Source organism: Methylobacterium sp. J-001 (genome assembly GCF_022829565.1).
GTDB lineage: Bacteria > Pseudomonadota > Alphaproteobacteria > Rhizobiales > Beijerinckiaceae > Methylobacterium.
In genome coordinates this window covers 1-55,910 of record NZ_JAKSYN010000210.1, presented here as the reverse complement: position 1 = coordinate 55,910, position 55,910 = coordinate 1, and the positions used below count along the sequence as shown (strand labels likewise).

The following is a 55,910-nucleotide window of genomic DNA, read 5'->3' as shown; positions in this document are numbered from 1 at the left end:
TCGGCGCGATCTTGATCTGGCAGGACAGGCGGGAATTCTCGCGCACGTCGGAGGCGAAATCGAGCATGTCCTGCTCCATGTCCTGGGCCTTGCCCACGACGTCGATCCAGGCATCGGCCACGTAGACGTGACAGGTGGCGCAGGCACAGGCACCGCCGCATTCCGCGTCGATGCCCGGGACGTTGTTGCGCAACGCCGTCTCCATCACGGTCGCGCCGACGCTGCCTTCGACGGTCCTCTCCGTCCCGGCGTGGTCGACGTAAGTGATCTTGGGCATGCTCGGCTCCGGGCTCGCGTCGAGCGGCCTCGCTTCGACGGGCGGGGTGACTGCTTGGCGGCTGAGGCCGTGGAATGCAAGCGCGGTGGCGGCGGTCCGTTCCGGATCGATCGCCGCATCGGCGTATGTCCGGCGCGTCGATGCTCTTAAGACTCGCGGTCCGGCGCGATCTCGGCCAACGCCGCCGCGACCGCCTGCACCAGCGCGTCGAGCGCGGCCGGTGCCGCTCCGGCCCGCAGCTGCGCCTCGGCGGCATCCGCGCAGGCTCGGACCTGCGTGGCGCCGACGCCAGAGGCCGAGCCCTTCAAGGTATGGGCGAGGTCGGCGCGTTGTCCCGCGGGCAGGGACGCATCCGTGAGCCGGGGCAGGATCGACCGGCATTGCCCGGCAAACAGCGCGAGCACCTCGTCGGCGAGATCGGCGTCACCGCCGGTCTGTGCATCGAGCTCCGCACGGTCGATGGCCAGCATGCGCACTCCCGGAATCCGCATTCTTCTGGGGGTTGCCGAACCGATCCCCATGATTCACCCCCCGATTCGCCGGACGGGGATCGCGCAGAGGCCGTCATCTGCGCCAAGATGGCGGAGCCGGAAGGCAGCGGCCTCAGTAACCATTCTGGTAACGGTTTCTGGGGTCGGACGGCGGCTCGGGTATCGGCAATCGGTGTCCGCGTCTAATCCTGTAATGGTAAACGGGACGTTGCGTCTCTGGCATCAGCCTCCCCAGGTGCCGGTGAAGCCCGTGTAACGAGGCGTTGAATGGCGACCGAGAAGAAGCTGAAGGACCCGGCCGAGGCCGCGCTCTCTGCGATCGAGCAGGCGCTGAACCTCGACGCCCTGACGCCGACCGGCACCGAGAGCCGCGCCGAGCCGCGCCTGCCCGATGTCGGGGATGCCGATCCCCTGCTCGATGGCGCCCTCGATCCGGCCGGCCGCCAGACGCCGCCCCGCCTCGACCTGGACCCGCCGCTGGCCTCCGACCTGCCCCCGCCCGGCCGCGAGCGTCCGCGCCGCGAGGGCGGCCTGTTGCCGCCCGACCGCTCGCTGGTGGCGAACGACGACCGGCGCAACATCGGCATCCTGCAGCAGACCCTGCGGGTGCGGTCCTCGCCCAAGCCCTACCTGTTTGCCCTGCTGGCCGGCCTCGCCTGGATCGCCGGCCTCGTGCTGGTCGCCTGGCTGCAATCCGGCGGCGACCTGCGCGGCGTCGTCTCCGGTCTCACCGCCCTCCAGGCGACCGTGGGCGCAGCGGCCCTGCTCGGCCCGGTCGTCCTGTTCGTGATCGCCGCCATGCTGGCGGCCCGGGCCCAGGAGATGCGCCTCGTCGCCCGCGCGGTGGGCGAGGTCGCGGTGCGCCTGGCCGAGCCCGAGAGCTTCTCCACCGACGCCGTGCTGACCATGTCGCAGACGGTGCGACGCGAAGTCGCCGCGGTCGGCGACGGCGTCGAGCGGGCGCTCGCCCGGGCCGGCGAGCTGGAGACCCTGGTCCGCGGCGAGATCGCCACCCTGGAGCGGGCCTATTCCGACAACGAGATCCGCATCCGCTCCCTGGTCGAGGAGCTTGTGGCGCAACGGGAATCCATCGTCACCAATGCCGAGCGGGTGCGCGGCGCCATCACCGGCTCGCATCAGAGCCTGAGCCAGGAGCTGGAGGGCGCGTCCGAGCGGATCGTCATGGCGTTGAACGGCGCCGGCGAGCGCGTCACCGGAGCACTGGACGCCCGTGGCGCCGCCATCACCGCGTCCCTGGGTGAGGCGGGCGACCGGGTCGTCACCCTGATGACCGGGCGCGGCGACGAGCTGATCGAGAGCCTCGCCTCCACCAGCGAGGGCGTGCGGGGCAGCCTTCTCGAAGTCGGCGAGACCCTGACGCGGGCCTTCGAGACCCGCGCCCGCGACGTGAGCGGCGCCTTCGAGGCGACCGGGAACGCCCTCACCGGGCGGATCGCCGAGAGCACCGCCTCCGTCGCCCAGAGCCTCGCCGAGACCGGCCTGCGCGTGAGCGAGACCCTGGAGCGCCAGGGCGGCGTCGTGCGCGAGAGCTTCGAGCGCTCCGTCATCGGCTTGGAGAACGCGTTCCTGTCCAGGGGCTCCGAGTTGACGGAGCGCTTCGGCGCGATGGGCACCCAGATCACCGCGCGCTTCGCCGAGACCGGCGCGGCTCTCACCCAGGACATCGCCGGCCGCGGTCTGGCGCTGCGCGCCGAGATCGAGAATGCCGGCCTCTCCGTCGCCGAGGCGATCGAGAGCCGCGGGCGCGACGCCCAGGCCGCTCTGGCGCTGGCCATGGGCGGCGTCGGCGAGACGCTGACCAGCCAGGCCGGCACGGTGCGCGACGACCTGATCGGCACCGCCGAGCGGATCGCGGAGACGGTCGCGGAGCGCGGCAACGCCCTGGCCGAGCGCATGGACGGCATCGCGGCGCGCCTCCACGACACCGTGACGGTGCAGGCCTCGGATCTCGAAAGCCGCGTCGTCGCCGCGGCCGAGCGTGCCGGCGGCCACATCACCGACCGGACCCAGGCGGCTACGCAAAGTCTGGAGAGCGCCTTCTCGGCGCTGGGTCATGGCTTCGAGGCCGGCGCCGCCTCCGCGGTCCAGTCCCTGCGCGGCTCCGCGAGCGCCGTCACCGACGAGGTCGAGGCCCATACCCGCGACGCCTCCGCCCGCCTGGTCGATACCCTCCAGACCCTGCGCCACGGCTCGGCCGAGGTGACCGGTGCCGTCGAGGCCGAGACCGCGAGCCTGCTGGCCCGCTTCCGCGACGCTGCCGACCGCGCCGCCATCGAGTTCGGCGAGCGCGGCTCCGCGGCGGTGTCCGCCCTGCGCGCCGCCCTGGACGACCTCAACCGCGAGCTGTCCGCCCGCACCGGCGACGCCACCGGCAGCCTGACGCAGGCCGCCCGCGCCATCTCGGACGACCTCGCCGCTCGCATCGGCGAGATGGAAGCCGCCTTCGGTCAGCACGGCAAGGGCGTCGCCGAGCTGCTGGCCAGCCACGCCGAGGAGACCCAGACCCGGATCAGCGGCACCGGCCGCGACATCGTGCTCGCGGTGGCGAGCCAGGGCGCCCGCATCGCCGACACCCTCAGCCAGACCGGCGCCAGCTTCGCCGAAACCGCCGACGTCCGTGTCCGGGCGATCGACGAGACGCTGGGCAGCCGCCTGACCGCCCTGCAGGAGACCATCGCCCGCGGCGACATCCTGGCCGACCGCATCGGCCGCGACACCGCGACCTTGGGCGAGACCGTCGGGGCGCGGCTGGAGGAGATGGACCGGCTCATCACCGTCAAGGGCCAGGCCGTGGCCGAGACCATCGCGACCCGCGCCCGCGAGGCCGGCAGCCTGGTCGAGACCCATCTCGGCAACCTGGAGGCGCGTTCCGCCCAGCGCGCGGCCGAGATCGGCGACGTCGTGGCGAACCTGGTCGACGACGTCGACAACCGGATCGACTCCCGCGGCAAGGCTCTGAACGAGGCGCTGGCCGCCCGGACCGGAGAGATGGCCCGGATCATGGAAGAGGGCAGCCGCAACCTGGTTGCGGTGCTCGACGGCCGGGTCGACGGGCTCGGTCAGGATATCGACCGGCGCACAGCCGAGATGGCCCGCCGCATCGCCGGCAGCGCCGAGCATTTCGATGCCGGCGTCATCAACCGCCTGCAGGAGATCGCCAACGCCCTGGAGGAGCGCGCCCGCCTCGTGGACGAGAGCTTCGGCGTGCAGGCCTTCGAGGCGATCCGCCTGATCGAGGCGCGCACCCGCGCGGTGGACGAGGAACTGGCCGGCCGTACCCGCGACCTGGTCGCCACGATCACCGACCGGACCGGCGGGATCGACAAAGCGATGGCCGAGAGCATCGGCACCCTCACGGGTGCCGTCGCGGAATCCACCCGGGTCCTCGAGGCTTCGCTGTCTGGGCGGGTGCAGGAGATCGTCCAGCTGGTGGACGAGCGCGCGGAGAGTGCCGACGCGGCCCTGTCCGCCCGGACCGAGGCCGTGCGCGCGGCCTTCGCCGAGCGTTCGGAGTTGCTGGCGAAGCTGATCGACGAGCGGATCACCGCCATGTCGAGCGAGCTGGACGAGAAGGGCCGGAGCGTGTTCGGCGCGATCGGCGGCCGGATCACCGAGCTGGCCCGCCTGTTCGACCGCGGCGGCACATCGCTGGCCGAGCTGATCGATCAGCGCGGCGAGAGCGTCCTGTCGAAGCTCCAGCAGACCATCGCGGATGCCGAGCGTATGCTCGAGGCCGGCGAAGGACGCCTGGGTCACACGCTGTCGAGCCGCACCGCCGATATCAGCGGCCTGCTCGACGAGGGCGTGCGCTCGGTCCACGGCCTGCTCGACGACCGCACCAACCAGATCCGCGTGATGCTGGACGGCCATGCCGGCACCCTGGCCAGCACCCTCGACGGCCGGATGGGGCCGCTCAACGAGGCGCTGGATACCCGCAGCCGCGCCCTGATCGCCGCCGTCGAGGACGCCTACGGCAACGCCGCCGGGAGCCTGGATTCCCGGACGCAGGCGCTGGGCAGCCTGTTCGACGAGCGCCTCGGGCACCTGGAGAATCTGGTCGAAGGCCGTGGCAACCGCCTTGCCGAGACCCTGGATGCCCGTGGCCAGGGCCTGCGGACCCTGTTCGAGGAAGCCCACAACGCCCTCGACGCGGTGGTGGAAGGCGGCGGTGGCCGCTTCGCCGCCTCGGTCGACGCCAAGATCCAGGCCCTGCGGACCATGCTGGAGGAGGCGCCCGCCGCCGTCTCCGCGCTGGTCGAGACCCGTGAGCGCCAGCTCGCCGCGACCCTCGACAGCCGCACGCAGCGCCTGCGGGCCCTGTTCGAAGATGCCCAGACCGGCCTGCGCGACCTCGTGGAGGTGCGCGGTCAGGAACTCGCCGACACGATCACGACCCGGACCGAGGGTCTGCGCCAGACCCTCGACGCCGCCCCCACCGACATGGCCGACCTGCTGGACGCCCGCTTCGCGGACCTGCGCGCCCTGTTCGAGCGGGCACAGGCGGAGATCGACCGTCTGGTCGACGGCCGCAGCCGTGAGATCGCCGGAACGATCGAGCACCGCACCCAGGCTCTGCAGACCGCGATCGAGCAGGCGAGCCCGGCCATCGCCGGCCTGATGGAGGCCCGCGAGCACCAACTCGCCGACGTGTTCGAGGCGCGCAGCGGGCAGCTCGAAGCGCTGTTTGACCGGGCCCAGGCCGATATCGACCGCATGGTCGATGGTCGCAGCCGCGAGATCGCCGGGGCGATCGAGCAGCGGACGCAGGCTCTGCAGACCGCGATCGAGCAGGCGAGCCCAGCCATCGCCGGCCTGCTCGAAGCCCGCGAGCACCAGCTCGCCGAGGCGTTCGACGCCCGGAGCGGCCAGCTTGAGGCCCTGTTCGCGCGGGCCCAGGCCGAGATCGACCGCACGGTCGATGGTCGCAGCCGCGAGATCGCAGGGACGATCGAGCACCGCACGCAGGCCCTGCAGGCGGTGATCGAGCAGGCAAGCCCGGCGATCGCCGGGCTGCTGCAGGCTGGCGAGAACCAGCTGGTCCAGGCCTTCGGGGACAGGAACGGGGAGCTGCAGGCGCTGTTCGCGCAGGCCCAGTCGGAGATCGACCACGTGGTCGAGGGCCGCAGCCGAGAGATCGCCGCGACGATCGAGCATCGTACCCAGGCCCTGCAGGCTGCCATCGAGCAGGCGAGCCCGGCGATCGCGGGCCTGCTCGAGGCCCGCGAGCACCAGTTCGCCGAAACCTTCGAGGCCCGGAGCGGGCAGCTTCGGACCCTGTTCGAGCGCGCGCAAGCCAACCTCGAAACCTCCGTGGAGAACCGCGGCCGGGAGATCGCCATGGCGGTCCAGGCGCGCACGCAGGACCTGCGCAACCTCCTCGATGCGGCGCCCACGGGCGTCGCCGCCCTCCTGGACGCCCGGATCGAGACCCTGCGCACGACCTTCGACGAGGCGCGCGCAGCGATCGAGGCGCTCGTCGACGAGCGCAGCCAGTCGCTGCTCGATGCCGCCCAGGGTCGCACCGGCTCGCTGGTCGAGGCCTTCGACGCGCGGATCCGTGACCTGGACGGCGTGGTCGAAGGGCGCACCGCCGCCCTGGTGCACTCCGTCGAGACGCAGACCGAGGCCCTGGCCCGGGGTGTCGACGCCCGCGCCGACGCCTTCACCCAGCGCATCGACAGCCGCATGCGGTTGTTCGCCACCCTGGTCGCCCAGCGCGCCGAGACGCTGGCCAATGCCTTCGACGACCGCCACGACGCCTTCGCGGGCCTCATGGACGAGCGCACCGCCAGCCTGGTGGCCGCCCTCGACGAGCGGGCGCGGGCCCATGCCGAGCAGGTCGATGCGCACAACGCCGCCCTGGCCGAGACGCTCAGCCGGCGCGAGGCCGCGCTGGCGGGCCTGATCGATGCCCGCACCGAGGCTCTGGGGGCCGGCTTCGAGCGCCGCGCCACCGCGTTGGGTGCGCTGGTCGATGCCCGCGGCGAGGCCCTGTCCCGCCGTCTCGCGGAGAGCGCCGAGGCGCTGGTCCGCGCCATCGAGGAGAAGGGCGGGGCGCTGATCGCCAGCGTCGACGGCAGCGGCCGTGCGGTCGGCGACAGCCTGGAAGGGCATGTCGCGCGCCTGCGCGCCGCCATCGACGGGCCGATGCTCGACCTGTCGCGGGCCCTGGCCGACCGCGCCGACTCGATCGAGCGGGTGCTGATCGAGACCGGCGTGCCGCTGGCCGAGACCCTGCGGCTGCAGACCGAGGAACTCGCCGCGCAGTCGCGGGCTTCGGCCGAGCTGCTGCGCGCCGCCATCGACGACGGTGCGGGCCGTGCCCTCACCGAGCTGTTCGAGACCAACGACCGGCTGGGCCGGGAGCTGGGCGCCGTCCTCCAGCGGATCGAGGGCGCCAACGCGGCGCTGGGCGAACTGGTGTCCGGAGCCGGCACCAATCTCGGTGCGATCGAGCAGGGCCTGGCGGGCCGGGTCGAGCAGGTCCAGACGGCGCTGCAGCGCATCGCTTCCGAGACCGGCCGCGCCACTGCGGGCGTCGCAGCCCAGGTCGAGGCCTTGCGCGAGGTCGCCAATACGGCGCTCCGCGAGGCGTCCGGCCTCGCCGAGACCCTCGACGGCCGCGGCCGTGCCCTCGGCGAGCGGACGTCCGTGCACGTGTCGGCTCTCGACCGGGCGGCGTCCTCGCTCGCTGCCATCGAGGAGCGACTGGGTGCGACCCTGTCGGGCCGCGAGGCGGCTCTGGCCGAGGCGCTGGCCGGCTTCGAGGCGCGCGCCAGCGCCCTGGAGCAGCAGGGCGGCGCCCTGGCCGAGACGATCGAGCGCACGCTGCGCACCGCCGAGGAGCGCGCCCGCACCGTCGGCGAGTCGCTGACGCGCTCGGCCGAGGGCGCGGGGGCTTCGGTCACCAGCGCCTTCCAGGGCCTCAAGGACAGCGCAGGGGCCGAGAGCGAAAAGGCGGCCCAGGGCGTGCGCCAGGCCATCGAGGAGGCGGCGCGGGAGATGCGCAGTGGCCTTGACGAGGCGCAGACCAAGTTCGGCGCCTCCGTGTCGTCCCTGCGGGAGATGGCGGGCTCGATCCGCGGCGAACTCGACGCAACCCGCGCCGAACTCGCCCGCGGCGTCCTCGACCTGCCCCGCGAGACGCAGGACGCCACCGGCGAGATGCGCCGGGTGGTGGCCGACCAGATCAAGGCGCTCAACGAGCTCTCGGCCCTGGTCTCCCGCACCACCCGCTCGGTGGATGTTGCCCAGCCTCAGGCCCAGCGGCGGGTGGCGGAGGGTGGCTCCCGCGCGGTTGCGGCGCCGCAGGCCAGCAGCGCTCCGGCTCCGTCCGCGACGCAGGCTGTGTCGGCTCCGGCTCTGCCGGCGCCCTCGGCCCCGGCACGGTCCACGCCGGCCCCGGCCCGGATCGAGGCGCCGCGGCCCTCCGCGACCGCCCGCCCCGTCGCCATGACGGCTGGCGGTGCCAAGCGCGGCTGGCTGTCCGACCTGCTGACCCGCGCCTCCCTGGATGAGGACGACGATGCCGAGGCGGAGGCGACCAACGCCGCTGCGCCGGCCTCGCCGGGCCGTCCGTCGCAAGTTCTGTCTCAGGCTCCGGCCGAGACCGGGCGGATCGCCCTCGACACGATCTCCACCGACATCGCCCGGATGATCGAGCACCGGACCGCGGTCGACCTGTGGGAGCGCTACCGCCGGGGCGAGCCGAACCTGTTCGACCCGCGCATCTACACCGCGCAGGGCCGGACCACCTTCGCGGAGATCCAGCGTCGCTACCGGTCGGATGCGGAGTTCCGCCGCAGCGTCGATCGCTACGTGGGTGAGTTCGAGCGGCTACTCGGCGACGTGGTCAAGAACGACAGCGACGCCAAGCGGACCGACGCCTACCTCACGTCCGAGACCGGCAAGGTCTACACAATGCTGGCCCATGCCAGCGGTCGCTTCGACGGGGCCTAGCAGGACAGCCAGCGCGGGCGCTCACAGAGCCCGCGCTGGCAAAACGTGTTTTACAGGAGGCCCAGCCCAACCAGCTCGCGGCGCAGGGCTTCGGGCATCTCGGCCAGGTCGCCCGATTGCCCGGCGCCCAGGTCGGCCGGCGCGTCGCGGGCCGTGAGGTAGCGCCAGCCCTGGAACGGGCGGCAGGGTCGGGGCGATACGGGAACCAGGCGCGGGTCGAAGACCAGGCGGCAGCGCGGGATGCCGTCCGCGTCCGTCAGTTTCTCGATCGCGGTGATCGCCTGCCGGCAGGACAGGGTCCCGCGGATCACCCAGTAGATCGAACCCTTTCCGGCGATCTCTCGGTGGCGCTTGGGCAAGGTGCGGGTGACGTGGAACGGGTCGGCCGGCCGGCCCTCGCGCAGGGCCTCGGCCCGGTACCGCTCCTGACGGGCTTCGAGGTCGGCGATGGAGGCGGGTCCGACGCAGAGCTTGATCAGGTTCAGAGCCACGGGGGTTTTCGTCTCACGACCTTCGGCGGGCGGGTGCCCCTGATAGCAGGGCCGCTCGGCGCCGTCAGGCGAACAGGGCGAGCCGCTGCTCCGGCGGCAGTGCGTCGATCGCCGCGAAACTCAGGATCGGCGCCCCCGGCTCGGCGGCGGGCTCCGGGGCGACGGGGTCATGGCCGGCCCAATCCGCGTCGGGCTCTGGATTCTCAGAGTCGTCCTGATCGACCGCGTCGTCGCCGAGCGCGACCGGGGCGGGCGCTTCTTCTGTTTCGAACGCCTCGGCTTCCTCGGCCGACTCTGCCCCCTCCCCGTCCGAGACCGGCAGGAACACGATATCCTCGTGGAGCGGCGGGCTCCCGGGACGGGCGATCAGCGCCGCCGCGGTGACGGCCGGCACCTCCATGGCGATGTAGCGGTCGATATCGCTCTGGCAGAGGTCCGACGGCGGGGTCTCCGGCAGGGGCCCGGCCGCTGGGTCGCCGGGCATCGGCGGGATCGGCTCGGCGGCGCTGCCCCAGATCGCGATCATCGACGCGAGCCGGTCCTCGAGGTAGCGCAGGGTGTAGACGATCCGGGCGGTGCGCTGGGCGGTGAGATCCTGGAACGAGCAGGCGGTGTAGATCGCCGTCGCGTGCCGATCGAGGGCGTCGCAGGTTGGCGCATCGGCGCCGCGCTCGCGCAGAACCCAGGCCGCCTCCTGGATCGCCTCGGCCGAGCCGAGGATGTCGGAGGTCGCCCGCTCGGTCTCCCGCACGATCGCGTCGAGGGCCAGGGAAGCCTGGGTGAGGCGGGTCTGCTCGCTGTCGCGGGCGCTGATCGCGGCGATCTCGGCCTTGGTCTGGCTGATCGCCGCGGCCATCTCGACGAGATTGCCGTGCAGCTGCCCGACGGTCTGCTGATCCCGGTCGGTGGTCACCGCGTGTTCGAGGCGGCGCATGGCCCCGAGCAGCATCTCGGTCTCGGCGGCCCGGTGGCGGCGAGCATATTCGGACAGGAACCAGCGCCCGCGCTCACTGAGGCAGATGGTCGCCTCGATCGCCTCGTATTCGGCGAGGGCGCCTGCAGGGGCTGAACCGGACATGGGATCCCTCCGAACCCGAAAGGCCGGTGCGGCGACGGCCGGCACGCGGCGCGACCCGGAGGCGGGCAAATTGACAGGGAGGGTTTAACGGGCGCTTACGGCGGCCGGCCCCCGGATGTGGGGCATCCTTCGACGCCCGCCCGGGAACCCCCATCCTTGCATCGCCCGTCCGGCCCGGCGCGCCTGTCGCTGCTCTACGCCGTCGTCTTCACCGAGATCGGCATCGCGATGCCGTTCATGCCGCTCTGGCTCGACGGCCTCGGCCTCGATGCCCGGGTGATCGGTCTGCTCCTGGCCCTGCCGATCGCCACCCGGATCGTCGCGACGGCGCCGCTGATGAGCCTGCTCGACCGAGGCCTGGGCCCGCGCCGGCTGATCCTGCTCGGCAGCCTTGCCCTCAGCCTGACCTACGCGCTGATGCCCGGCGCCGCCGGGATCGGCTGGCCCTTGCTCGCCGGGCTGATCGTCCTCAACGCCGTGGCCGGCGCGCCGCTGGTGCCGTGCATCGACTACCTGACCCTTGCGGCCGTGCGCCGCGACGCCCGCCTGATCTATGCCCGGATCCGGATGGCGGGCTCCATCGCGTTCCTGCTGGCCAACCTGGCGGGCGGATTCCTGCTCTCGGCGCTGGGCGGCCAGCTCGCGGTGCCGCTGCTGCTCACCGGCCTCGCCCTGGCGGCGGGGCTCGTGGCCTGGCGCAGCCGCTCGGTCGTGGCCCTGCCGCAGGTCCCGGCCGGCGCCGTCCGGCCGCGCCTGCCGGTGACGCTCTGGCTCTGCATCGGCGCGGCGGCGGCGATCCAGGCGAGCCACGGGGCGATCTACGGATTCGGCAGCATCTACTGGACGAGCCAGGGCATATCGCCGGTCTGGGTCGGCGCGCTGTGGGCGACCGGGGTGCTGGCCGAGATCGCGCTATTTGCCGGCGTTACCGCCCTGCCCGTCTCCTGGCGGAGCCCGGTGCGGCTCCTGACCCTCGGCGCCGGGGCGTCGATCCTGCGCGCCGTCGGCATGTATCTTCTGGGCGATCACCTGGCCGCGCTGGTGCCGCTCCAGTGCCTGCACGGCCTGACCTTCGGGGCGACGCAGCTCGGGGCGATGGCGGCGGTGTCGGCTTTCGCCCCAGAGGGCGCGCGCGGGCGGGCGCAGGGCACGCTGAGTGCCGTCAACGCGAGCATCTCCGTGGGCGCGACCCTGGTGAGCGGCCTCGCCTACCGGGCCGGCGGTCCCCTCGCCTTTCTCGTGATGGCGCCGCTCGCCGCATGCGGTCTGGGCCTGGCCCTCGCCGCCGGCCGCGCCAAGGGGGGTGACGTTGGAGACGGATCGTCAACCGTAATGTCGACATAACCCCAGTTCAGGGTGGTGCCTCCAATCGAGGAGTGAGGGCTTGCTGAGCGAGGGCATGGTTCCCGGCGCATCGCTGCGGGACCGGCCGGCCGACGGCCGGTTGGCGCTCGACGGGCGCTGGACCGCCGATCAGGCGCCGACCGTCGAGGCGAATGCGGCGCGCATCCTGGCGGCCGGCCAGGCCGCTCCCGTGGCGGTCGACCTGTCGGGGATCGAGCGGCTGGACACTTTGGGCGCCTGGGTGCTCGAGCGGACCCGCGCCGAGATCGCGCAGGCGGGCGGCGCGCTGACCTATGTCGGCGTGCGGCCCGAGCACCGCACCCTGCTGGGCGAGGTTCGCCTGCCCGAATCCGACATCGTGCCCTCGGGCCGGCCCGGCCGCATCGTCGGTGCCCTGGACACGGTCGGCCGCGAGACCGTGCGCGGGGGGCACGCGTTCGTCACCGCCCTCGCCTTCCTGGGCGAGGTGATCGCCGCCTGCGGGCGCGTCGCCCTGCGGCCGGGCACGTTCCGGGGCACCGCCCTGGTCAACCAGATCCAGCAAGTGGCGTTCAACGGCGCCCCGATCATCGTGCTGATCTCGTTCCTGGTCGGCGGCATCGTCGCCCAGCAGGGTATCTTCCAGCTCCAGCGCTTCGGCGCCCAGACCTTCGTGGTCAACCTGATCGGGCTGCTGATCCTGCGCGAGATGGGCGTGCTGCTGACCTCGATCATGGTCGCGGGCCGCTCCGGCTCGGCGATCACCGCCGAGATCGGCTCCATGCGCATGCGCGAGGAGGTCGACGCCCTGCGGGTCATGGGCCTCGATCCCGTCGAGATCCTGATCGTGCCGCGGGTGCTGGCCCTGATGGTCGGCCTGCCGATGCTGACCCTGATCGGCGACATTGCCGCGCTCACCGGCGGCGGCCTCACCGCCATGCTGTACGGCGGCCTGACGCTCGATCAGTTCCTGGTCCGGCTCCAGGCGGCGGTGGGCGTGCACCACGTCATGGTCGGCCTGATCAAGGCCCCGTTCATGGCGCTGATCATCGGGATCCTCGCCACGATCGAGGGCTTCGCGGTGGAGGGCTCGGCGGAATCGCTGGGCCGCCACGTCACCGCCTCAGTCGTGAAGTCCATCTTCATGGTCATCGTCCTCGATGGATTGTTCGCGGTGTTCTTCGCCGCGATCGATTTCTGAGCCCGTGCTGATGATCGCCCCCGCCACGCCCGAGCCCGAAGCCGGCCCTGCGCCCATCATCCGCGTGCGCGACCTCGTGGTCGGATTCCGCGACCGGAACATCCTCAAGGGTCTCAATCTCGACATCCGGGCGGGTGAGATCATGGGCTTCGTCGGGCCCTCGGGTCAGGGCAAGTCGGTGCTCACCCGGACGATCCTCGGCCTCACGCCGAAGCGGGCGGGCACGATCGAGGTGTTCGGCCGCGACGTCGACGGCATGACCTATGCCGAGCGCCGCCGCATGGAGCAGCGCTGGGGCGTGCTGTTCCAGCAGGGCGCCCTGTTCTCGGCGCTCACCGTCAAGCAGAACATCCAGGTCCCGATGCGCGAGCACCTGAACCTGTCCGAGCGCCTCCTCGACGAGTTCGCGCGGCTCAAGATCGAGATGGTTGGCTTGCAACCGGACGCCGCCGACAAGCTGCCCTCGGAGCTATCCGGCGGCATGATCAAGCGCGCGGCGCTCGCCCGCTCCCTGGCGCTCGATCCCGAGATCCTGTTCCTAGACGAGCCGACCTCGGGGCTCGACCCGATCGGCGCGGGCGAGTTCGACGACCTCGTCTCGACGCTCAAGGAGACGCTGGGCCTGACCGTGTTCATGGTCACCCACGACCTCGACAGCCTCTACACCGCCTGCGATCGCATCGCGGCGCTCGGCGACGGCCAGATCATCGCCGCCGGCACGATCGAGGAGATGCTGGCGAGCGACCACCCCTGGTTGCGCTCGTACTTCCACGGCAAGCGGGCCCGCGCCATCACCTCCGGGGCGCCGGCGCATGCCTGACCGCCCCTTCCCCCTGACCCCGTCCCGGTCCCTCCCGGGATCGGCGACACGCAGCTCGGCCGGACTTGTTTCGCCGAGCGGAACCGCAGGCTGACCGCATGGAAACCCGCGCGAACTACGCCCTCATCGGGGCCTTCACCCTCGCCGTCATCCTGGCGGGCTTCGGCACCGTGCTGTGGCTCTCCGGCGGCTCGTCACGGCAGGTGAGCCAGATCGTCCGCATCGTGTTCTCCGGCTCGGTCGGCGGGCTCTCCCGCGGCTCGAGCGTGAACTTCAACGGCATCAAGGTCGGCGAGGTGACGGATATCCGCCTCGCCCCGCAGGATCCGCGCCGGGTGCTGGCCCAGATCAAGGTCGATCCCTCGACGCCGCTCCGGGCCGACACCCGGGCCCGCCTCGATTCGGCGATGCTGACCGGCGTCTCGGTGATCTCCCTGTCGGGCGGCAACGCCGACGCGCCGGTGCTCGCGCCGATGGCCAATGGCGAGCCGCCGACGATCTTCGCCGATTCCTCCGACATGCAGGACATGATGGCGCTGGCCCGCCAGGTGGCTCAGCGGGCCGACGACATGCTGGCCCGCCTCGACCGGATCGTGGCCGGCAACGAGGGCGCGATCAACCGGGCCCTCACCAATGTCGAGACGTTCTCGAAGACGCTGGCCGATGCCGGCCCGAACATCGCGACCCTGGTCAAGGCGGTGGACGGGGTGAAGCTCGGCCACGTGATCGACAATGCCGACCGCTTCTCCGCGGCCCTGTCCAAGTCGAGCCCCGACATCGAGGGGGCGGTCCACGACGCCCGCTCGCTCGCGGCCAAGCTCAACGCCTCGGCCGACAAGATCGACTCGGTGCTGAACGGAGCCCAGGGCTTCCTCGGCTCCGCCGCGGGCCAGGAGGGCTCCAGCACGTTCACCGAGATCCGTGCGGCCGCGGTCTCGGTGCGCGACGCCGGCAAGGCCTTTCGCGTCATGTCGGAGAACCTCGACAAGCGCACCGCCAGCATCTCGGCCAATTTCGGCCGCCTGAGCGGTACAGGCCGCCGGGAGGTGGAGGCGCTGTCGGGGGACGGCCAGCGCACGCTGAACACCCTGAACCGGACCGTGCGCAGCCTGGAACGCGATCCGAGCCAGGTGATCTTCGGCGGCAAGCCGTCGTTGCCCGAATACAACGGCGGCCGGTGAAATCACTGGCCACCGGATCGATGTGTCCCGGCGCACGGCACGGATACAGGCGAGGGATAGTTTCTGCGGCATAGCTTATTCAGCTCTGCCGCGTGTCGGCGGGGTTTCTCAGGTTGTGCGTATGGCCCGCTCGTCCCACCTCCTCGCCGCCGCGCTGCTCGCCGCCCTCCTGGGTGGCTGCGGCGGTGGCGCCACGCCCCTGACCTTCGATCTCGCGGCTCTGCCCCCGGTTGGGCGCCCGGTCGCGGCCGGCCGCTCGATCGCAGTCTCGGAGCCGGTGGGCATCCAGCCGTTCGAAGCCGACCGGATCATCGTGCGCGAATCCGGCGGCGCCCTCGCCTTCCTGGGCGGCGGCCAGTGGGCCGACCGGCTGCCGCGGCTGATCCAGACCCGGCTCCTCCAGAGCCTGGAGAATTCCGGTCGGCTCCGGTCGGTGAGCCGCCCCGGCGACAAGGTCGTGGCCGATTACCAGCTGATCAGCGAGATCCGCGCCTTCGACATCCAGGCGACGACCGGGGAGGCGGTGGTCGACCTGTCGCTGAAGCTCGTGGCCGACGGCACCGGCAAGGTCACCGCCGCCCGGATCTTCACCGCCCGCGTGCCGGTGGCGAAGATCGACGCCGGCAACGGCGCCCAAGCCCTCGACCGGGCGCTGACCATCGTGCTGGCCGACGTGGTCCGCTGGGTGAATACCGGGCGCTGAGCGCGCCGGGTCTCGGACGGGATCCGCGCCGTCCGGGGGCCGAAGGTCCGTGCGGATCGGATCGGGGCTTTTCGCGCCGCCGGTCGTTCTCGCAGCGAGCCGGTCACAGGGCTGCTTTCGATCGTATCCATGCGGAGTCGATAGAAATTGACGGTTGCAGCCTGCAGCAATTGCAGCCATAGCGCAGCCGCGATGCAGACCATCTTTTCGACGGACGAGGTTCGACCGAAAGATCGATTTCGCCATTGGCGGGATGTCTGCGAAGACCGCCTCGTCCCGATGGAGCAGGACTGCCTGGGCGAGGGGCAATTTGACGCCACGATCGACGGTGCAAGTATCGGCGGTCTGGACTTCACGAAGTTCGCGTTGCGCAATCTCAGGGCCTCGACGACGCCCCGAACGCTCCGGCACGAAAATCACAAGACCGATCACCTCTTCATGAGCATGGTCCTGTCCGGGACCGTCCGCGCAGACCAGAACGATCGATCCAGCACGGACACAAACGGCGACTTTGCGATCCGCGACACGAATACGCCGTGGACGATCGAGCACAGCGGGTACAGCGAGGTGCTGGCCATCGCGATCCCGCGGGAGCGGCTGGAGGGGGTGCTGGGGTCGGCCCGGATCTTCGCCGGCTTGACCGTCGAGGGCCATCTGCCGGTGGCGACCCTGGCCCGCTCGTTCCTGTCCAACCTGCTGCGCGAGGAGGATCGGCTGCCGCCGCATGTGGCCGAGCGCATGGCCGGGGTGGGGATCGATCTCGTCGTCGCCAGCCTCGCCGAGCGCCTCGCACGGGAGGTGCCCCGGCCCGTTCACGGCAGCGTCGTGATCCAGCGCGCCAAGGCCTATGTCGAGGCCAACCTTCACGACCAGGCGCTGGATCCGCGCCACCTCGCGGCCGCGACCGGGGTGTCGTTGCGGCGGCTCCAGGAACTGTTCCACGAGCGCGGCCAGCACATTTCCGACTGGATCTGGCAGCGCCGGTTGGAAGCTGCGGCCAACCGCCTGACCGATCCCGGATACCTCCACATGCCGCTCGGCACCCTGGCCTATGGCTGCGGCTTCGCCAGCCAGGCTCACTTCTCCCGCCGCTTCAAGGAGCGCTACGGCCTGAGCCCGCGCGACTATCGCCACCGCGCGCTGTCGCACGCCGTCGCCTGCTGAGGAGACGGCCGTCTCGTCCCGCGCCCCGGTCGGACCCGGTGTGCACGGTCAGCAAGAAGACAGATTTGCGGGCGACATGATGCCCGCGCCGGACGAGGCGACGCGCTTGCGTCCCCGCCGCCTCACTCCATCACGGCCGCCTTCATGATCACAACCATGGTGGCCCGGGCCGGGCCTTCGGTGCAGCGCACGAGGTGGGGGCGGTCGCAGCGATAGCGCAGGGTCTCGCCCGCCCGGGCCCGCTGCACGCTGCCGCCGATCTCGACCTCGAACGCGCCCTCGGCGACCGAAAGCGACTCCACCGAGCCGCGCTGATGCGGGTCCGAATCGAGGACGCCGCCGAGATCGGCCGTGACCTCGTACCATTGCAGCCACTCGATCGTCTTGATCCAGCCGATGATCGCCAGCCGGACCTTGCCGTCCTCCGAGACCAGGATCGGGGTGTCCGCCCGGGAGGTTTTCTCGATGAACGGTTCCTCGTCGCCCGCCGCCAGGACCCGGTCGATCGAGACGTCGAGCGCCTGGGACAGCCGCCAGATCGTCGCCAGCGTCGGGTTGGTCTCGTTGCGCTCGATCTGGCTGATGATCGACTTCGCCACGCCCGATTGCTCGGCGAGCTCTGACAGGGAGAGATTGTAGGCCTTGCGCAGGCGCTGGATCGTCTTGCCGAGCTGGCCGGAGAGCACCTGCGCCCCGGTCAGCAGGTCGCGTCCGCGCGCCCGGTCGGGCCGTTCCGCCTGATCCTGCATCGTCACCGGTCCACCTAGGCCGTTCCGTTATCCGAACGATCGTGCGCTTCTTCAAACGCAATCGCCGGCCGGACGCAAGGCGCGCGTGCCCCGGACGCTAGTGCCAGATCGCGTGAAAGTGGTGGACCGGGCCGTGGCCGGAGCCGATCGCGAGCCGATCCGCCGCGTTGAGCGCCGCCGTGAGGTAATCCTTGGCGGCGGCCACCGCCTCCGGCACCGTCAGGCCTCGGGCGAGCCCGGCCGTGATCGCGGAGGACAGAGTGCAGCCGGTGCCATGCGTGTTGCGGGTGGCGACGCGCGGGGCCGCGAAGGTCTGCGCGTGACCCGCGGCAGTCACGAGGTGGTCGACACTTAGGGCGCCGGTCCCGTGGCCGCCCTTGATCAGCACGGCCCGGGCGCCGAGCGCCACCAGCCGCCGGGCCTGGGCGGCCGCTCCCGCCTCATCCTCGGCCACGGCCTCGCCGAGCAGCACCGCCGCCTCCGGCAGGTTGGGGGTGATCAGGTCGGCGCGCCCGAGCAGCCTGTCCCGGAGCGCCGCCACGGCATCCTCCGAGATCAGGCGGTCGCCGCTGGTGGCGACCATCACGGGGTCGAGGACCACCGGGATCGTCTTCGCCTGCCGTGCCAGCCCGTCGGCGACCGCTTCGATCACCGCGATCTGCGACAGCATGCCGATCTTCACGGCGTCGACCGCGAGGTCGGAGAAGACGCTGTCGATCTGCCGGGCGACAAACGCCGCCGGCACGTCGTGGATGCCCTGGACGCCGCGGGTGTTCTGGGCGGTGAGCGCCGTGATTACGCTGGCGCCGTAGACGCCCAAGGCCGAGAAGGTCTTGAGGTCGGCCTGGATGCCGGCGCCGCCGCCGGAATCCGAGCCCGCGATGGTGACCGCGATCGGGCTGGCACCGCTCATCGGGCGGCGCCCCGCGCCGTCAGCGCGGCGTCGATCGCCGCGCGCAGCTCCCGGGCACGCTGGCGTACCGGCTCGGTCCCGAAAAGGGCGGTGATCACCGCGACGCCGTCTGCTCCCGCGGCGATCACCGGGGCGGCGTTGTGCAGGCCGATCCCCGCGATGGCGCCGATCGGCAGGCCCGCACCCCGGGCGAGCCGCGCGCGGAAGGCGATGCGCGAGAAACCGTCGAGGCCGACCGGCGGGTCGGGATTGTCCTTGCTGGTGGTGGCGAACACGCCGCCGATGCAGGCGTAATCGACCGGGAGCCGGTACAGCTCGTCGGCCTGGGCGGCGTTCTTCACGGTCAACCCGATGATCGCCCCCTCCCCCAGCAAGCGGCGCGCCTCGGCCGGGTGGAGGTCGCTCTGGCCGAGATGGACGCCGTCCGCCCCCGCGGCCAGGGCGAGATCGACCCGGTCGTTGACCAGGACCGGCACCCGCCCGCCGACGGCGGCCTGGATCGCCCGGATCCGCGCGAGCGCCGCGCGGGCATCCGGGATGTCCTTCTCGCGGTATTGGAGCAGGGTCGCGCCCCCCGTGACCGCGTCGGCGGCGAGGCGGGCCAGGTGGTCCCCGTCGCCGCCGCAGATCCCGACATCGAGGAGGCCGTAGAGCCGCAGGTCGACGGGCCGGCTCCCGGCCGTCGCGGAGGTCGCGCTCGCTGCCATCGTGGTCGCCTGCCCCTCGCCGGAATTGGCCCCGCGCCGGCACATCTCCGGCGGCCCTGTTTGGGCAGCGGTCGCCGGCTTGGCAACCCGTCCGGTCACACGGCCGCGTTGACGCGGGGCGATCCTGTCCCCCTATAGGGACGGATCCGGTCTGAACGAATCCCGCGCCCGGCGGGAGAGGGTTTCGAGGGGCGATGACGGTCGGCGCGGCGCAGACGGGTGCGGGCGGGGTACAGGCCCTGCCGGAGCGCTCCTCCGTGGGCCTCGTCGCGGTGATCGTCGCGGCGACCAAGGGGGAGCCGCGCGCCCTGACCATCCGGGTCCCGGACCAGGCGCCGGGCCGCGGCGATGGCCTGCCGGCCGGGCCGCTCGTGCCCGAGCACGCCACCCTGGAGCGCGGCCTGCGCGCCTGGGTCGAGCGGCAGACGCACCAGCGCCTCGGCTATGTCGAGCAGCTCTACACCTTCGGCGACCGCGACCGCTCCGGCGGGGACGAGGCGCCGGAGGCGCACGCGCTGTCGGTGGCCTATCTCGCCCTGGTCCGCGAGGAGCGCCCGGCCGGCCTCGCCGAGGCGGCGTGGCAGAACTGGTACCGCTACCTCCCGTACGAGGATTTCCGCAACGGTCGCCCGCCCCAGCTCGACGCGATCGAGGCGCGGCTCGCGGCCTGGGCCGCCGAGCCCGCGGATTGCGCGATCCGCACCCGCCGCCTCGACCGGCTCGGCCTCACCTTCGGGATGAACGGCGGCACCTGGAACGAGGAGCGCGTGCTCGAGCGCTACGAATTGCTGTTCGAGGCCGGCCTGATCCCGGAGGCGCGGGGCAATGCCGGCCCGGCGGTGCCGAACGATCCCACCGGCGTGCCCATGGCCTTCGACCACCGCCGGGTGCTGGCCACGGCGATCGGCCGCCTGCGCGGCAAGATCAAGTATCGCCCCGTGGTGTTCGAGCTGATGCCCCCGGCCTTCACCCTGCTCCAGCTCCAGCGCACCGTCGAGGCGCTCTCGGGCACGCAGCTGCACAAGCAGAACTTTCGCCGTCTCGTGGCCCAGCAGGGGCTGGTGGAGGAGACCGAGACCCTCACCCGCGGCACCGCCGGCCGCCCGGCCCGGCTGGTGCGCTTCCGGCGGGAGGTTCTGCTGGAGAGGCCGGCCCCCGGGCTGCGGCTGCCGTCGCGGCGGGTGGGGTAGTCGACCGCGCTTCCCCGTGCCCGCACGGATAGTCGCGGCGACGGGATGTTCGACCCGTAGCTGTCTCAGGCGAGCACCACGCTCTCCGGCGAGGGCCGCCCGGCCCGCCACAGCCAGACCGCCGTCAGCACCAGCAGGACCGTGGCGACGGCGCCGGTGCAGTCCAGCGCGTCCCAGCCGGCCCGGCGGCCGGGGCCGAGGATGCGGACCAGCACCGGGCCGAGGATCTGCCCGGCCGCGAAGGCGGCGGTCATGCGGGCGAGGAGCGGCGTCGGGTTGTCGGGCCGCGCCTCGCGGGCCAGCTGCAGCCCCGCCATGGTGGCGACCATGAACGTGCCGCCCACCAGGATCGCCGAGGCCGCGACCGCCCAGAGGGTGTGGGCGACCAGGGGCAGGCCGGTGCCGAGCGCCATGAGGCCCTGCGCCGCCGCCCAGAGCCGCCGGCGCGGCACCTGTGTGAGCCAGCGGGCCACGGCGGCGACCGACAGGGCGGCGGCCAGGCCGAACAGCGGCCAGGTCAGGCCGAACACTTTTGGGTCAGAGGCCAGTTCGCGGGCCATGGCGGGCAGAAACGTCGCCGGCACGATGTAGCCGAACCCGAAGATGCCGTAGCACAGGACCAGGGCCGTCTGGCCGTTCCGGGGGCGTCGGACGACGGCGGTGGCCTCGCGCTCCCCGATCCCGGCCGAGGCCGTGCCCTGCCCCCGCGACAGGAACCAGACCAGCAGCGCGCCGAGCCCCGCGACCAGGCCGAGATCGAGCCACAACCGGGCCGCCGGCTGGAGGCCGCCGAGCCAAGCCAGCATGCCGGCGAGCGCGATGCCTAAGCCGACGCCGGTGTAGATCCAGGCGCCGCGCTGCGCGACGCCACGCCGGGCCAGCTCGGCCAGGCACCAGCCGCTCGCGCAGACCAGGGCCCAGGCGCTGAACACCCCGGCCAGCGCCCGCAATCCGATCCCGGCACCGGCCGGCCCGTCATGATCGACCGCCGCCATCGCCACCGTCGTGAGCGCCACGCCGGCCAGGCTCATGAGGAGCCCCCGACGCGGATCGCGGGCGAACCACGACGCCGTCAGGGCGCCGACCAGATACCCGACATAGTTAGCCGAAGCCCATTCCGCCCCCGCGGCGGCCGTGAGAGTGCCGTCGCGCATCATCAGCGGCATCAGGGGCGTGAACGCGAACCGGCCGATCCCCATCGCCACCGCGAGGGCGACGAGGCCGCTGCCGACCACCGGCCAGGGCGTGCGTTCGGAATCGGTCGGGGCGTGCGGGCGCGTGCTCATGTCAGCACCCTTTGAACACCCGCCCGCCATTCTTGGAAAATGAATTTTTGTGACGTACGGTTCTCTCGATGAGAACGATGGATCTCGACGACCTCGACATCTTCCGCTGCGTGGTCCGGGAAGGCGGGGTCACGCGGGCGGCGGCGATGCTGCACCGGGTCCCGTCCAACGTGACGACCCGGATCAAGCAGTTCGAGGCGCGGCTGGGCGTGGCCCTGTTCCGCCGCGAGGGCCGTGGCCTGACCCTCACCGAGGCCGGGCGCACCCTCCTGGGCCATGCCGAGGCGCTGCTGCAGATGGCCGATCTGGCTGAGCAGGAGCTGCGCAGCGGCGTGGTCCGCGGCGTCCTGCGGCTGGGCTCGCTGGAGAGCGCGGCGGGCGCGCGGCTGCCGCCGATCCTGTCGGCCTTCCACGCGCAGTTCCCCGACGTCACGATCGAGCTGCAGACCGGCACGACCTGCGCCATGCTCCGGCAGCTGGAGCGCTTCGCGATCGAGGCGGCCTTCGTCTCCGAGCCGTTCGATCGCGCGAGCCTGTCGTCGATGCCGGCCTTCGACGAGGAGCTGGTTCTGATCACCGGCCGGAACGGGCTCGGGTCCGGCCGACGGACCCTGGTGGCGTTCCCGCACGGCTGCTCCTACCGCCAGCGCCTGATCGAGTGGCTGGCGGAAGAGGGCGCGTCCTACGACCGGGTTCTGGAGATGAGCTCGTATCACGCCATCGTGGCCTGCGTGGCAGCCGGCACCGGCATGGCCATCGTGCCGGCGGAGGTGCTCGATCACGCGGTGATGAGCACGGCGGTGGAGCGCCATCCGCTGCCGCCGCACCTGCGCCGCAACCGCACGCGCCTGGTCTGGTCGGGGGACGCCAGCCCAGCCCTGCGCGCCCTCATGGCGCTGCTGCCCGAAACGGCCGAGGCCGGGGACCGCGCGTCGGGCCAGTCCCGCCCCTACCCGTAGGTGTGGTCGTCGGCGGGGAACCGCCCGGCCCGCACCTCGTCCGCGTAGGCCTTCACGGCGTCCTCGATATGGCCCCGCAGCGACCCGAACTGGCGCACGAATTTCGGCGTCTTCTCAGAGAGGCCGAGCATGTCCTCCAGCACCAGGATCTGCCCGTCGCAGACCGCCGAGGCGCCGATGCCGATCGTTGCGGCGGTGACCTGGGGCGACGTCGCGATGGCCCGCGCCACCGGCTCGACGATGCCCTCCAGCACGATCGCGAAGGCGCCGGCCTCGGAGATCGCCCGCGCGTCCTCCAGGAGGCGGCGCTCGTCGTCCGGCGCCCGGCCCTGGACCTTGAACCCGCCCATCGTGTTCACCGCCTGCGGGGTGAGGCCGATATGGCCCATCACCGGCACGCCGCGCTGGACCAGGAAGGCCACGGTCTCGGCGAAATGGGCCCCGCCCTCCATCTTGATCGCCCCCGCCCCGGTCTCCTTGAGCACCCGGGAGGCGTTGAGGAAGGCCTGCTCCCGGCTCGCCTCGTAGGAGCCGAACGGCATGTCCACCACCACCAGTGCCTTCGCGGTGCCGCGGATCACCGCCTGCGCCTGCAGGATCATCATCTCCAGGGTCACGGGAATGGTCGATTCCATCCCGTGCATCACCATGCCGAGCGAATCGCCCACCAGGATGAAGTCGCAATAGGGATCGACGATGCCGGCGGTGTGGGCATGGTAGGCGGTGAGCGCGATGATCTTGCGCCCCTCGGCCTTGCGCTTGCCGATGTCGATGGCTCGGAGCCGGCGGGACTGCACGACCTGCGACATGGTTCAGACCTCTTTGGGCTCATCGGGGTCGGCGGATGGCGCCCGAAACACCACGGTTTTCCCTCCCCCCTCTGCGGGGGAGGGTGGGCCGGCCGTCAGGCCGGGTCGGGAGAGGGGAGCCCGGCTTCCGCATTGAGCAGAGCGGGCATGAAAGCCACAGCCGTATTCTGCACCGTCGCTCCCCTCTCCCGACCCGCTTCGCGGGCCACCCTCCCCCGCAAAGGGGGGAGGGAAACGCGCGTGCTTCACTCAGCCCATACAGGAGACGGGGCACGCCCCATCTCGTTCGGCGGCCCTCATACACCGCCCCGCTTCGCCGGTCAGCGTCCCGCCTGCGGCTCGCCCCCTGCCTTCCACGCCGGATCCTCGCGCAGGGCCGTGGTCTCGTGCGTCTCCTGCCAGCCCTCGACGCCCTCGGGGAACCAGCGGACGCCGGTATAGCCCTTGCGGACCAGACGCTTGGCCGCGTTCCAGCTGCCCCAGCACTCGACGTGGCAGAACACCACGACGGGCTTGGCCCGGTCGCCGCCGGTCAGCTCGGCGACCCGGGCGTAGAACAGGGCCTCACGCTCCGCCGCCAGGGGCTCGGCCCCGGCTTCCGGCAACCAGACCGAGCCGGGGATCGAAGGATGCACCGGCAGCCAGAGCCGGCCGGCGGGGAAGTTCGACGGCTTGCGGTCCGGTGCGGCCACATCGATCAGCACCGGCTTGTCCGGCCCGGCCATCAGGGCGGCGAGTTTTTCGGCGTCGATCACCGCGGCGCCTTTCAGCGTCTGCGGGGTGTAGCCCTTGGGCGGGCCGGCATAGAGCCCCTCCGGCTCGGGCACGTTGACGGGGGAATCGGCCGGGGCGGCGGCGAGGCAGCCGAGAGCGGCCAACGCCGCCGCGAGCCGCCCGATCAGGATCAGGCGCGCCATGGTCAGTTCGTCGGGCTCGGCGGGGTGAAGCTGTGCTGCCAGCTGCCGCCGGCATTGTCGCTCGCCGCGACCCGGAGCGGCTTGCCGTCCGGCTTGAAGGCGAAGTTGATCACCGGGTTCGACGCGATCGAGATGTCCCCCGTCATGGTGAAGACCGTCTTGTCGCCCGCCGAGACGGTGAGCTTGTCGATGTAGCGGGCCGGCGTGTAGTCGCGGGTGACCTGGTTCATCTGCATCCCGGAAAAGTTCGGGTGGCGGATCATCAGCGTCGCCTCCACGGGCTTGCCCGGGTGGGTCTCGGCGAACTTCATGCGCATGTCGCCCATGCCCTTCATGGCCTCCTCGTCGCTCATGCCCATCGGGGCCGAGCAGCCGCCGGACGCCTTCACGAACTGCTTGGCTTCGTAGAGCTTGCCGTCCTGGGTCTCCACCACCGCATGCATGTCGGTATAGTTGTTGACCCGCACCCGCAGCTTGAGCTCCGCCGGGTCGGCGGCCGGGCCGAACTCGAACCGGGCGGCGTAGGGCGCCGGGTTGTCGTCGATGATCAGCGAGACCGCCTTGATCTGCCCGTCCTCGGGCATCGTCAGGGTGATCGGCACCAGGGCGGCGTCGAGTGCCCGTGCCGGCGCGTCGATCTTCACCAGGCTGTCCGTCTTTTCGATGGTGCGGTCGCCGAAGATCGACTTGGCGATCTCCTGCCAGCGCGCGGTCCGCTCCTGTTCGGTGTCCGAAGCGCCGGCGGCCCGGGCGGGACCCGCCAGGGCGGTCGTGGCGAGGATGAGGGCGAGCGCTGCCGTCGGGGCAATCTTGAGCGTCATGGCGTTTCTCCCGTTTGATTTTAATATGGAGGCTCGAAAGTCTATTCCCACTCAAGTTCTTGATAGGCCACGGTGACATTGCGGCCGTTATAAGTGTCGAACAAAGCCCATCTGTCGCGCTGATCCTGGGCGACGCTGGCCACGGCCTTCTCGATCGGGACATCCTTGGCGATCGCCGCGCGGGTGCCGTCGCGCAAAGCCGTCAGGTAGCCGGAGAGGTCGGCGAGTGCCGGGGCGAGCTCGACCGCAACCGGCCCGTGGCCCGGCACCGCCCGTGTCGCCCCCATGGCCTTCAGCCGCTCGATCTCCTTCAGCCAGCCCCTGAGGCTGCCGTCCAGCGACGGGATCCGGTTCACGAACAGCAGGTCGGCGGGGAACAGCAGGCCGCTGCCGGAATCGCGCATCGACAGGTCGCAGCTGGTATGGGCCGGCCCGTGCGCCGTGAAGGTCAGGCGCCGGTCGCCGAGGTCGATCTCGGCGGTGTCGGCGACGCTCATCGTCGGATAGACCACCGGCCCGGTGCGGTCTTCGCCAAGCAGCTCGACGAGGCGCTTGCGGTAGAACTCCCCCCGGGCGCCCAACGCCTCCGCGAGCTTGGCGTGTCCGATGAAGACCGGCCTGTCCTGCACGAAGGCCCCGGCCCCGAAGACGTGGTCCGGGTGGACATGGGTCAGCACAACATGGGTGATCGGCTTCGCGGTACGCTTGGCGATCTCGGCCCTCAGCCATTGGCCGTCCGCAAGGCTGCCGCCGGTCTCGGTGACGAGCACGCCGTCCCGGCCGATGAGGAAGCCGATATTGGCGATGGCGTCGGCATTGTCGGCGGTGGCGTCGGCGATCAGTCCCTTGCGCACGAAGATGCCCGGGCCGACCTCTTCGAGCGTGAAGGATTCGGCGGCGCGGCCAAGGGTCGGCAGGCAGCACAGGCAGAGGCCGGCGAACAGGGCGTGACGCCGCGACAGGGTCCGGCCGGTGACGGCGGTTTCCCCTGGATGGACGGCGGATGCCGTCATGCCGGAACCTCCCTGTTGTGAGCCTCTCCCGAAACGACCGATGGCCGGGCGTTTTCCGCCGCGCACGAGACCGCAGCGGGCGGATTGGGAGGGCCTCTCATTGCCTACCATTAAGTAGGTAGATCTTTGGGCGGTCAAGTGGCATGTTGGGAAACGGGCGCCGGGCGGTCACACGTTCGCGCGATCCCAGAGAGATGATGTCCGAGCGATGCGAGACACCCGCGCCGAGCTGCTGAGTCAGGCCGAGACCCTGGTCCGGGGGCGCGGCTTTGCCGGGTTCAGCTACGCCGACCTCGCCGAGGCGGTGGGCATCCGCAAGGCGAGCATCCATCACCATTTCCCCACCAAGGTCGATCTCGGCGCCGCCCTGGTGGCGGCCTATGCCGACCGCTACGACACCGCCCTGGCGGCGATCCGCGCGGACGTGCCGGACGGCCCGGGGCGGATCGCGGCCTATGGACAGCTCTATCTCGGCGGCGTCGAGCAGGGGCTCGGCTGCCTGTGCGCGGCGCTCGCCATCGAAGGCGAGGCCCTGCCGGAGCGCCTGCGCGGCGACATCGCGACGTTCTTCGAAGGGCATCTCGCCTGGCTGGAGGCGGTGCTGCGCGCGGGCCAGGCCGACGGCAGCGTACGGTCCGGACCTGAACCCGCAGTGCTCGCCCGCTACGTCATCGCCACCCTGGAGGGGGCGCTGCTGATGGAGCGGTTGTTCGCGAGCCCAGCGGCCTTCGCGGATACGCTGGCCGTACTGGTCGAGGGGCTCAAGGCCTGAGGCGGAAACGGCCCTCTGCCCGGTGGCCGATCCGCGCGCCGAGGGGCGTCCCTTAACAGTTCGGTTGCGATCGGCTCGGGCACACTCGCGCCGATAAGCTCCTGATCCGTCGTGTTCCGGCACGGTCTGAAGGCAGTCCGCTTGATTTTGGTGCTGCCCGAGAAGGGTGGGGAGCGGACTCCAGCCTGTCGTCCCGAAGCGGACGTGCCGCTTCAAGCACATGTCAAGCATTCAAATATGTATCGGTACTGTCCAGTAGCGGTCATATGACGGCCGCCGCCCATAGATGGATCGGGATAGCTTCGCGATTGTCCGCTCCCGAGTGGCGATGGATCGAAGCGGACGTTGCCACCTGACGCGCACGACCCAGGAATACACCTGACCGACCTTCACGAATGCGTGTTCGAATTCATGGTTCTGCGAAGTCTCGAATAGCAGTCAGACTTGATCGATTGGACATTATTTCCCCAAGCGGCACCGCGACCTGTTTCAACAATCTCAGGTGTATTTCTCGCGACTTGCAATCATCGGTTGTTACGGCTAGAGGGCGTATTTGTCTGCCGACAAGTCGGTTGCTGACGTCGATGCGATGAAACCGGTATTTACGACTGACGGCCTGCATCCACGGGACAGCTTCCAGCGCTGGCATGACGTGCTCGACGCTCAGGAAGCAAACCTTGACCTGCAGCGAGTCGATGATGAACCGTTTATGGCCAGGGTGGAGAGCAGCACTGTTGGTGCTCTCAATATCTTGCGCATGTCGCAAAGTGCTCTACGCACCGAGTTCAGGAAGTTCGGAGCCTGGCGTCATGGCCGGGAAGGCATGGTCACGGCGGCGTTCAAGCTCTCGGGCACGTCGAGCAGCTTACAGGACGGTCGCGAAGCCGTGCTGAGTCCTGGCGATCTCTATATCCTGGATAAGCGGCCGGGTGTGCTAACCACGAGCGCAGGCTCACAAGCCATATCGATGGATATACCGCGGGAGTACTTAGAGCGTGTGCTCGGCCCGACACAGCTGTACACGGCCCTCCCAGCAAGGGCGGAGCTTGCATCAACCTCACTGGCACGAACATTTTTCCGAGAATTGATCCGCGTGGGCCCTGGGCTTTCACCCGCCAGTGCGGATCGCATGGCCTCGATCGGCGTCGATCTGATCGTGGCCAGCATCGCTGAGCAGATGGCCAAGGAGGTACCCAGGCCGCTGCACGGTACCGTCGTCGTCCAGCGCGCCAAAGCGTTCGTCGAGGCCAACCTCGCCGACCCGACCCTCGATCCGCCGAAACTCGCTGCGGCGGTGGGGGTGTCGCTACGTCGGCTTCAGGAGCTGTTCCAAGAGCGCGGCCAGCACATCTCCGACTGGATCTGGCAGCGCCGGCTCGAGGCCGCAGCCAAGCGCTTGGCTGATCCAGGCTACGTCCACTTGCCAATCGGCACCCTGGCTTACGGCTGCGGGTTCGCCAGCCAAGCCCACTTCTCCCGCCGGTTCAAAGCGTGTTTCGGCACAGCTCCCACCGAGTATCGCCACGCGGCCCTGGTGAGCGCCCGGTAGACGGCCACCTCGACGAGGCTTCGTACCAAACGCCCGGATCGGTAGTCCCCATTCCTTGCCCGGTCTTTCCCGTAAGGTCGCGATCCGCTCGGACGCGCTTCGATCTGGTTACGGTGGGGAGCGCGCGATCTCATCAGTGGCCGAGCCGATGCGCAACCGTGCTCGTAGTGCCGGATGACAGGCTACGTTTAGCAGGCCGCGCGTGCCCTTTGGATCCGTCTTCTGATGGCTGCTTTTGGGAAGCCCGGACAATCGTCGGTATGCTCGGCATCGGTCATGAGCGGGAGGGGGAACGACGTCCATTTCGACGCATGGCCGCTCGTAGGCAGACAGTCGAAAGACCACCTCCAGCGGTTGTAGGGCATCGTCCATCCAGCTGCCGAGAGGCGGATTTCCCGAGGGTCTGTGAGGGGGCGGAATCAGCCACCTCACGACCTGTCGATGGGCGTCAAGCCCCGATCCCACCACCCGTGCCGTACCGCGCGAACCCGTCCGCCCGCAGCCGGCAGGCCGGGCAGGTGCCGCAGCCATAGCCCCAGGCGTGGCGCGCCCCGCGCTCGCCGAGATAGCAGGTGTGGCTGTCCTCGACGATCAGCTCGACCAGCGGATGCCCTCCCAGGGTCTCGGCGAGACCCCAGGTCTGCGCCTTGTCGAGCCACATCAGCGGCGTGTGCAGCACGAACCGGCGCTCCATGCCGAGGTTCAGCGCGACCTGCAGCGCCTTGATCGTGTCGTCCCGGCAATCCGGATAGCCGGAATAGTCGGTCTCGCACATGCCGCCGACCACGTGGCGGATGCCGCGCCGATAGGCGAGCGCCGCCGCGAAGGTCAGGAAGACGAGGTTGCGGCCGGGCACGAAGGTGTTGGGCAGGCCCGATTCCGCGAAGCCGATCTCGGCATCCCGGGTCAGCGCCGTCTCGGAGATTTTGCCCAATGCGTCGAGCGCGACCGTGTGATCCTCACCGAGGCGCGTCGCCCAGGCCGGGTCGATGCGGCCCATGCCGGCGCGCAGGACCGCCCGGCGCTCGAGCTCGACCCGGTGGCGCTGGCCGTAATCGAACCCTAGGGTCTCGACATGGTCGAACCGGTCGAGCGCCCAGGCGAGGCAGGTGGCCGAATCCTGGCCGCCGGAGAACAGCACCAGCGCCGAGCGGTCGCCGATGATCGCGCCGCTGTCAGTCGCCATCGTACTCGGCCCAGGACATCGGCGTCTCCGCGACCCGCACCCGGGCGAGGCCCGGCAGGTCCGGCCGCAGGCGATGCCAGATCCAGGCCGCGATGTTCTCCGCGGTCGGGTTCTCCAGCCCCTCGATCTCGTTGAGGCAATGGTGGTCGAGCCGCGCCAGCAGCGGGCCGAAGATGCTCTCGATGTCGTAGAAGTCGATCACCCAGCCCGTATGCGGATCCACGGGCCCGGAGACGGTCAGCTCGACCCGGTAGGAATGCCCGTGCATCCGGTGGCAGCGATGCGTCGCGGGCACGTTCGGCAGCCGGTGGGCCGCCTCGAAGGTGAAGGCTTGGGTGATGTTCATCATGTTCGTCGCAGCGATCCCACCCGCGCCCTCATCCTGAGATTTCCGGCGATCGGAGATCGACGGGCCTCGAAGGAGCCCTCCAGGGACCGCCGCGAGTCCTGAAGCCCTCCTTCGAGGGCTCCGCTTCGCTGCGCCACCTCAGGATGAGGTGTTCTGGTGGGAGGGACGCGGGATCGACGGATCCGTTATCGGTTCGCCCGGATCATAGCACCGAAACGCGCCTCGTGCGCCTACCCGCCGCTCTTGCCCGAAACCCCCGCCTGCGCGAAGGTCGCCATGCCGGTGTGGCAGGAGAGCGCGCCCTTGAGCAGGCCGATCGCCATGCCGGCGCCCGAGCCCTCGCCGAGCCGCATCCCGAGCGCCAGCAGCGGCACCAGGCCGAGCCGCTCCAGGACCTCCGCGTGGACGCCCTCCGCGGAGACGTGGCCGGCCAAGCAATGGTCGAGCGCGCTCGGATCGGCGGCGTGGAGAAGCGCCGCCGCCGCGGTGGCGACGTAGCCGTCGATCACCACCGGGATGCGCTGCAGGCGCGCGGCCAGGATCGCCCCCGCCATGGCGGCGATCTCGCGGCCGCCGAGGCGGGCGAGCACCTGGAGCGGATCTCCGAGATGGCCGGCATGATGCGCGAGCGCCGCTTCCACGGCCGCCACCTTCCGGGCGAGGCCGTCCTGATCCACGCCGGTGCCGCGTCCGACCCAGTGGCCGGGCTCGCCGCCGAACAGGGCGGCATAGAGGGCGGCCGCCACGGTGGTGTTGCCGATGCCCATCTCGCCGATGCCGAGGCAATCGGTGCCGGCGGCCACCGCCTCCATGCCGAACGCCATGGTCGCCACGGTGGCGCGCTCGTCCAGCGCCGGGCCCTCGGTGATGTCGCCGGTCGGCATGTCGAGGGCGAGGTCGAACACCTTGAACCCGAGCCCGTAGGCCGCACAGATCTGGTTGATCGCCGCCCCGCCGGCGGCGAAATTGTCGAGCATCTGGCGGTTGACCGCGTCCGGGAAGGCCGAGACGCCCTTGCGCGTCACCCCGTGGCTGCCGGCGAAGACGCAGACCAGCGGCCGGTCGAGGCTCGGCGGCGCCTTGCCCTGCCAGGCCGCCAGCCAGGACACGAGGTCTTCCAGCCGTCCGAGCGATCCCGCCGGCTTGGTCAGGGTCGCGTCCCGGGCGGCCACCGCCTCCTGCGCCTCCCGGTCGGGGCCCGGCATCGCCTTGAGCAGGTTGCGGATATCGTCGAACGGGCTGGGATCTGTTTGAGCGGCGTCGGTCATGGCGGCGATGATTTCCTGTGGGCGCCCGCGAACGGGGAGACGAAGGCGTATCGGGGCGACTATAGTGATCCTGCCCCGCCCGATCGTTCGCGATCGGCTTGCCCCACCGGGGCGCGGAGGCGGGTGGTGGCGAGAGGCCGCGATGGACAGGCAGACCGGCGGGGAAGCCGATTGGCCCGGGCGCGGCGCCCTCTACGACCTCGCCGGGTGCCTGCGGTTCTACTCCCGCCTGCCCGTGCCGCAACTGCCCGGTGAGCCGGACCCGCACCGGGTCCCCGATTTCACCGCCCTCCCCCGGATGCTGCCGCTCGCCGGCCTGATCCTCGCTCTCCCCGCCGCCCTGACGCTGACGGTGGGCTGGTGGATCGGGCTCGGGCCGTTCCTGGCCGCGACCCTGGCGGTCGCCGTCATGGTCCTGGCCACGGGCGCGCTCCACGAGGACGGCCTGGCCGACGTCGCCGACGGCTTCGGCGGCGGTGCTACCCTCGAGCGCCGCCTCGAGATCATGCGCGACAGCCGGATCGGCGCCTATGGCGGGGCGGCCCTGGTCCTGGCGCTGGCGCTGCGCATCGGTGCGCTGGCGACCCTCCTCGACCGCACCGGCTACGCGGCCGCGACCGCGCTCATCCTGGTCGCCGCCCTGTCACGGCTGGCCGCGCTCGCCCCGATGGTGCTGCTGCCGCCGGCCCGGCCCGGCGGCCTCTCCGCCGCGGTCGGCCGCCCGGACCGGGCGAGTCTCTGGATCGCCCTCGGGATCGGTCTCGGGGTGGCGCTCGGCGGCGTGATCCTCGGCCTGCCGCTGCGCGGCGTCGCGCTGATGATCCTGTGCGCCGGCCTCGCGGCGCTCGCCCTCACCCGGCTCGCCCGGAACAAGATCGGCGGCCAGACCGGCGACGTGATCGGCGCCTGCCAGCAGGTGTCCGAGATCGCGGCGCTGCTGGCCCTGGTGGCGGCCCTGGCGGAGTGATGCGGCATTCCGGGCCTTGATCGGGCCACGATCCCTCGGCCAAGGATCGGCGATGTCGCCCGCGCCCAAACCCTCCTCCCCCTGCACCAAGGTCTGCGTGCTCGACGCCGCCAGCGGGCTCTGCCGCGGTTGCGGGCGCAGCCGCGACGAGATCGCCGCCTGGGGCGGGCTGCCGGAGGCGCGGCGCCGCGCCATCATGGCCGGGCTTCAGGACCGGATGCGCGCGGCCGGCTTCGCGCCCTTGGAGGAGCCGCTGCCGTTATGATCTATCTCGGGCTCGCCGCCATAGCGCTGGTCACGGCCGTGCTGGTCCTGAGTGACGGCAGCGACAGCGTCGGCGGCGTGATCGAGCCCGACCATCTCGCCGCCCTGGCCTCCACCGGCGGCATTCTGGCCCTGGTGGTGGCCGGTTACTGGCGGCAATTCAGGTCCGCACTCGGCCCGAACCTGCGCGCGCTCTTCGCCTGGGCGCTGATCGGGCTCGCCCTGGTGATCGGTTACAGCTATCGCGACCGGTTCCAGGGCGTCGGTGCCCGGGTACTCGGCGATCTGCGGCCCGGCTCGGCGGTGTCCGGCCCCGGCGGCTCCGTGACGATCACTCGCCGGGCGGACGGCGACTTTAGGGTCGAGGCCGAGGTCAACGGCCGGGTGCAGCCGTTCCTGTTCGATACCGGGGCGAGCAGCGTGGTGCTGACCGCCGAGAATGCGGCCGCTCTCGGCATCAATCCGGCGCCGGCCGACTTCACCGCCCGGGTCTCCACCGCCAACGGCCTCGCCTATGCCGCGCCGATCCAGCTGGATTCGCTGCGCATCGGCACGATCACCGAGCGGCGGGTGAACGCCATGGTGGCGCGGCCCGGCTCGCTCGCCGGCAACCTGCTGGGCCAGACCTTCCTGACGCGCCTGTCCGCCTACGAGGTCCGGGGCGACCGGCTGATCTTGAGCCCGCCTTGAGGCGCGCGCAGCTCACGCCGCCCGCGCCTCCGGCACCGCGCGCGAGACCGTGGCCACCGCGTCCCGCAGGGTCTGGAGGCCGGCCTCGGGCCGCATCCCGTGGGTCGAGAGATGGCGCCGGAAGGCGCGCGCGCCGGGTCGGCCGTTGAACAGCCCGAGCATGTGGCGGGTGATTGCGTGCAGGCGCTCGCCGCGCGCCAGGGCGGCGGCGACGTAAGGCTCGAACGCCTCCACGGCCGCGAAGGCGTCGGGCACCGGCGGGGCCACGCCGAACAGCTCCGGATCGACACCGAGCAGCAAAGCCGGCTCGGTATAGGCGGCGCGACCGACCATCACACCGTCGACCTCGGCCAGGCGCGCCTGCGCGGCCGCGAGATCACGTAATCCGCCATTCACCGCCACCGGCAGGGCGCCGAGCCGCTGCTTCAGCCGCGTGGCGCGGCCGTAATCGAGGGGCGGCACGTCACGGTTCTCCTTGGGCGACAGGCCCTGGAGCCAAGCCTTGCGGGCATGGACGATCAGCCCGTCCACCCCGGCGGCCACGACCGCGTCGGCAAGCGCGTCGAGGGCCGCCTCGGGATCCTGGTCGTCGACACCGATCCGGCACTTCACGGTCACCGGCACGGACACGGCGGCCTTGAGGGCGGCCACGCAATCACCGACCAGGGCGGGCTCGCGCATCAGGCAGGCGCCGAAGCGGCCGTCCTGCACCCGGTCGGAGGGGCATCCGACATTGAGATTGATCTCGGCGTAGCCGAAATCCGCGGCGATGCGCGCGGCCTGCGCCAGCTCGGCCGGGTCCGACCCGCCGAGCTGCACCGCCACCGGATGCTCCAGCGTCGAGAAACCGAGCAGCCGCTCGCGCGGCCCGTGCAGCACCGCGCCGGTGGTGACCATCTCGGTATAAAGCCGCGCCCGCGCCGACAGGGTGCGGTGGAAGGCGCGGCAATGCCGATCGGTCCAGTCCATCATCGGGGCGACGGAGAACCGCCAACCCGGAAGTGTGCCGCAAGTCTCAGCCGCCGTCACGTGTGCCAGATCCATGCTGACCCGTATCCCGCAGGCGCACCGCGCCTGGGGGCGCGGCCGATGTCATCCGGCGGTTCAGGGAGGAGGCTCTGTCGATACCATGGACGGGCGAGCTGCGAAAAGTGCGCGGATGTGGGACACCGCCCCGTGAGGCGTCTGGCGGTGTCCCCCGATGCAGGACGCGGGTGCGGTCCGCGATCAGAACACCGGCATCGCGCCGGCCACGGTGATCAGCGCGCCGGACGTGTAGCTGCTATCCTCGGAAGCCAGCATCACGTAGGCGGAGGCGAGCTCGGCCGGCTGGCCCGGGCGGCCGAACGGCACCTGGTCGCCGAAGGATTTGACCGAATCCTGGCTCATCCCGGACGGGATGAACGGGGTCCAGATCGGGCCGGGCAGCACGCCGTTCACCCGGATCCCCTTCTCAGCCAAGAGCTGCGAGAGGCTCAGCACCATGTTGCTGAGCGCGCCCTTGGTGGCGCTGTAGGCCATGAGGGACGGCATCGGATGCTTGGAATTCACCGAGGAGGTGAAGATCACCGAGGCGCCGGGCTTCAGATGGGCCAAGGCCGCCTTGGTCACGTAGAACGGGCCGAACACGTTGGTGCGGAAATGGTCCTCGAAGATGGTGTCTTCGACGGAGTCCAAGCCCTGGTTCGGCTGCTGGAACGCGCCGTTGTTCACCAGCACATCGAGGCGGCCGAAGGTCTCGACGGTGCGGGCGACGATCGAGCGGCCGTAGGCCGGGTCCTTGAGGTCGCCCGGCAGCAGCAGCGCGCGCCGGCCCGCCTTCTCGATCCAGCCGCTCACGGCCTCGGCATCCGCCTGCTCCTCGGGCAGGTACGAGATCGCGACGTCGGCGCCCTCGCGGGCGTAGGCGATCGCCACCGCACGGCCGATGCCGCTGTCGCCCCCGGTGATCAGGGCGACTTGGCCGGTGAGCTTGCCGGAGCCCTTGTAGCTGTTCTCGCCGTGATCGGGCTCGGGCGCCATCTGGCCGGTCTTGCCGGGAAAGCTCTGAGGCTGTGCCTCGAACGGCGGGCGCGGGTATTTGTGCAGCGGATCGGTGGTCATGCGGGGTCTCGCGTTGGGATACGCGTCCAACGGGGGGCCGCCCGGGGTGTTCCTGCGCCGTGCCGCCGCGCCGGGCGCATCCCCGCCTTCTTCTGCGGCGGTTTCGCGCCGGCACCACGACACAGGGTAGCAACAGGCGACCGCCAGTCTCCGGTTCGAGGGAGGCGCGCCATGGTCGAATTTCAACAGGAGGATCGGGTCGCGCGCCGCATCGATCGCGCGCTGCTCGGCGCCGCGCTGGTGTCACTCACCTGTGGCTTGGCCACAGGCTTGTGGGGCCTGCTCCAGTGAGCGTCCCGCCGCGCCGCGCGTGTTAGGCCGGACCGCCATGCGCCGGAGCGGCTTCGATCGCACCGCCCTCGTGCTGATCTGCGCGGGGCTGGTGCTCCTCGCGCTGGCGCAGCTGCTCGTGGGCTTCCCGTGAGGCCGCACGGTCCTCCGGCGAGGCCGGGATTGAAGCGGATACTGAACCGTGCCCTCGTGGCCGCGCTGCTCGTCGCGGCGGCCGCGTTCCTGTTCTACTTGGCCAGCCTCGCCCGCGCCGCCCTGTCGCCGAACGAGCCCTACGCGGCCAGCATCGGGCTGACCCTCGACCAATGCGTGACGGCCCAGGACGGCCTGGCGGAGACGGAGGCCCGCGCCTATTGCCGGCGGCCGGTGCCGAAGCGGCTCTGAAGAATGGAAAAGCCCGGGAGATGGCTCCTGGGGCGGCCTTCGACCGGGCCCAGCTTGATCGGGCGGGGAATGCCGCGGCCGAGGGATCGGCAAACGGACGGCGCGGGCGAACCCGCGCCGCATCGCCCCGCGGAATGCGCGAGGGCCGAACGATCGACGGTCCGTCGGTCCCCGAAGAGCCCACCAGCGATCGCGACGATCTCAGGCGAAGCCCTTGATGGCTCGCGCATCGCGCCAGCCGCTCGGACCGGAAAACCTGGATCGACCAGGCTTCCGCGAAGGCTCTAGCTGCCGAACTTGTAGTTCAAGCCGAAGCGGCCGAGCACGCCCTCGTTCCGGAAGCGGGCGGCGTAGGCGCCGACGCCCGGTCCGACCGCCACCAGCGAGACGGTGCGGCGGCCGAGATCGTAGTACAGCGCCTCGCCCTTCAGGGTCACCGCGTTGGAGTGGAAGACGTTGAACACGGATTCGGTGGGCAGCGCGAACTCGATGCCGCCGCCGGCCGCGTAGCCGGTCTCGACGCGCGAGCTGCTGCCGTAGAAGCTCGGCTGGGCGGCTGCCGTCTGGAAGACGCCGCGATACGTCTCGGCCCCATAGGCGAAGCCGCCGGTGGCGTAGACGAGGGTGCGGTCGAAGGCGTAGCCGACGCGCCCGCGCACGGTCCCGAGGGAGTCGCCCATCTGCCGGAAGGTGCTGATCCCGCCGAGGCGCCCGGTTGTGCTGCGGGTGCGGTTCAGGTCGGTATAGGCCAGATCGACCTCGGCGCCGGCGACGAAGCCCGAGCCCGGCGTGAACTGGAAATTGTAGCCGAGCTGGCCGCCGCCGGTGAATCCGTCCCGCGGCAGGCCCAGCGCGGCCGGACGGTTGCCGGCCCGGACGCCGGTGTTGCCCGGGAACACGCCGGCCGTCGTCACGCTGTCCTTGGTCGTGGTGATGTAACCGGCGTTGATGCCGAAATACGCCCCGGCCCAGGAGAAGACCGGAACGGGCGGCGGCGGGGGCGTATACGCGCGGCGGGGCAGATCTGCTGCGGCAGCGGCGGTGGTGAGCGCCGTAAAGGCTGTCAGGGACGCAATGATCTTACGCATGGAATGGTGGTCCAAGAAATGAATTCCTGGGCGTCGTATCGAAAGCTTAGCGCAGAGTCTGTGATATTAAGGCATCACTTGGTGATCTGGATAAGGTGATGAGTTGATGATGTCGTATCTGCAAAAGCTCGGTTCGAATATTTAATCGATCAAAATATCAGATCATCTTTATTTGACACCCCGGTATTTTGGGCGATCCGAAGGCTCGTCGCGGCTGGTCTTCGGCGGGAGAATTCGCGGCCTGCCGAGGCGGGGGGCGAAACCGGGACGATCGCGGCGCGCCATCCTCCCGCCGCGTCATCGGGCGCCGCGCAGCGATCCGGCGATCTCTCAACCCGGGAATCGTGCCGGCCACGGGCGCTGCGTGCGCGCCGGGACGGCGGGGGCTTCGCGCGGGAGCCCGGACGCCGTGGGAGCCGGTCCGGCCGGCTGGCTGGCTTCTAATGGTCGTGGTTGCAGCCGGGGCCGTGGACGTGCCCGGGATGCCCATGGTCGTGGCTCTTGCCATGGTCGTGGGCCTCGGCGTGGTCATGGCCGTGATCGGCGTGATCGTGACCATGGTCGTGCCCGTGCCCGTGATCCTGGTGCGCGTGCCCGTGATCATGCCCGTGATGGTCGTGGCTGTGGTCGTGCCCGCAGGTGCTGTGGTCGTTCGCCGCGCGCTCGGGCCGGAAGGGGCGCGAGACCGGGCTCGCCGTGCAGCCCTGCCCACGGATGAGCTCGGCATTGGCCGGCGAGGCCGGGACGTAGAGCACGTCGGCGGCGATCTCGGCGGGGACGTGATTGCCGCCGAGCTGCCAGGCCAGGCGGGTCAGCCGGGCCGGGTTCTCGGCGCGGATCTCCAGGAGGTCCTCCGGGGCGGCCCGTACCGCCACGAGGCGGCCGTCCTCCAGACGCAGGGCATCGCCATCCTCCAGCGCGGCGGCCTTGACGAGCGCCACATCGAACCCGAGGCCGCCCTCCGCCACCAGGGATCCGGAGGCCGCCGCCCGGGCGGCGTGATCGAGGCTCACCGTGTCGGCGACGCGGTCGGGGCGAACCGCGGCCCGGCGGACGATCGTGGTGGCTCTCGACATGGGACCCTCGGGGCTGGCGCCGCGGCGCCCCGGCCGGAGCGCCGCCTCTGGAGCGGTGGCATAGGGCGAGACGGGAAGCAGGTGCAACTCCGTCGCCGCGTGTGGAACCTTAGCCGTATGGCAGGCATTGCATTGCTGCTAAGCTCACCGCGATCCGCGACGATCACGGCCGACGGCCGGACCGGATGCACAAGGGAGATCAGGGGACCATGAAGAAGCTGACCGCAGCCGCCCTCGCCACCATCGCCGCCCTGTCGCTGGGCGCTTGCAACACCCCGGAGGACCGGGCTCTGGGCGGCGCCGGCCTCGGCGCGCTCACCGGTGCGGCCATTGGCGCCGCCGCCACGGGCCGGGCGGGCGGCGCGCTGGCGGGTGCCGCGATCGGCGGCGCCGGCGGCGCCATCGTGGGCGCCTCGACCGCGCCGCGCTGCCCCTACGGCACCTACCGCGACGCCTACGGCAACATCTACTGCCGCTAAAGCGCCCAGAGCGGGGGCCGGGCGCGTCCCGGCCCTTCCGCGCCGCCTGAGGAGCGGCTATCCCGGCCCCCGGCCGGGCGCGTCCCCGGCGCGGGACGCAAAGCCGTCGACCATGATCGCACCGAGTCCACGATCCCGTTCGGGATCGCCCCGCCCATGAGCCAGGAGGCCAAGCCGCAGGGCAAGCCTCAGGGGCCCTGGGGCAAGCTCGGGGGTGCCGGGCTCGGGCTCGCCGTCGGCGGTCCCCTCGGGGCGCTGATCGGCGGCGTCGCCGGCCATTTTCTGGTCGACCGAATCGGCGCACCCTTCGGGCCGACGCCCCGCGACGTGGTGTTCACGACCGGGCTGGTGGCCCTCGCCGCCAAGATGGCCAAGTCCGACGGCGTCGTGCTGCCCTCCGAGGTCGAGGCGTTCGGCCGGGTCGTTCACGTCGAAGACTCGGCGCGGGCTGGCGTCGAGCGCCTGTTCGATCTGGCGAAGAAAACAACCAGCGGCTTCGAAGCCTATGCCCGCCAACTCGCGGCGACCTTCGGCGACGAGCCTGCCCTCCTCGAGGATGTACTCGACGGCCTGTTCCAGATCGCCGGCGCCGATGGGGCCCTCCACGAGGCCGAGGAGCGCTACCTGCGCGCCGTGTCGGGGATCTTCGGCTTCGACGAGACCGCCTTCCAACGCATCGCGGCTCGGCACGTGCGGCTGCCGGACGACCCCTACGCAGTGCTCGGGCTCGACCGCGACGCCGACGAGGCGGCCGTGAAGGCGCGCCACCGGGCGCTGGTGGCCGAGCACCATCCCGACCGGGCGCTCGCCCGGGGCCTCCCGGCCGAGGCGGTGACGATCGCCACAAAGAGGCTGGCGGCCATCAACGCCGCTTATGACCGGATCGTGCAGGAGCGCGGGTAGCGGTGAGCACCTCAGGCCGCAGGGTCGGAGCAGGTGACGAGCCGCACCGGATACCGGGGGGCATGCCGATCCTCGGAGACGAACGTCGCGTCTTCACTGATCGCCCGCGCGACGAGCAGGTGATCGAACGGATCGCGATGATCGGGGTGCTTCGGCAGGCTGCTGAGCACCGCAAGATGTGCTGGTTGAATGTCCAATCGGACGAACTGGTCCTGCACGAGGGCTGCATCGATCTCCGCGATATCGGCCTGCAGCTTGCCGATCCGGACCTTGACGACGATTTCCCAGAGCGTGGCGACGCTGACCAGCACGTCGTTGCCGGGATCCGCGATCAGTGCACGCGCTTGGTGCCCAAGAGCGTCGCTGTCACCGAGCCACCAGAGAAGCGCGTGCGTGTCGAGCAGGAGCCTCACGGCTCCTCGCCCTGCATCGACGCTAGCACCTCCGGCGGGAGGGTGTCGAAATCGTGGGCCATGCGGATCCGGCCGCGGAGCGTCCCGGGCGTCCGGGCTGCCCGAATCGCTTCAGCGGGCGGTCGAATCTCGGCAAAGACCTCGCCGCGCGCCGTGACCAGGAACGTGTTGCCGTCCCGGGCCTCGCGCAGGAAAGCGTCGAGGTTGCCGCGAAACGTCTTGACGCCGATGCGCCGGGGCGCCGCCTTGTCCCGTACCGGGCCGGCCATCGTCGACCTCCGCTGTTGCCCTGCATGTGGGCGCATCGTCCGAACGCCGTCAATGACGCGTCCGCGCGATCCGGAACTTTCGACGGCGCATCCGGGCGTGAACCATGGCACAAACCGGCCATGACGCTGACCCCGGACAGCCCCCTCGCCCGCCGCGTCGCGCCCTCGCCGAATCATGGCGAGCGCCGCGGCCCGCCCCCCGACATGCTGATCCTGCACTATACCGGCATGGAGAGCGGGGCCGCCGCCCTGGCGCGGCTGCGCGATCCGCTGAGCGAGGTTTCGGCCCACTATCTCGTGTTCGAGGATGGCGGCATCGTCCAGATGGTGCCCGAGGCGCGCCGCGCCTGGCACGCGGGCCGGGGCGCCTGGAAGGGCGTCACCGACCTCAATTCCCGTTCGATCGGGATCGAGATCGTCCATCCGGGCCATGCCGGCGGGCTGCCGCCCTACCCGGAGGCGCAGGTCGCCGCGGTGATCGCGCTCGCCCGGGACATCCTGGAACGCTGGCCGATCCCGCCCGAGCGGATCCTGGCCCATTCCGACGTGGCGCCCGAGCGCAAGGAGGATCCGGGCGAGACGTTTCCGTGGGACCGCCTCGCCGCGGAGGGTGTCGGCCACAGCGTGCCGCCGGCCCGCCTGCGGGACGGACGGTTCTTCGCGCAGGGCGATGCCGGACAGCCCGTCGAGGCGCTGCAGGCGATGTTCGCGCTCTACGGCTACGACCTGCCGCTGACCGGTGTCTTCGACGCGCGCACGCATGCGGTCGTCACGGCGTTCCAGCGCCATTTCCGCCAGGCACGGGTGGACGGGGTGGCCGACGCCTCGACCATCACCACCCTGCGCGACCTGATCGCCGCCCTGCCGACACGAGGCTGAAATTCCCGAGGTTTCCAAAGGGCTCAGCCCTTTGGGGGGTGGCGGGGGCGGAGCCCCCAAGACACCAGGCTCTCCCCGGACCCGCAAAAGGTCTCGACCTTTTGAAACCTGGACGTCAGGCGCGGTGGGCGCCCGCCTCCTGGCGTGCCGAGCCGGAGACCGCGGGGGCCGGGGCGTCGCTGCGGGTGCGCCACAGGCTGTAGAGCACGCCGATCGCCAGCAACGACAGGGTCACCACCAGGGAGACCCAGGGCTGCACGTGGATCAGCCCGAACGTGTCGGCGACCACGATCTTGGCGCCGATGAAGATCAGGATGAAGGCGAGCGCGGTTTTGAGATAGGCGAACCGGTCGACCATCGCGGCAAGCGCGAAATAGAGGGCGCGGAGCCCCAGGATCGCGAAGATGTTGGAGGTGTAGACCACGAACGTGTCGGTGGTGATCGCGAAGATCGCGGGCACACTGTCGACGGCGAAGATCACGTCGGCGCCGTTGACCAGCACCAGAGCCAGGGCCAACGGGGTGAACCACAGGGCCTTCCGGCCGGTGGCCGGATCGGGCCGGCGGATCGCGAAATGCTGGCCATGCAGCTCGGGCGTGACCCGGAAGGTCTTCTTGATCCAGCGCACGATCGCGCTGTTCTGAAAGTCGCCTTCCTCCTCGGGACCCGAGAACAGGATCTTCAGGCCGGCGAAGATCAGGAAGGCGGCAAACAGCGACAGCACCCAGTGGACCTGGTGGACCAGGGCCGCGCCGAGGCCGATCATCAGGCCCCGCAGGAGCACGGCGGCCAGGATCCCCCAGAGCAGGACCCGGTGCTGGGCGGCGCGGGGGATGCCGAGCGCGGCCAGAATCATGGCGATGACGAAGACGTTGTCCATGGACAGCGACTTCTCGACCACGAGGCCGGTGACGTACTCTTCACCCGCCTGAGGCCCGAGATACCACCAGATCCAGCCGCCGAAGGCGAGGCCGAGGGACAAGTAGAAGCCGGTCAGCAGCAGGCTCTCCCGCACGCCGATCTCATGCTCCTTGTCCCGGTGCAGCAGCCCGAGATCGAAGGCGAGCAGGCAGGCGATAAGAACGTGGAAGCCGAGCCACATCCACAATGGCTTGCCGAGCCATTCGACGGTGAGAACGTCCATCATGTGCGGGACCTGATGCTGATTCCGGAAGGAAAGCATCGGCTCCGACATCACGGGCGCTGAACAGCGCCCGCCAGAGGGGCCCGCAGCCGATGGGAGCGAATTAAGCGGGCGAACCGGGCGATTCAAGGGCACGGCCGTGGCGGCCGGCGGACTCCGGCTCAGCTTTCCCCGGAGAGCTTCATCAGTACCAGGCCCGAGACGATCAGCGCCGCCGCAGCGATCCGCAGCGGGCTCGCGCTCTCGCCGAGCATCAGGATGCCGAGCAGGAAGGCGCCGACCGCCCCGATACCGGTCCAGACCGTGTAGGCGGTGCCCAGCGGCAGGCTGCGCATCGCAAAGGCCAGCAGGACGAAGCTGCCGAGAGCGGCCACGACCGTCACGATGCTTGGGACGAGCGCCGTGAAGCCCGCGGAGCGCTTCATCGCGTAGGCCCAGACCACCTCCAGCAGGCCGGCCGCGAGCAGGATCACCCAAGCCAAGATTGGAGCCTCATGTCGGGATCTCGGCGGTCGGCGCGCTGCCGGGCCTCGCCGCGGGACGCTCGCCCAGCGGGCGTTCTTCCATGTAGGCGAGGAACCCGAAGGCCGCCACCAGGCCGAAGCAGGCGGCCAGGAATACCCAGCGGAAGGTCAGGGCGAGCTGCGCGGGATCGCCGCCGCGGATCAGGCTCTCGACATCGTGCCCGGTCCCGGTGGCGCCGCCCAGCACGATCGTCCCGAAGGCGGCCACGATCAGCGCGCCGCCGAGCGAGCGGAAGAAATTCATCGCCGCGGTCGCGATGCCGAGCTGGTGGGGCGCCACCGCGTTCTGAATCGCGATGGTGGAGAGCGGCAGGATCGTCCCGATCCCCATGGAGAGCAGCGCGAACAGCACCTCCATCAGCCAGAACGGCAGCGCCCGCCCCTCCAGGGCGATGACGGCGCAACAAGCGATGCTGAGGCTCATCATGGCGAGCGGCAGGCGCTTGTAGTGCCGGAACAGCAGCATCGACCGGCCCGAGAGCGTGGCCCCCGTGACGGTGCCGACCATCAGCGGCACCAGGGCCACGCCGGACTCGCTGGCGGTGAGCCCGATCACGCCCTCCAGGAAGATGGGCACGTAGATGGTCAAGCCGATGAAGGTACCCATCGCGAAGCAGGCGGACAGGGTGGCGCTGTAGACCACTCGGTCCTTCAGCACCTCCGTGGGGATCAGCGGCTCGGCCGCCGTGGCGAGCCGGGCCGCGAACCCGCCGCCCAGCACGGCCGCCAGGGCAAGCAGGCCGAGCACCGGAGCGGAGCCCCAGGGATAGCGCACGCCGCCCCAGCTCAGGGCCAGCAACAGGGTGGTCGAGCCCAGCACCAGCAGGACCGCGCCGGGATAGTCCAGCGTGTGGCGGCGCTCGTTGCGCGGCAGCAGCTTCAGCTTGGCGTTGGTCAGCGCGAAGGCGAGAAAGCCGATCGGCAGGTTGATCCAGAAGATCAGCGACCAGTGCAGGTGCTGGGCGAAGAAGCCTCCGAGCAGGGGGCCCGCCACCGAGGCTGCCACGAACACGCCGGCGATCACCACCTGGTAGCGCGCCCGCTCCTTGGGCGCCATGATGTCGGCCAGGATGGTCTGCGACAGGGCGATCAGCCCGCCGCCGCCGATGCCCTGGAGGCCGCGCGCCAGCGCCAGGGTCACCATGGTGGGGGCCACCGCGCAGGCGAGCGAGCCGAGCACGAAGGTCGCGATGGCGATCAGCAGCATGATCCGCCGGCCGTGGATGTCGGACAGCTTGCCGTAGAGCGGCGTCACCGCCGTGGAGGCCAGCAGGTAGGCCGTGACGATCCAGGGGAGGTTTGCGGCATCGCCGAGAGCGAGCCCGATGGTCGGCATCGCGGTGGCCACGATGGTCTGGTCGAGGGCCGCGAGCAGCATCGCGGTCATCAGGCCGAACACGATCGCGCGGATCTCGAGGGGGCTGAGGCGCTCCCGGGCGGCGGCGGGGGCTGGCTGCGCCTGGATCCCGGTGACGGCGATGGGAGGGCCCACGTATCTTGACCTTTGGTCCGAGCTGCACGGCCGTCCGCCTCCGTGTGGAATGGACAGCTCGGCGAGAGGGATAAGTGCGCCGACGGCCCTCGGATACGAAGGTCGTCCATCTCCGCGAGGCGGAGAACGGAGAAGAACCTATCTGTGTCGCATTTTGGTTCCTACAGCTTCACGGGTGAACCTGCACGGCGCGTAGCGCACGCCTTTGCGTCCCGCCTCCTCCCAGCCCTTCCGGCTTGACAGGCAGAGGCGGTCTGCCCCTCTCCAGGCGGATGCCGGACGACACACACAACATCGCCCAAGAGGTGACCATCGTGGGCGGCGGGCCGGCCGGGCTGGCTGCGGCCGAGGTGCTGGCGCAGGCCGGCCGTGCGGTCACGGTCTACGACCGGATGCCGTCGGTGGGCCGCAAGCTGCTGATCGCCGGGCGCGGCGGCCTCAACCTCACCCACAGCGAGCCGCGCGCGGATTTCCTGGCCCGCTACCATCCCGCCGGCCATCTCGACGCGGCCATCGCGGCCTTCCCCCCGGAGGCGCTGCGGGATTGGTGCGCGGAACTCGGCGAGCCCACCTTCGTGGGGTCGAGCGGGCGGGTGTTCCCGACGAGCTTCAAGGCGTTGCCACTGCTGCGGGCCTGGCTGACGCGGCTCGACCGGCTCGGCGTCCGGATCCGCACCCGCCATCGGCTCACGGCGATCGCCGAGGGGTCTTTTCATTTCGAGACGCCCGATGGCGCGGTCGAGATCCGGCCCCGGGCAGCCCTGCTGGCGCTCGGTGGGGCGAGCTGGCCGCGGCTCGGCTCGGACGGGCGCTGGGTGCCGCTCCTCGAAGGGCTGGGCGTGGAGGTCGCGCCCCTGGAGCCGGCCAATGCCGGCTTCGCGGTGGCGTGGTCCGACCTGTTCCGGGAGCGGTTTGCCGGCGCGCCCCTCAAGCGGGTGGCACTCGCCTGCGACGGCACGGCCGTGCGGGGCGAGGCGGTGATCACCCAGACCGGGATCGAGGGCGGAGCGGTCTACGCCCTGTCGCGCGTCCTGCGCACGGCGATCACCGCGCGGGGAAGCGCCCGCCTGATCGTCGACCTGCGTCCCGACCTGACCCGGGACGCTTTGGCCCGCCGCCTCGCCGAGGCGCGGCCGGGGGATTCGACCGCGACCCGTCTGCGCAAGGCCGCGGGGCTCTCGCCGGTGGCCGCGGGCCTGCTGCGCGAGGCGGCCGGTGCCCTTCCGGCCGAGCCCGAGGCGCTGGCCGGGCTGATCAAGGCCGCGCCCCTCGACCTCGTCGGCTCGGCCCCGATCGAGCGGGCGATCTCGACGGCCGGCGGGGTGCTCCTCGACGCCCTCGACGGCCGCGCCATGCTGCGCGCCCGCCCGGGCCTGTTCCTGGCCGGCGAGATGCTCGACTGGGAGGCCCCGACCGGCGGCTACCTGCTCCAGGGCGCCTTCGCGGGCGGCCGGGCCGCCGCCGCCGGGATGCTGGACTGGCTGCACGAGACCGGCGGCTGATCGGGGCCGCTCCTATCGGGTTTCCGATCGTTTGCACGGTGGCGCAGGTTTTAGCCTTCACTCGGGCGTGCAGGCGGAATTCCCCTCGCCCCGCTTGCGGGGAGAGGGCTCCGGCGACCTCGTCGTCGCCGGAGCGAGGCGGCAGCCGAGGGTGACGGGGCGGTTCAGGACGCGCGTCCTGAACCGCCCCGTCACCGCCGCTTCGGCTGCGCCTCTTGCTTCCCGCACGGACGACGAGGTCCCTGCGGGCCTCTCCCCGCATGCGGGGAGAGGGGTGAGCTCACGGCCTTCGAGAGTAAGAACGTGCCACCCGCTGCCATCACGGCCGGGTGCAGAACCCGACGATCCCCGAGGCTTCCGCCGGGCAGGTAGCGCCCTCCCCGTCATAGACCGGGGTGCCGGCCTTGAGGCAGTGGGCGGTGACCAGAAACTCCTCGGCCGGGCAGGTGACGGTGCAGCCGCCCGCGCAGTCGGACTTGCGCACGGCCCGGAGGGCGGACGCGCCGGCCTCGCCCTTTGGCCCTGCCGCGCCGACCGGGCCGGGCTCGCCCTTGATTCCGACATCGCCCTTGGGGCCTGGCTCACCCCTCGGTCCCGGCTCGCCCTGGACCCCGGCTTCGCCCTTGGGGCCCTGATCCCCTTTGGGACCCTGATCCCCCTTGGGGCCCGGGATGCCCGGAGCGCCCGGCTCACCCTTGGGGCCCTGATCGCCCTTCGGGCCCGGCTCACCCTTCAGACCCGCCTCCCCGGGCGGTCCCGCGGCACCCTGAGGGCCGGGCGGGCCCGGGGGACCCTCGGCGGCGCAGTTGGCGACCACGGCCTCGCGCTCGTCCGGCTCGGCCTTGAGGGTCACTACGCAGGTCGGCGGCCGGTAGGGCACCCGGAAGGTGAAGCGCCCGCGCCGGTCGGCCTGGATCGAGATGTCGTCGTCCAGGACCACGATCGCCCCGGGCTTGCGCACCGAGCCCGAGATCCGCAGGTCGCCGGCCTCGATCCGGGCGTCGTAGATCATGATCGGCTGGCTTGGGACCGGGGCCTGCCGGGGTCTCGGCCTGGCTTGGCGCGGGCGTGGCTCGGAGGATGGGGCGGGGCCGGGATCGGACGGCTGCTGGGCGAAGGCCGCTCCGGAGAGGGCGAGCAGGATCGTCAAGGCGAGGGCTGGGCGCATGCTCGGACCGTGTCCGCCGCGTCTGGCGCGCGGCCACCGACTTGTGGTCCCGGGCCGTGGAGACGGTCAACCGTGGCTTTGGTCGCGGGCGGCCCGGCCGATTCCACAGGCGTCCACATTCATCCACAGGCCAAGCCGCTGCCCCAGCGTCCGATTCCGCGACCCCACGGAATCGGTTTGAACATGTTCCTGTTATGTTCCTATCGTCCGGCATGATCGGAGCACGCGGAGATGGGGCCGGACCCTGCGAACCAGACCGGGCGGGATCCCGCTTTGGGAAGCCCCCGGGAGCGGCTGGCGGCCCTGCGGGCGCGCCTCGCGGGTCCGGGCGGCCCGGCGGCCCCGCCCCCAGTCCTGCCCTTGGGACTGCCGGCGATCGACGCACACCTGCCCGGCGGCGGCCTGGCGCTCGGGCCGCCGCACGAGATTGCCCCGATGGAGCCTGCGGACGCCGTCGCAGCCCTGGGTTTCGCCCTGGCGCTCTGTGCCGGCCGGCTTGCCCGGACGCAAGGTGCGGCGCTGATCGCCGCGGCGCCGAACCAGTCCCTGCCCCACGGCCATGGATTGGCCGGTCTCGGCCTCGATCCGGCCCGGTTGCTGCTGCTGGAAGCAGGCAGCGACGCGGAGGTGTTTCGCGCGCTCGAGGCGGCGCTCCACGCCCGGGCCCTGCCGGTGCTGGTCGGCCTACTGGCGGACGGCCTGCCGTTGAAGCCGGGCCGGCGCCTGCAACTCGCTGCCGAAGGCGACGCGCCGCCGCTCCTGCTGATCCTCCGGCCCGCCGAGGCCGGGCTGCCCAACGGCGCCGCCACCCGCTGGCGGATCGCCTCGGCTCCGGCCGCCCGGGACCGGTTCGGGACCCTGGACAACCCGCGCTGGCAGGTGCGGCTCGAGCGATGCCGCAACGGCCGCGGTGGCGACTGGCTTCTGGAGTGGGACCATGCCGCGCATCGTCTGCGTCTGCCTGAGCCACTGGCCCGTGACGCGGCTGCGGCGGGCCGGTCTCGCGCCTGACCGGGGCCCGCTCGCGGTGGCGGCCGAGGGGCCCGGTGGCCTGCGGCTCCTTGCCGTCGATCCGGAGGCGTCCGCCCTGGGCTTGAGGCCCGGCGAGCTCCTGGGCCGGGTCCGGGCGCGGGTCGGCGTGCCGATCCAAGTCTACCCCGCCGATGCCGAATCCGATCGGTCCGCGCTCCTGCGGCTCTGCCGGTGGGCGGAGGGCTACGCCCCGGTGGTGGCACCGTTCGGGCCGGCCGAGGCGGCGGACGGGTTTTACGTCGACATCGCCGGGGCGAGCCACCTGCGCGGCGGCGAGGGGCCGCTCGTGGACGATCTGGCCGGGCGTCTGGCGCGGTCGAAGATTCCCGCCCGGATCGCGCTGGCCGACACCCCCGGCGGCGCCTTCGCGCTGGCCCGCCACGGAGCTGCCGACCGGGTGGTCGTGCCCCCCGGTGAGGCCGCCCAGGCCCTGGGGGCGCTGCCCGTGGAGGCCCTGCGCCTCGATCCCGGCACGGTCTCGGGCCTGCGGCGGCTCGGCCTGCGCCGGGTCGGCGAAGTCGATGCCCTGGCCCGGGGGCCGCTGGCCCGCCGCTTCGGCGAGGCCCTGCTGCTCCGCCTCGATCAGGCGATGGGTCGGCGTCCGGAGCCCCTGGCGCCGCTCACCGAGGAGGCCGCGTACCGGGCCGCCCGGGGCTTCCTCGACCCGATCGGTCGGCAATCGGACATTGTGATCACCGCCCGGCTGCTGATGGCGGAGATCGCCCCCCGGCTGGAGCGGGACGGGGTCGGCGCCTGTGCGCTACGCCTCGTGCTGCACCGGGTCGACGGGGTGATGCGCGTCCTCGATCTCGGCCTGTCCCGGCCCGAGCGTTGCCCCGAGCGCGTCGCCGCCCTGGTCTCCCTGCGCCTCGACCGCCTCGGCGCCGGTCTCGATGCCGGCTTCGGCTTCGAGACCGTGGACCTGACCGTCACGGTGGCCGGCGCCCTGTCGGCCCGCCAGACGGAACTCGGCGCGGCGCCCCAAGGGGACGGGATCGGCTTCCTGGCCGATGCCCTGGCGCAGCGTCTCGGCCGGCCGCTCCTGCGCCTCGGGGCACAGGCGCGCCACATCCCGGAGCGGGCCGTCCACACCCTCCCGTGGACCGCCGATCCGCCCCCCTGGCCGGACCACCTCCCCTCCCGGCCCCTGGTGCTGTTCCCCCGGGGCGAGGCCGCCCTCGACGTTCTCTCCACGGTGCCGGAGGGACCACCCCGACGCTTCCTCTGGCGCGCCCGGATCCACCGGGTCGCCCATGCCGAGGGACCCGAGCGGATCGCGGCGGAGTGGTGGCGCGTGCCCGGAACGGCCGCCGATGGGGAGTCCGGCGGAGCCTCCGATCAGGCCCGGGACTATTACCGGGTCGAGTGCGAGGCCGGCCGCAGGCTCTGGCTGTACCGGGACGGGCCGCATGCCCCCGGCCGCCCGGCCGCCTGGTTCGTCCACGGGCTGTTTCCATGACCGGCTCCGCGGAGCCGGGACTCCGGTACGCCGAGCTCGCCCTCACCACGAATTTCTCGTTCCTGCGCGGCGCCTCGCATCCGCAGGAATACGTCGTGCAGGGGGCGGCCTACGGGCTTGCGGCGATCGGGATCGCCGACCGCAACACCGTGGCCGGGGTGGTGCGGGCGCATGCGGCGGCGCAGGCGCTGGAGGCGGAAGGCTTGAAGATCCGCGTCCTGCCCGGCGTGCGCCTCGTCACCGAGGACGGGTTCGAGGCCGTGACCTATCCCGCGGACCGGCAGGCCTGGGGCCGCCTCTGCCTGCTGCTCACCCGGGGCAACCGGCGCAGCCGCAAGGGCGAATGCCGCTTCACCTTCGCCGAGATGCTGGAGGCGGCCGAGGGGCAGATGTTCATCGTCATGCCACCAGGCCGGCGCCTGCGCCCCCCGGACGGCTTTCTGGGCCGGCTCGAAGCCCTGGCCGCGGCCGCCCCAGGCCGGACCTGGCTCGGGGCGAGCCATGCGCGGCGCGGCGACGAGCGCCGCCGTCTCGGATTCCTCGCCGAGCTGGGCGAGACCTACGGGGCGCCCATGGTCGCGGTCTCGGATGCGCTCTACCACCATCCCGAACGGCGCCCGCTCCAGGACGTGGTGGCCTGCATCCGCGAGCGCTGCCGGATCACGCAAGCCGGCTACCGCCTGGAGGCCAATGCCGAGCGACACCTGAAGCCGCCGGACGAGATGGCCCGGCTGTTCGCCGACCATCCGGAGGCGCTGGCCCGAACGGTCGAGATCGCGCAGGCCTGCACCTTTTGCCTGTCGCAGCTGCACTACGAATATCCCGACGAGCCGGTGCCGCCGGGCCGCACGCCGCAGGCATACCTGGAGGAGAAGACCTGGGAGCGGGCGCTCTGGCGCTATGCCGGCGACATCCCGGCCGCGGTCGAGGCGACGCTCCATGAGGAGCTGCGGCTCATCGCGAAGATGGACTACGCCCGCTACTTCCTGACCCTGTTCGACGTGGTCGAGTTCGCCCGGAGCAAGGGGATCCTGTGCCAGGGCCGCGGCTCGGCGGCCAATTCTGCCGTGTGCTTCTGCCTCGGCATCACGGCCGTGGACCCGTCCAAGCACCGGCTGCTGTTCGCCCGGTTCATCTCCGAGAACCGGGGCGAGCCCCCCGACATCGACGTCGATTTCGAGCACGAGCGCCGCGAGGAGGTGATCCAGCACCTCTACGACCGCTACGGCCGAGACCGGGCCGCCCTCTGCGCCACGGTGATCCATTACCGCCCGCGCATGGCGATCCGCGAGGTCGGCAAGGTGCTGGGGCTCACCGAGGACGTGACCGCGGCGATCGCCGACACGGTCTGGGGCTCCTGGGGCAAGGACGTGCCGGACAAGCACGTGCGCGAGGCCGGCCTCGACCCCGACAACCCGATGCTCCGGCAGGCCCTCGATCTCGCGCACCAGCTGATCGGCTTCCCGCGCCACCTGTCGCAGCATGTCGGCGGCTTCATCCTGACCCGCGGGCGGCTCGACGAGACCGTGCCGGTGGGCAACGGCGCCATGGCGGACCGCACCTTCATCGAGTGGGACAAGGACGACATCGACGCGATCGGCCTGATGAAGGTCGACGTGCTGGCGCTCGGCATGCTGACCTGCCTCAAGCGCGGCCTCGATTTTCTAGAGAAGGACCACGGCGCCTTCTACGAGACCCTCGCCGACCTGCCGCAGGAGGATCCCGACACCTACGCGATGCTGGCGAAGGCCGATTCCGTCGGCGTGTTCCAGGTCGAAAGCCGGGCGCAGATGTCGATGCTGCCGCGCCTCAAGCCGAAGGCGTTCTACGATCTCGTGGTCCAGGTGGCGATCGTGCGCCCCGGCCCGATCCAGGGCGACATGGTCCATCCCTACCTGCGGCGGCGGTCGGGACAGGAGCCGGTGGTCTATCCGGCCCCGCATCCGGACCACGGGCCGGCGGACGAGCTGCACGCGGTGCTGCACCAGACCTACGGCGTGCCGCTGTTCCAGGAGCACGCGATGCAGATCGCCATCACGGCCGCCGGCTTCACCCCGGCGGAGGCCGACGGGCTGCGCCGGGCGATGGCGACCTTCCGGCATGTCGGCTCGATCGGCGGCTTCGAGGAAAAATTCGTCGGCGGCATGACCGGCCGCGGCTACCCGGCGGATTTCGCAGAGCGCTGCTTCGCGCAGATCAAGGGCTTCTCCACCTACGGCTTTCCGGAGAGCCACGCGGCGAGCTTCGCGCTCCTGGTCTACGCCTCCGCCTGGATGAAGTGCCGGCACCCGGACGTGTTCCTGGCCGCGATCCTCAACGCCCAGCCGATGGGCTTCTACCAGCCGGCCCAGCTGGTGCGCGACGCCCGCGCCCACGGGGTCGAGGTGCGGGGCGTCTGCGTCAATGCCAGCGCCTGGGACTGCACCCTGGAGCCGGCCGGGGATCCGAAGCGGCACGCGGTGCGCCTCGGCTTGCGACAGGTGAGCGGCCTGCCCGAGGCCGCGATGCACCGGCTCGTCCGGCTGCGCGCCAACGGCTATGCCAGCATCGAGGGCCTGCAAGCTGCCCTGGCCTTGCCGCGCAACGCCCTGGAGCGCCTGGCCGAGGCGGACGCCTTCCGGTCGCTGGGCCTCGACCGGCGCGCCGCCCTGTGGATGGTACGCACGCTGGAGGGCACCTCCTCCCGCAAGGCCGCCAAGGCGGACGGGACCGAGCGCCGCGGCCATCTCCTCGATGCGCCGCTGCCGCTCTTCGCCTGGCACGCCGATGACGGCCTGTTCCGGCACGAGCCGCAGGTGGATTTGCCGTCCCTGCCCCTGTCCGAGGCGGTGGCCGAGGATTACGCCGCCACCGGCCTGTCGCTCCAGGGGCACCCGGTCGCGTTCTTCCGGGGCCGGCTGGCCCGGATCGGCGCGATCCCGGCCCGGGCCCATTGCGACCCAGCCCTGCCCCAGGGCGCCCGGGTCACGGTGGCGGGCCTCGTGCTGATCCGCCAGCGGCCGGGCACCGCCAAGGGCGTGGTGTTCCTGACCCTGGAGGACGAGACCGGCATCGCCAACGTGATCATCTGGAAGACGGTGTTCGAGGCCAACCGCCGGGCCGCCATGCAGGCCCGCTTTCTCGCCGTGCGCGGTCGGGTCCAGCGGGCCGAGGGGGTGGTCCATCTGGTCGCCGAGGGGTTTCGCGACCTCACGGAGTCCTTGCGCGACCTGCGCGCCGCCGGGATGCGGCTGCCCCCCGAGACCACGGATTTCGGCGCGCCCCCGGACCGGCGGATGTATCCGAGCCGGGATTTCCATTGAGCGGCCTGCGTGAGGGGCCTCACCGTCCGTACACGTGCCGCGAAGCGATCCGATGGACGAAATCCGGCGCCTGGTCCCATCCGGTGCCGACCCAACTCGGTCGCTCCAGCGACGGCACGCGCATCCTGAAAGCAGTCCGGCCACGATGCAGGCAACCCCGCCTCGCACCGCGGCCCAGCCGCCCGTCCGTGGTCATGTCGATCGACGTCGGCGCGTCAAAGGCTCATCTGGGGGGCCAAAGCGGTCATTCGCTTCGCTTGCGACGTTTTCGCACTTGGCAGACCGCACAGACGCATTTGGGTTGCCCTATCAAGGTGCCCCTATACAATACTCGTCCTTGAATAAGCTGGCTGATTCAGGATTTGGCTCGTTGAGTGCGGATGACACGACGGCTGAAAAGGGCCTGCCGTACTTCTTTCTGAAGACCTCAGGCCTGCCCCCCGGAGAAGCCTTCGAGCGATGGCGCACGCTCTGTGCGCCGATGTACGAGATCAGTCCGACCACACCATCCGCCCCGCTGCCGTTCGGCAGCAACATCACCTACCAGATCGGCGATCTCGTCACCCAGCGTTCGCTCCTTTCGACCCAGCGGATCCGGCGGGACCGCCGACGCGTCGACGCCGGTCCCGACCACTACATGGTCCAACTCTACCGATCCGGCCGTTTCCAGGGCGATGTCGGCGCCAAAGCGCTCTCGGCGACGCGGGGCACCGTAACCTTCATCGGTCGCCGTCAAGTGCTCGACGGCATGATCGACCGAGCCGACTTCATTGGCATCGCCGTACCCCGCACGCGCCTCCACGGGCTGCCCTTGGAGAAGCAAGATCTGCTCTTCGATGCGGCCCGAAACCGGCTCCTGGCCGCACGCATTCTGGACATCTACCGCCAATTGCCGACGACACGCGCTGATGCGGCGCCCGCTCTCGCCGATGCGTTCGTGGCCCTCCTGCACCGCGTCCTCGATACCTCGCAGGCCTCGGATGTGCTGGAAGGCCGCGAACTCGACGGCGGCCTGTTCGCGCTGGCCAGGACGGTCGTGCAGGAACACCTGTCGCGGCCCACCCTATCGCCCGAGTTCATCGCCGGGCAGATGCAGATCTCCCGGACCACACTCTACCGGCTGTTCGAGCCGGAGGGTGGCGTGATGCACTTCGTGCAAGGCCAGCGCCTGGAGGCGGTGCGGGACGCCCTTGCCGATCCGATGGAGAAGCGCACGATCAGCCGGTTAGCCGAGGTGTTCGCTTTCAACACGATCTCGCAGCTCAGCCGCAGCTTCCGCAACCGCTACGGCGTCCCACCCCGGGCTTGGCGCGGTGAGCGCCGGGTGGCCCAACGGATCGGCGCTCAGGGGACGGAGCAACATGTCTGGAAGTGGCTGCGCGAAACGTGATGACCGCATCCGGGTGACTGACAGGCGCCAGGAGCCGACGCGCGAGGCTGCTCCCGAGATCGGCCAAAGGTCATGACAGTGTGTTGAGCGACGTCCGCTTCGAACCCTTTGGTGCTGGCAAGCGGACCGTCCTGAACCCCCCCGAGCCGTCATGCCGGAAGCGACCCAACCCGGTCGCCGTCGGTGGATCGGAGCATTCTCGGAAGCGGATCCAGGTCGCGTCTTTATCGAGAAGTCCTCGTCTCCGCAGCACGCAAGTCGGGGCCGACGTCTGAAGCATAGGCATTGATGATCCCGGCCAGCAGACCGGGAAAGCGTGCCTCCACCTCGATCCAGCGGGAATGGTTGCGCACCTCGACGCCGTGACGTTCGCTGCGGATCAAACCGGCCTCGCGCAGAACCTTGAAGTGGTTGGACAACGAGGATTTTGGGATGACCCGGTCCCCGACGGCCGAGACGGCTGAACAGGCCTCGACACAGCCAGCCTGCATGATTTTGGCGAAGATGGCCGCGCGGCTCGGATCGGCGAGCGCGTGCAGGATCGCCTCTGGACGCACGTCTTCGATAGCTGGGTGAAACAGGGGTCTCATATTTCGTCCATATGGGGTCTTGAACGACGCTCCGTTAGTTCCGAAGTTCCGAACTATGGGTCAAGGGCTGCCATCCAGGAGCCCCCCATGTCGGAGATAGCACACATGTCGAAGCTTGAGGGCAAGGTCGCCGTCGTGACCGGAGCATCCAAGGGCATCGGTGCGGGGATCGCCAAAGCGTTGGCACAGGAAGGCGCCGCTGTGGTGGTGAACTACGCGTCCAGCAGGGCCGGGGCTGACGCCGTCGTGGCGGCAATCACCTCGGCCGGCGGCAGGGCCATCGCTGTCCAGGGCGACGTGTCCAAAGCCTCTGAGGCGCAGGGTTTGATCGAGGCGGCGGTGCGAGAGTTCGGGCGGCTCGACGTGCTGGTCAACAACTCCGGCATCTACGAGTTTGCGGCGATCGAGGAGGTCACCGAGGAACACTATCGCCGCCAGTTCGACGTCAACGTGCTCGGCATTCTGCTGTCGACGCGAGCGGCCGCGAAGCATCTCGGCGAAGGCGCGAGCATCGTCAACATCTCATCGGCGATCACGCACGTGCATACGCCGGCGGCGGCGGTCTACGCGGGTACGAAGGGCGCGGTGAACGCGATCTCGGGCGTCCTCGCCAATGAGTTGGCCCCGCGCAAGATACGCGTGAACGTGGTCAGCCCCGGCTACGTGGTGACCGAAGGCACCCACACGGCCGGCATCTCTGGCTCGGAGATGGAGGCCGGGATGGTCGCGCAGACACCGCTCGGCCGCGCCGGCCACCCGGATGACATCGCGGGCGTCGTGACGTTCCTCGCGTCCGATGACGCGCGCTGGCTTACCGGCGAGAACATTACCGCCAGCGGCGGTATCCGCTGATACACAACAACTATACCTGCGCGCACGAGCCAGACAGACTGCGCGCAGGAGCGCAACGCAGGACGAGCGTTGTCGACCTACATCAACCATTCGATAGCGTCTGCTTTGCGGTCTCTCGTCCGGAAGCAGACCTTCGGCTTTCCACCCCGTGCAGACGGCGCCGAGCATCCGGTTTCACCCACGCTGGTCCCTCCTGCGACGGCGGGACCAGCTGTCGACCCGAATCCCATCCCTTGACAATGTTCCTATTTTGTGCTCATTAGCCGTCACCTGTCCCTCGGTGCTTCGGGCGCGATCCCGGTGCGCTCTTCGGGGGTCCGTCCGGGGGCTGACCGGCGGGCTCGGGGGATGGGGCGGTGCCCGCGTCGGTGGCTCTCAGCCGCCATCGCCCCGGGCGGCGAACCGATGCGGGGCGTGTCTCGGATGCGGGCGTGAGGTCGGGCGGCAGTTTG

The 55,910-nt window shown here is 71.0% G+C and carries 50 protein-coding genes (1 of these 50 running past the window's edge); 24 read left to right on the top strand and 26 right to left on the bottom strand.

Going from position 1 to position 55,910, the window contains the following annotated elements; translation table 11 throughout:
- Both MKK65_RS27635 and MKK65_RS27630 read right to left on the bottom strand, forming a co-directional pair.
- Window positions 1-277: the 5' portion of a 2Fe-2S iron-sulfur cluster-binding protein gene (locus MKK65_RS27635; protein WP_147854870.1), read on the bottom strand. The gene continues 44 nt to the left of window position 1, outside the view; 277 of the gene's 321 nt are visible here — the first part of the coding sequence; its start codon is at window positions 275-277; its stop codon lies off the left edge, out of view.
- 146 nt (window positions 278-423) lie between these two features.
- Window positions 424-747 (bottom strand): Hpt domain-containing protein, encoded by a 324-nt coding sequence (locus tag MKK65_RS27630; RefSeq protein WP_243961349.1) that lies wholly within the window; start codon window positions 745-747, stop codon window positions 424-426.
- Between the two features lie 288 nt (window positions 748-1,035).
- On the opposite strand from MKK65_RS27630, the gene MKK65_RS27625 reads away from it, so the two are divergent.
- A complete protein-coding gene (locus MKK65_RS27625) occupies window positions 1,036-8,748 on the top strand; it encodes a hypothetical protein (RefSeq protein WP_243961348.1) in 7,713 nt (2,570 codons plus the stop codon).
- Between the two features lie 50 nt (window positions 8,749-8,798).
- Here MKK65_RS27625 and MKK65_RS27620 read toward each other — a convergent pair whose 3' ends face one another.
- Window positions 8,799-9,239: a DUF1489 family protein gene (locus MKK65_RS27620; protein WP_058193738.1), complete on the bottom strand. Its 441-nt coding sequence runs from the start codon at window positions 9,237-9,239 to the stop codon at window positions 8,799-8,801.
- A 64-nt stretch (window positions 9,240-9,303) separates the two neighbouring features.
- Window positions 9,304-10,317 carry a hypothetical protein gene (locus tag MKK65_RS27615; protein ID WP_243961347.1) on the bottom strand — a complete coding sequence of 338 codons (1,014 nt, stop codon included), beginning with the start codon at window positions 10,315-10,317 and terminating at the stop codon, window positions 9,304-9,306.
- A 156-nt stretch (window positions 10,318-10,473) separates the two neighbouring features.
- Here MKK65_RS27615 and MKK65_RS27610 point away from each other — a divergent pair, with 156 nt between their 5' ends.
- From MKK65_RS27610 to MKK65_RS27585, 6 genes are all read left to right on the top strand, one after another.
- Complete coding sequence (locus MKK65_RS27610; protein ID WP_243961346.1) at window positions 10,474-11,661, top strand: MFS transporter; 1,188 nt, start codon at window positions 10,474-10,476, stop codon at window positions 11,659-11,661.
- 55 nt (window positions 11,662-11,716) lie between these two features.
- Entirely contained in the window at window positions 11,717-12,841 is a 1,125-nt protein-coding gene (locus MKK65_RS27605) for an ABC transporter permease (protein WP_243961411.1), read from the top strand.
- Window positions 12,842-12,851: 10 nt separating this feature from the next.
- Window positions 12,852-13,661 (top strand): ABC transporter ATP-binding protein, encoded by an 810-nt coding sequence (locus MKK65_RS27600; protein ID WP_243961345.1) that lies wholly within the window; start codon window positions 12,852-12,854, stop codon window positions 13,659-13,661.
- A gap of 98 nt (window positions 13,662-13,759) precedes the next feature.
- Complete coding sequence (locus MKK65_RS27595) at window positions 13,760-14,842, top strand: MlaD family protein (RefSeq protein WP_058193735.1); 1,083 nt, start codon at window positions 13,760-13,762, stop codon at window positions 14,840-14,842.
- Between the two features lie 121 nt (window positions 14,843-14,963).
- Window positions 14,964-15,545 carry an ABC-type transport auxiliary lipoprotein family protein gene (locus tag MKK65_RS27590; protein ID WP_243961343.1) on the top strand — a complete coding sequence of 194 codons (582 nt, stop codon included), beginning with the start codon at window positions 14,964-14,966 and terminating at the stop codon, window positions 15,543-15,545.
- A gap of 192 nt (window positions 15,546-15,737) precedes the next feature.
- Window positions 15,738-16,709 carry a helix-turn-helix domain-containing protein gene (locus MKK65_RS27585; RefSeq protein ID WP_243961341.1) on the top strand — a complete coding sequence of 324 codons (972 nt, stop codon included), beginning with the start codon at window positions 15,738-15,740 and terminating at the stop codon, window positions 16,707-16,709.
- 122 nt (window positions 16,710-16,831) lie between these two features.
- Here MKK65_RS27585 and MKK65_RS27580 read toward each other — a convergent pair whose 3' ends face one another.
- The 3 genes from MKK65_RS27580 to thiE all read right to left on the bottom strand — a co-directional run bounded on the left by MKK65_RS27580 (window position 16,832) and on the right by thiE (window position 19,078).
- A complete protein-coding gene (locus tag MKK65_RS27580; protein ID WP_243961410.1) occupies window positions 16,832-17,458 on the bottom strand; it encodes a helix-turn-helix domain-containing protein in 627 nt (208 codons plus the stop codon).
- A 97-nt stretch (window positions 17,459-17,555) separates the two neighbouring features.
- Window positions 17,556-18,371, bottom strand: a complete 816-nt coding sequence (gene thiD, locus MKK65_RS27575) for a bifunctional hydroxymethylpyrimidine kinase/phosphomethylpyrimidine kinase (protein WP_243961339.1) — start codon at window positions 18,369-18,371, stop codon at window positions 17,556-17,558.
- The gene (gene thiE, locus MKK65_RS27570; protein ID WP_243961338.1) at window positions 18,368-19,078 is read right to left on the bottom strand and encodes a thiamine phosphate synthase; all 711 of its coding nucleotides are present in this window, start codon (window positions 19,076-19,078) and stop codon (window positions 18,368-18,370) included. The genes thiD and thiE overlap by 4 nt, the downstream gene beginning before the upstream one ends.
- Window positions 19,079-19,272: 194 nt before the next feature.
- Here thiE and MKK65_RS27565 point away from each other — a divergent pair, with 194 nt between their 5' ends.
- On the top strand, window positions 19,273-20,268 hold the full coding sequence (locus MKK65_RS27565) for an NUDIX hydrolase (protein WP_243961337.1): 996 nt from the start codon (window positions 19,273-19,275) through the stop codon (window positions 20,266-20,268).
- Window positions 20,269-20,333: 65 nt separating this feature from the next.
- Here the strand turns inward: MKK65_RS27565 and MKK65_RS27560 are convergent, their stop codons facing one another.
- A complete protein-coding gene (locus tag MKK65_RS27560) occupies window positions 20,334-21,554 on the bottom strand; it encodes a YbfB/YjiJ family MFS transporter (protein WP_243961336.1) in 1,221 nt (406 codons plus the stop codon).
- Between the two features lie 77 nt (window positions 21,555-21,631).
- On the opposite strand from MKK65_RS27560, the gene MKK65_RS27555 reads away from it, so the two are divergent.
- The gene (locus tag MKK65_RS27555) at window positions 21,632-22,513 is read left to right on the top strand and encodes a LysR family transcriptional regulator (RefSeq protein WP_243961335.1); all 882 of its coding nucleotides are present in this window, start codon (window positions 21,632-21,634) and stop codon (window positions 22,511-22,513) included.
- Here the strand turns inward: MKK65_RS27555 and panB are convergent.
- The 4 genes from panB to MKK65_RS27535 all read right to left on the bottom strand — a co-directional run bounded on the left by panB (window position 22,504) and on the right by MKK65_RS27535 (window position 26,073).
- Complete coding sequence (panB, locus tag MKK65_RS27550; RefSeq protein ID WP_243961334.1) at window positions 22,504-23,322, bottom strand: 3-methyl-2-oxobutanoate hydroxymethyltransferase; 819 nt, start codon at window positions 23,320-23,322, stop codon at window positions 22,504-22,506. The genes MKK65_RS27555 and panB overlap by 10 nt on opposite strands.
- A gap of 320 nt (window positions 23,323-23,642) precedes the next feature.
- Entirely contained in the window at window positions 23,643-24,239 is a 597-nt protein-coding gene (locus MKK65_RS27545) for a rhodanese-like domain-containing protein (RefSeq protein WP_243961333.1), read from the bottom strand.
- Between the two features lie 2 nt (window positions 24,240-24,241).
- Window positions 24,242-25,060, bottom strand: coding sequence for a quinoprotein dehydrogenase-associated SoxYZ-like carrier (locus MKK65_RS27540; protein ID WP_243961332.1), 819 nt, complete (start codon window positions 25,058-25,060; stop codon window positions 24,242-24,244).
- A gap of 41 nt (window positions 25,061-25,101) precedes the next feature.
- Window positions 25,102-26,073, bottom strand: a complete 972-nt coding sequence (locus MKK65_RS27535) for a quinoprotein relay system zinc metallohydrolase 2 (protein WP_243961330.1) — start codon at window positions 26,071-26,073, stop codon at window positions 25,102-25,104.
- A gap of 208 nt (window positions 26,074-26,281) precedes the next feature.
- Between MKK65_RS27535 and MKK65_RS27530 the strand changes: the two genes are divergently transcribed.
- Both MKK65_RS27530 and MKK65_RS27525 read left to right on the top strand, forming a co-directional pair.
- Window positions 26,282-26,845: a TetR/AcrR family transcriptional regulator gene (locus MKK65_RS27530; RefSeq protein WP_243961328.1), complete on the top strand. Its 564-nt coding sequence runs from the start codon at window positions 26,282-26,284 to the stop codon at window positions 26,843-26,845.
- A gap of 589 nt (window positions 26,846-27,434) precedes the next feature.
- Window positions 27,435-28,394, top strand: coding sequence for a helix-turn-helix domain-containing protein (locus MKK65_RS27525; RefSeq protein ID WP_243961409.1), 960 nt, complete (start codon window positions 27,435-27,437; stop codon window positions 28,392-28,394).
- Window positions 28,395-28,842: 448 nt separating this feature from the next.
- On the opposite strand, the gene queC is transcribed toward MKK65_RS27525, so the two are convergent.
- The 3 genes from queC to cobT form a co-directional block, all read right to left on the bottom strand.
- Window positions 28,843-29,580: a 7-cyano-7-deazaguanine synthase QueC gene (gene queC, locus MKK65_RS27520; protein WP_243961326.1), complete on the bottom strand. Its 738-nt coding sequence runs from the start codon at window positions 29,578-29,580 to the stop codon at window positions 28,843-28,845.
- Entirely contained in the window at window positions 29,570-29,926 is a 357-nt protein-coding gene (queD, locus tag MKK65_RS27515; RefSeq protein ID WP_007560611.1) for a 6-carboxytetrahydropterin synthase QueD, read from the bottom strand. The genes queC and queD overlap by 11 nt, the downstream gene beginning before the upstream one ends.
- A 233-nt stretch (window positions 29,927-30,159) precedes the next feature.
- Complete coding sequence (gene cobT / locus MKK65_RS27510) at window positions 30,160-31,197, bottom strand: nicotinate-nucleotide--dimethylbenzimidazole phosphoribosyltransferase (RefSeq protein ID WP_243961325.1); 1,038 nt, start codon at window positions 31,195-31,197, stop codon at window positions 30,160-30,162.
- 142 nt (window positions 31,198-31,339) lie between these two features.
- Between cobT and cobS the strand changes: the two genes are divergently transcribed.
- The 3 genes from cobS to MKK65_RS27495 are packed head-to-tail and all read left to right on the top strand — an operon-like array spanning window position 31,340 to window position 33,118.
- Window positions 31,340-32,164, top strand: a complete 825-nt coding sequence (cobS, locus tag MKK65_RS27505; RefSeq protein WP_243961324.1) for an adenosylcobinamide-GDP ribazoletransferase — start codon at window positions 31,340-31,342, stop codon at window positions 32,162-32,164.
- Window positions 32,165-32,216: 52 nt separating this feature from the next.
- The gene (locus tag MKK65_RS27500) at window positions 32,217-32,429 is read left to right on the top strand and encodes a DUF1289 domain-containing protein (RefSeq protein WP_243961323.1); all 213 of its coding nucleotides are present in this window, start codon (window positions 32,217-32,219) and stop codon (window positions 32,427-32,429) included.
- Window positions 32,426-33,118: a TIGR02281 family clan AA aspartic protease gene (locus MKK65_RS27495; RefSeq protein ID WP_243961322.1), complete on the top strand. Its 693-nt coding sequence runs from the start codon at window positions 32,426-32,428 to the stop codon at window positions 33,116-33,118. Before MKK65_RS27500 ends, MKK65_RS27495 begins: the two co-directional genes overlap by 4 nt.
- Before the next feature lie 12 nt (window positions 33,119-33,130).
- Here MKK65_RS27495 and dusA read toward each other — a convergent pair whose 3' ends face one another.
- Both dusA and MKK65_RS27485 read right to left on the bottom strand, forming a co-directional pair.
- On the bottom strand, window positions 33,131-34,162 hold the full coding sequence (dusA, locus tag MKK65_RS27490; protein WP_279597001.1) for a tRNA dihydrouridine(20/20a) synthase DusA: 1,032 nt from the start codon (window positions 34,160-34,162) through the stop codon (window positions 33,131-33,133).
- Between the two features lie 183 nt (window positions 34,163-34,345).
- The gene (locus MKK65_RS27485) at window positions 34,346-35,221 is read right to left on the bottom strand and encodes an SDR family oxidoreductase (RefSeq protein WP_243961321.1); all 876 of its coding nucleotides are present in this window, start codon (window positions 35,219-35,221) and stop codon (window positions 34,346-34,348) included.
- Window positions 35,222-35,674: 453 nt separating this feature from the next.
- On the opposite strand from MKK65_RS27485, the gene MKK65_RS27480 reads away from it, so the two are divergent.
- Window positions 35,675-35,896: a hypothetical protein gene (locus tag MKK65_RS27480; protein WP_243961320.1), complete on the top strand. Its 222-nt coding sequence runs from the start codon at window positions 35,675-35,677 to the stop codon at window positions 35,894-35,896.
- Between the two features lie 284 nt (window positions 35,897-36,180).
- Here MKK65_RS27480 and MKK65_RS27475 read toward each other — a convergent pair whose 3' ends face one another.
- Together MKK65_RS27475 and MKK65_RS27470 are read right to left on the bottom strand one after the other, a co-directional pair.
- The gene (locus MKK65_RS27475; RefSeq protein ID WP_243961318.1) at window positions 36,181-36,984 is read right to left on the bottom strand and encodes an outer membrane protein; all 804 of its coding nucleotides are present in this window, start codon (window positions 36,982-36,984) and stop codon (window positions 36,181-36,183) included.
- Between the two features lie 440 nt (window positions 36,985-37,424).
- Window positions 37,425-38,060: an urease accessory protein UreE gene (locus MKK65_RS27470; RefSeq protein ID WP_243961316.1), complete on the bottom strand. Its 636-nt coding sequence runs from the start codon at window positions 38,058-38,060 to the stop codon at window positions 37,425-37,427.
- A 209-nt stretch (window positions 38,061-38,269) separates the two neighbouring features.
- Here MKK65_RS27470 and MKK65_RS27465 point away from each other — a divergent pair, with 209 nt between their 5' ends.
- Both MKK65_RS27465 and MKK65_RS27460 read left to right on the top strand, forming a co-directional pair.
- Window positions 38,270-38,539: a hypothetical protein gene (locus MKK65_RS27465; RefSeq protein ID WP_007560631.1), complete on the top strand. Its 270-nt coding sequence runs from the start codon at window positions 38,270-38,272 to the stop codon at window positions 38,537-38,539.
- A gap of 156 nt (window positions 38,540-38,695) precedes the next feature.
- A complete protein-coding gene (locus MKK65_RS27460; protein WP_243961314.1) occupies window positions 38,696-39,442 on the top strand; it encodes a TerB family tellurite resistance protein in 747 nt (248 codons plus the stop codon).
- Window positions 39,443-39,453: 11 nt separating this feature from the next.
- On the opposite strand, the gene MKK65_RS27455 is transcribed toward MKK65_RS27460, so the two are convergent.
- Window positions 39,454-39,855, bottom strand: a complete 402-nt coding sequence (locus tag MKK65_RS27455) for a type II toxin-antitoxin system VapC family toxin (protein ID WP_243961312.1) — start codon at window positions 39,853-39,855, stop codon at window positions 39,454-39,456.
- Window positions 39,852-40,124, bottom strand: a complete 273-nt coding sequence (locus MKK65_RS27450) for a prevent-host-death protein (RefSeq protein ID WP_243961310.1) — start codon at window positions 40,122-40,124, stop codon at window positions 39,852-39,854. Before MKK65_RS27450 ends, MKK65_RS27455 begins: the two co-directional genes overlap by 4 nt.
- 120 nt (window positions 40,125-40,244) lie before the next feature.
- On the opposite strand from MKK65_RS27450, the gene MKK65_RS27445 reads away from it, so the two are divergent.
- Complete coding sequence (locus MKK65_RS27445) at window positions 40,245-41,003, top strand: N-acetylmuramoyl-L-alanine amidase (RefSeq protein WP_243961308.1); 759 nt, start codon at window positions 40,245-40,247, stop codon at window positions 41,001-41,003.
- Between the two features lie 115 nt (window positions 41,004-41,118).
- Here MKK65_RS27445 and MKK65_RS27440 read toward each other — a convergent pair whose 3' ends face one another.
- From MKK65_RS27440 to MKK65_RS27430, 3 genes are all read right to left on the bottom strand, one after another.
- Window positions 41,119-42,150 carry a TerC family protein gene (locus tag MKK65_RS27440; protein WP_243961306.1) on the bottom strand — a complete coding sequence of 344 codons (1,032 nt, stop codon included), beginning with the start codon at window positions 42,148-42,150 and terminating at the stop codon, window positions 41,119-41,121.
- Window positions 42,151-42,308: 158 nt separating this feature from the next.
- Window positions 42,309-42,629: a quaternary ammonium compound efflux SMR transporter SugE gene (gene sugE, locus MKK65_RS27435; protein ID WP_243961304.1), complete on the bottom strand. Its 321-nt coding sequence runs from the start codon at window positions 42,627-42,629 to the stop codon at window positions 42,309-42,311.
- Between the two features lie 10 nt (window positions 42,630-42,639).
- Window positions 42,640-44,163, bottom strand: coding sequence for an MDR family MFS transporter (locus tag MKK65_RS27430; protein WP_243961302.1), 1,524 nt, complete (start codon window positions 44,161-44,163; stop codon window positions 42,640-42,642).
- Window positions 44,164-44,435: 272 nt separating this feature from the next.
- On the opposite strand from MKK65_RS27430, the gene MKK65_RS27425 reads away from it, so the two are divergent.
- On the top strand, window positions 44,436-45,665 hold the full coding sequence (locus MKK65_RS27425) for a TIGR03862 family flavoprotein (protein ID WP_243961300.1): 1,230 nt from the start codon (window positions 44,436-44,438) through the stop codon (window positions 45,663-45,665).
- A gap of 319 nt (window positions 45,666-45,984) precedes the next feature.
- On the opposite strand, the gene MKK65_RS27420 is transcribed toward MKK65_RS27425, so the two are convergent.
- Window positions 45,985-46,833, bottom strand: a complete 849-nt coding sequence (locus MKK65_RS27420) for a collagen-like protein (protein ID WP_243961298.1) — start codon at window positions 46,831-46,833, stop codon at window positions 45,985-45,987.
- 231 nt (window positions 46,834-47,064) lie between these two features.
- On the opposite strand from MKK65_RS27420, the gene MKK65_RS27415 reads away from it, so the two are divergent.
- The 4 genes from MKK65_RS27415 (at window position 47,065) to MKK65_RS27400 (ending at window position 54,016) form a co-directional block, all read left to right on the top strand.
- Window positions 47,065-47,844 carry an ImuA family protein gene (locus MKK65_RS27415; RefSeq protein WP_243961296.1) on the top strand — a complete coding sequence of 260 codons (780 nt, stop codon included), beginning with the start codon at window positions 47,065-47,067 and terminating at the stop codon, window positions 47,842-47,844.
- Complete coding sequence (locus MKK65_RS27410) at window positions 47,771-49,324, top strand: DUF6504 family protein (protein ID WP_243961294.1); 1,554 nt, start codon at window positions 47,771-47,773, stop codon at window positions 49,322-49,324. Before MKK65_RS27415 ends, MKK65_RS27410 begins: the two co-directional genes overlap by 74 nt.
- The gene (locus MKK65_RS27405; protein ID WP_243961293.1) at window positions 49,321-52,626 is read left to right on the top strand and encodes an error-prone DNA polymerase; all 3,306 of its coding nucleotides are present in this window, start codon (window positions 49,321-49,323) and stop codon (window positions 52,624-52,626) included. Before MKK65_RS27410 ends, MKK65_RS27405 begins: the two co-directional genes overlap by 4 nt.
- Window positions 52,627-52,996: 370 nt before the next feature.
- Window positions 52,997-54,016 carry a helix-turn-helix domain-containing protein gene (locus MKK65_RS27400; RefSeq protein ID WP_243961292.1) on the top strand — a complete coding sequence of 340 codons (1,020 nt, stop codon included), beginning with the start codon at window positions 52,997-52,999 and terminating at the stop codon, window positions 54,014-54,016.
- Between the two features lie 224 nt (window positions 54,017-54,240).
- Here the strand turns inward: MKK65_RS27400 and MKK65_RS27395 are convergent, their stop codons facing one another.
- The gene (locus tag MKK65_RS27395) at window positions 54,241-54,606 is read right to left on the bottom strand and encodes an ArsR/SmtB family transcription factor (protein WP_243961291.1); all 366 of its coding nucleotides are present in this window, start codon (window positions 54,604-54,606) and stop codon (window positions 54,241-54,243) included.
- A gap of 105 nt (window positions 54,607-54,711) precedes the next feature.
- On the opposite strand from MKK65_RS27395, the gene MKK65_RS27390 reads away from it, so the two are divergent.
- The gene (locus tag MKK65_RS27390) at window positions 54,712-55,458 is read left to right on the top strand and encodes a glucose 1-dehydrogenase (protein ID WP_243961290.1); all 747 of its coding nucleotides are present in this window, start codon (window positions 54,712-54,714) and stop codon (window positions 55,456-55,458) included.
- Window positions 55,459-55,910: the final 452 nt, after the last annotated feature.

Coding starts and splice junctions, on each gene's coding strand:
- MKK65_RS27630 (WP_243961349.1), bottom strand. CDS start 747: ATGCTGGCCATCGACCGTGCGGAGCTCGATGCACAGACCGGCGGTGAC.
- MKK65_RS27625 (WP_243961348.1), top strand. CDS start 1,036: ATGGCGACCGAGAAGAAGCTGAAGGACCCGGCCGAGGCCGCGCTCTCT.
- MKK65_RS27615 (WP_243961347.1), bottom strand. CDS start 10,317: ATGTCCGGTTCAGCCCCTGCAGGCGCCCTCGCCGAATACGAGGCGATC.
- MKK65_RS27605 (WP_243961411.1), top strand. CDS start 11,717: ATGGTTCCCGGCGCATCGCTGCGGGACCGGCCGGCCGACGGCCGGTTG.
- MKK65_RS27600 (WP_243961345.1), top strand. CDS start 12,852: ATGATCGCCCCCGCCACGCCCGAGCCCGAAGCCGGCCCTGCGCCCATC.
- MKK65_RS27595 (WP_058193735.1), top strand. CDS start 13,760: ATGGAAACCCGCGCGAACTACGCCCTCATCGGGGCCTTCACCCTCGCC.
- MKK65_RS27590 (WP_243961343.1), top strand. CDS start 14,964: ATGGCCCGCTCGTCCCACCTCCTCGCCGCCGCGCTGCTCGCCGCCCTC.
- MKK65_RS27585 (WP_243961341.1), top strand. CDS start 15,738: ATGCAGACCATCTTTTCGACGGACGAGGTTCGACCGAAAGATCGATTT.
- MKK65_RS27580 (WP_243961410.1), bottom strand. CDS start 17,458: ATGCAGGATCAGGCGGAACGGCCCGACCGGGCGCGCGGACGCGACCTG.
- thiD (WP_243961339.1), bottom strand. CDS start 18,371: ATGAGCGGTGCCAGCCCGATCGCGGTCACCATCGCGGGCTCGGATTCC.
- thiE (WP_243961338.1), bottom strand. CDS start 19,078: ATGGCAGCGAGCGCGACCTCCGCGACGGCCGGGAGCCGGCCCGTCGAC.
- MKK65_RS27565 (WP_243961337.1), top strand. CDS start 19,273: ATGACGGTCGGCGCGGCGCAGACGGGTGCGGGCGGGGTACAGGCCCTG.
- MKK65_RS27560 (WP_243961336.1), bottom strand. CDS start 21,554: ATGAGCACGCGCCCGCACGCCCCGACCGATTCCGAACGCACGCCCTGG.
- MKK65_RS27555 (WP_243961335.1), top strand. CDS start 21,632: ATGGATCTCGACGACCTCGACATCTTCCGCTGCGTGGTCCGGGAAGGC.
- panB (WP_243961334.1), bottom strand. CDS start 23,322: ATGTCGCAGGTCGTGCAGTCCCGCCGGCTCCGAGCCATCGACATCGGC.
- MKK65_RS27545 (WP_243961333.1), bottom strand. CDS start 24,239: ATGGCGCGCCTGATCCTGATCGGGCGGCTCGCGGCGGCGTTGGCCGCT.
- MKK65_RS27540 (WP_243961332.1), bottom strand. CDS start 25,060: ATGACGCTCAAGATTGCCCCGACGGCAGCGCTCGCCCTCATCCTCGCC.
- MKK65_RS27535 (WP_243961330.1), bottom strand. CDS start 26,073: ATGACGGCATCCGCCGTCCATCCAGGGGAAACCGCCGTCACCGGCCGG.
- MKK65_RS27530 (WP_243961328.1), top strand. CDS start 26,282: ATGCGAGACACCCGCGCCGAGCTGCTGAGTCAGGCCGAGACCCTGGTC.
- MKK65_RS27525 (WP_243961409.1), top strand. CDS start 27,435: ATGAAACCGGTATTTACGACTGACGGCCTGCATCCACGGGACAGCTTC.
- queC (WP_243961326.1), bottom strand. CDS start 29,580: ATGGCGACTGACAGCGGCGCGATCATCGGCGACCGCTCGGCGCTGGTG.
- queD (WP_007560611.1), bottom strand. CDS start 29,926: ATGAACATCACCCAAGCCTTCACCTTCGAGGCGGCCCACCGGCTGCCG.
- cobT (WP_243961325.1), bottom strand. CDS start 31,197: ATGACCGACGCCGCTCAAACAGATCCCAGCCCGTTCGACGATATCCGC.
- cobS (WP_243961324.1), top strand. CDS start 31,340: ATGGACAGGCAGACCGGCGGGGAAGCCGATTGGCCCGGGCGCGGCGCC.
- MKK65_RS27500 (WP_243961323.1), top strand. CDS start 32,217: ATGTCGCCCGCGCCCAAACCCTCCTCCCCCTGCACCAAGGTCTGCGTG.
- MKK65_RS27495 (WP_243961322.1), top strand. CDS start 32,426: ATGATCTATCTCGGGCTCGCCGCCATAGCGCTGGTCACGGCCGTGCTG.
- dusA (WP_279597001.1), bottom strand. CDS start 34,162: ATGGATCTGGCACACGTGACGGCGGCTGAGACTTGCGGCACACTTCCG.
- MKK65_RS27485 (WP_243961321.1), bottom strand. CDS start 35,221: ATGACCACCGATCCGCTGCACAAATACCCGCGCCCGCCGTTCGAGGCA.
- MKK65_RS27475 (WP_243961318.1), bottom strand. CDS start 36,984: ATGCGTAAGATCATTGCGTCCCTGACAGCCTTTACGGCGCTCACCACC.
- MKK65_RS27470 (WP_243961316.1), bottom strand. CDS start 38,060: ATGTCGAGAGCCACCACGATCGTCCGCCGGGCCGCGGTTCGCCCCGAC.
- MKK65_RS27465 (WP_007560631.1), top strand. CDS start 38,270: ATGAAGAAGCTGACCGCAGCCGCCCTCGCCACCATCGCCGCCCTGTCG.
- MKK65_RS27460 (WP_243961314.1), top strand. CDS start 38,696: ATGAGCCAGGAGGCCAAGCCGCAGGGCAAGCCTCAGGGGCCCTGGGGC.
- MKK65_RS27450 (WP_243961310.1), bottom strand. CDS start 40,124: ATGGCCGGCCCGGTACGGGACAAGGCGGCGCCCCGGCGCATCGGCGTC.
- MKK65_RS27445 (WP_243961308.1), top strand. CDS start 40,245: ATGACGCTGACCCCGGACAGCCCCCTCGCCCGCCGCGTCGCGCCCTCG.
- MKK65_RS27440 (WP_243961306.1), bottom strand. CDS start 42,150: ATGATGGACGTTCTCACCGTCGAATGGCTCGGCAAGCCATTGTGGATG.
- MKK65_RS27425 (WP_243961300.1), top strand. CDS start 44,436: ATGCCGGACGACACACACAACATCGCCCAAGAGGTGACCATCGTGGGC.
- MKK65_RS27420 (WP_243961298.1), bottom strand. CDS start 46,833: ATGCGCCCAGCCCTCGCCTTGACGATCCTGCTCGCCCTCTCCGGAGCG.
- MKK65_RS27415 (WP_243961296.1), top strand. CDS start 47,065: ATGGGGCCGGACCCTGCGAACCAGACCGGGCGGGATCCCGCTTTGGGA.
- MKK65_RS27410 (WP_243961294.1), top strand. CDS start 47,771: ATGCCGCGCATCGTCTGCGTCTGCCTGAGCCACTGGCCCGTGACGCGG.
- MKK65_RS27405 (WP_243961293.1), top strand. CDS start 49,321: ATGACCGGCTCCGCGGAGCCGGGACTCCGGTACGCCGAGCTCGCCCTC.
- MKK65_RS27395 (WP_243961291.1), bottom strand. CDS start 54,606: ATGAGACCCCTGTTTCACCCAGCTATCGAAGACGTGCGTCCAGAGGCG.
- MKK65_RS27390 (WP_243961290.1), top strand. CDS start 54,712: ATGTCGAAGCTTGAGGGCAAGGTCGCCGTCGTGACCGGAGCATCCAAG.